The following is a 46616-nucleotide window of genomic DNA, read 5'->3' on the forward strand; positions in this document are numbered from 1 at the left end:
ATCGAGAAAGGATTGCAAAAGAAATAGCAGATAATAAGGGAAAACTTAAGAGGGGAAAAGGAAGTCAGAAACAAGCCTCCATATTAGTAATGATAGAATCAAAGCCTGTAGAACCTTCCTCAAAATACAAGCATAAAACCAATAAAGTTGTAGGATATATAAAAATGAAATTAATTGATAATCTGGAAAAGAAGACTACCAATGAACAAGTGAAAACTAGTATTGACCCAAAAGCTGCTGCTACTACAGATGGAGCAAATAATTACAATGACCTTAAAGAACATCTGAAAGATCATAAAGCAGTAGTAATTCAAGATAAAAGCAAAACTTCAGAAATACTACCTTGGGTACACATTGCCATTAGCAATGCTAAAAGGCTATTATTAGACGTGCATCATTCTACAGGGATTGATTATTTGCAAAGTTATCTTGATGAATATTGTTATAAATTCAACAGAAGATACTTTGAATCCATATTTGATAGGGCAATAATAGCAGTGGTAGCTAGCAACTGGAAAATTAAGGTGCAAAATATCCGATAGTCATATAAAATATACTTCAATACTACCAAATAATAAAGGAAACTTCTACATCTTGTGTTTTTTAACTTTAAAAATTCCTGAGTGGAAGTTTTTTAATAGTTAATTCCATATTGAAAAATTTAATAGAAATAAAACTATCGAAAGAACAACTTTAACGTCAAAATAGAATAGTTTAAAAGACAAAATCTTAATACTTACTGAAGCAGATTGGTATCGTTGGATCTTTGTTTAAACGACAAATGAATCCTATTCTTTTTGTTCTGTTCGCGCTCATTCATCACCCGAAAAGTATTGAGAATGTCATTAAAAGCAGAATATTGTATTCTTTAAACCTAAAATCCTTTATTGGTTAGTTTAAGTAGACAATAGTTCTTAGCCTTATAATTATTGTGATAATCCTTTTTTACTGATTTCAGGAATTGAGCTTACAAGGAATCAACTCTCAATTAAAGTATCCAAAAATACTACCGTCATTTTTAATCAATTCAACGAGTATGTTAATTCTAAAGTTTCAATTTTTTGTGATAAATTATCACAACCAATGAATATTTTTTATAATCATTCACAAACGACTACAAATGTTTAATAGGAATTTAATACATTAATAATAAATGTATTACCAATAAAAAAAATGTGACTAAGAATAAAATTGGTTGGAAAATCTATTGTATCTCTTCAAAGAATTCCTTCAAGGTAAGGTTATGAATAGTTAATATCCTTAATAAAGTTTCAATAGTAAAATTATGTCCCGCTTCAACAAGTCAATAGGATTTACGCGGAAGATTATGATCTGTGGCAAAGGTCTAATAACTGGTATAACCAGCTTTTAGTCGGAGCAGTTTTATTTGTAGTACTCACATTAAAAACATAGAATGATACCAAGCCAAAAAAGAAAGATTAGAGTTTTCTATAATGGTATAATGGTAACACTTCGCAAAGAAGTTCGAAACTTGTAGGATTTACATTTATAACTTCACTTTCCTTTAAGCCAATAATGATTCTTACCTTAACATTTCTTGCAAATGAAGCCTTGTTCATCTCTTTCTTCTTTAAAGTGTAATCGGTGAGCTTCTTCACTACCAAATTCTGCTGCAAAACTGAAAATATTCATAAAATACGTTCACAATTGATCGTGTTAAATCTAAATTAAAAGTAGTTTTTGTAACATTTAGAAATTTAATAAGTTGTTTAGGATGAATTGTTTTTCTTTGAAAGAAAAACAATTCTTACCAGAAGTGAAAAGTTAATATAAAGTTAATATGTAATACGACTGGTAACAATTGAATTGCGGCTGACACATATATGTACGATTCATTCTTTTGGATTTTGTATAAATATTCACATAAACTTTCAAGAATAATTTCTTTATTCTTGAAAACATGTACTCTTATTCTCATAGGAAAAAAGATGATTGGGAGTGCAAGAAGCGAAGCTGTGTGTTTTTGGTATTTAGGAAATTGCAATCGAATCATACAAGTATATAAACTTGTTATAGAAATTTAGTATTATTTAAGATATATAAAAGTTAAATAACAGTTAATAAAAAAGAGTTATATGATTGAAAATCATATTGTTAAAATTGATTTTTGTGCAAGTGCCGATGTGTTACGGTTTAACCGTATTTAATTTTGGTGGGTGCTTTATTATTTTTGAATTATTAAATTGAACTGATCAAGAAAACCTGATAAGATAATATGATGGACTTTTTTGATTTGTTATTACCCTACCATTTATTATGTTCAATTCTATAAAGTTTTATGTGGAATTGATATTATTTAGAAAATTGACGATTTCTTAACTATATCTTGAGTTTAGATTTTGACACTTTTCTAAGTTTACTTTGATTCTTTAAATTTTTTGTATTAAAAGATTTTGTGAGTCGAAACGGCGTAGCCTTGTTTAAAATTAACTTCTTTTTCGATAATTAAATTTTTTAAAGATTAAATAAATAGTCAATTACTTTTTATTGAATGGATAGTATTTACTTTTATTTATTAACCAAATCATACTCAAAATATGTCAACCACTCTTAAACTTGGATGGTACGTCCTTTATGTACGATCCTGTCAAGAAAAAAAAGTACATCAACTTTTACAAGAAAATCAATTTGAATCTTTTTTACCAATGATTAAAACCGTAAGACAATGGAGTGATCGAAAAAAAACCATTTATAAACCATTTTTTCCTTCTTACGTTTTTGTAAATATTCGTTCGCCTAAAGAATTTCATAATGTACTTAACGTAAAAGAGGCATGTGCCTATATTCGTTTTGGAAAGGAATATGCGAGGGTTACTGATAAAGAAATTGATCAAATAATGCTTTTGGTAGGTGATAAGAATATTATCGATATAGAAACAAGTGTTGTATTTCCTAAAGTAGGAGAAATAAAAAAGATAAACTATGGTTCATTAAATGGATTGGACTGTGAGATTATAGAAGCAAATAATTGCAACAAAATTATTGTAAGAATTGATTCATTACAACAAAATATAATAGCAACAATTCCTTTGCATTCTTTAATACTTGCGTCATAAAAATCATTAATATTTTTTATTTTGAATAATCTTAAACAAAAACTGATAACCAATTATTGGTTAACTAAAATAAAAAATTTTTCACCTGTAATTACTGAGTCTTTTTTAAGGAAAAAGGAAACAATATTGATTACATATGAAGATCTTCTGTATTTCTCAAAACTCACAAATGAGAATGCAATTGCAGAATATACTTTTCTGTTAAGTGTTTTCAATGCACTGCTTTGTCGTTATTTTGATGTCAAAGGTTTGATCTATTCTTTGAAAAAAGAAACAAGAAAAACTCCCTTGTTAATTGATTTCAAAAGCATAAAGACAAAGACGTTTAAGAAGTATTTACAAGAGATAAAAAAAGAGGTTCTGGAAGCTTATAAATATTCTGGTTATGAAAAGGAGTTTCAAGATAAAAATCCTTTTGAAAAATATGCGACATATAGCTTTTTATACAATCAGGAAGCAACCAAATGTGATTTATCGACTCCTTTGGTGCTTTCTGCTAAAAAAACCAAAAAAGGATTAGAGTTATTAATTTTGTTTAATGACTATTTTGTTAATCCAATTGTCATTAATCATTTCTTGAGAACTTTTAGGAACTGGATATTAAATTGTGAATATTTTCTGGATGAAAATATCGAGAACCTTCCGATTCTAACTCAAGTAGAGAAAAGTCAATTATTAGATACTTTTAACGATACAAGGATAGAGTATCCAGGGAATAAAACTTTAAAGGTACTTTTTGAGGAACAAGTAGTAAAAACACCAGATAATATCGCTTTGATATTTGGAGATAAAGAGTTAACCTATAAAGAATTAAATGGAAGAGCTAACCAATTAGCGGCTTACTTACAGGAAAATTATGATATACGAGTAGGTGATTTGGTCGGTATAAAACTGGAAAGAAGCGAAAACTTATTAGTTGTAATTTTAGGAGTACTTAAGGTAGGAGCTGCTTATGTTCCCATTGATATTAATTATCCTCAAAATCGTATTGATTATATTGAAAAAGATAGCAATTGTAAGGTAGTTATTGACGCAGATTATATAAATGATTTTGATATTGTAAAGGAACAATACAGTACAAAAAATATAAGTAATATATTTACTACTAATGATTTGGCATATATAATTTACACATCAGGTACTACTGGAAACCCCAAAGGTGTAAAAATATCTAATAAAAACGCAGTAGCATTAATACATTGGGCACAAAAGGAATTTAAAGCAGAAAAATTTGACGTAGTTTATGCAGTTACTTCTCATTGTTTTGATCTCTCTATCTATGAATTTTTCTATCCTTTATCAATAGGAAAAAAAATACGATTGTTAAATGATGCTCTTGAAATTGGGCAAGTTATTGATTATGACAAGAACGTTTTGATTAATACGGTTCCATCAAGTATAAGAAATCTCTTTGAGAGCGGTGTCAATATAGAAAATGCTAATATTATTAACTTAGCGGGTGAATCATTTCCCATTGATATTGCAAATAAATTATTAAAAACGAAAGCGGAAATACGAAATTTGTATGGTCCATCAGAGGATACCACTTATAGCACGATTTATAGATTAAGTTCAGAAAAGAAATATACGGGAGCATCTATTCCTATTGGAAAACCTATATCAAATACTCAAGTTTATATTTTAGATGAGAATTTAGAGTTATTACCTGTCGGTGTTTCTGGAAGATTATATATATCAGGAGATGGGTTAGCAAAAGGGTATCTAAACCAAGAAGAACTAACTGCCGAAAAGTTTATTGAAAATCCTTTTAATAGAGGACAAAGAATGTATGATACTGGAGATATTGTCAGATGGTTGCCAGATGGAAATATTGAATTTTTGGGACGAAAAGATCATCAAGTAAAATTACGAGGATATCGTATAGAGTTACCCGAAATAGAAAATAGTATTCTTTCCTATTCAGAGGGGATTTTACAAGTGGTAGCCATTACGAAGGATGAAAAATTATTGGTATATTATACACAGAATACGCAAATAGATACAGAAGACTTAAAAAAGTATCTTAAGGATAGACTTCCGATATATATGGTTCCCAATCATTATAAGGTTCTAGAATCAATTCCATTAACACCCAATGGCAAGATTGATAGAAAGGCCTTAGCAGGTTTACCTAAAGATTATAAAAGGGATACTTCTTACGTTGCTCCAAGAAATGGAATAGAACAAGACTTGGTAGTAATTTGGCAAAAGGTTCTAGGGTTAAATAAAGTAGGAGTTACGGATAATTTTTTTGAATTAGGAGGACATAGTTTAATGATCGGTCAAGTGATTAATCAAATATATAAGAAACTAGGCTGTCATATTACTTATAAAGCATTTTTTCAAGATTCGACCATTAAAAGCATTAGTAAAGCCTTAAAAAAAGAAAATTATATATCTATTCCATCAACTCCTAAGCAAGAATATTACCCATTGACGCCTGCTCAACATCGAATTTGGGTATTAAGTCAACTAGAAGGAGGGAATATTGCTTATAATATGCCAGGAGTAGTAGCTCTGAAAGGAGAGTTAGATGTTAATATGCTTAGAAGTGCATTTGATCTATTAATTGATAAACATGAAATATTAAGAACATGTTTTAACCTGAATGGAGATGGAGAATTAAGCCAATGTATTGCCGATAAAGAATTGTTGAATTTTGATATTACACTTCTTGATTTTCAAGACAAGACAAAGAAAATCGTAGATAATTACTTAAATCAAGAACAGTCAAAGCCATTTGATTTAACAAAAGCTCCTTTGCTAAGGGCATATTTGTTAAATATGGAAAAAAATGAGTATTTATTTTCTTTTGTAATGCATCATATAATTGGCGATGGTTGGTCAATAGAGCTATTGATTTCAGAAGTAATTACTATTTATAATGAACTTTTGAAGAACAAAAATTTCGAAAATGAAGTATTGTCCTTACAATACAAGGACTATTCAGTTTGGTTGCAATCACAATTGGATCTGGATATGTATAGAGTTTCAGAATCTTATTGGTTGAAAAAATTTCAAGGAGAACTTCCAATACTAGATTTACCAAGTTTTAAAAAGCGCCCATTAATACAAACTTATAATGGTAAAACCGTTAATCATCAGTTTTCCAAAGCGTTTTTATCAAGGTTAAAAGAATTTTCCAGAACAAATAATGCAACTTTGTTCATGACCCTAATGGCAGGGGTTAATGCCTTACTATACCGTTATACAGGGCAGGATGACATTGTCTTAGGAACTCCTATTGCCGGAAGAGAGCACCCTGATTTAGAACACCAAATAGGGTTATACTTAAACACAATGGCTATTCGTACACAATTAAGAGATAGTCTTAGTTTTAAAGAATTGTTACAACAACAAAGAAAGAGTTTATTGGAGGCCTATGAACATCAAAGTTATCCATTCGATGCATTAATTTCTAAATTAAATGTAAAGCACGATACGTCTAGGTCGGCATTGTTTGATGTGATGGTTGTATTACAGAATCAAAATCAAGTTCAATCAATATCTTCGACAAATCTTACACTCGAAGGTTTAGAGGTAGAAAAATACGATTTGAAGAGAAATACTTCCCAATTAGATGTTAGTTTTACTTTCGTTGAGGAAAATGGAAAACTCAATTTAGAGATCGAATACAATACAGACATCTACGATGAGTTTTTGATAACTCGAATGTTTTTGCATTTTGAAAATCTTATCAATCTCGTAATCGATAGACCAAAAGAAAAACTCTCATCAATAGATTACCTAACAGTAAAGGAATCTAAACAAATTCTAAAGGAATTTAGCAATGAAGAAGTAAATTTTCCGAAAGAAAAAACAATTGTAGATTTATTCGGGGAGCAGGTGGTAAAAACACCAGATGAAATAGCTATTATCTTTGATGAAAATAAGTTGACCTATACAGAATTAAATGAAAGAGCTAATCAATTAGCAATTTATCTTCGAAGAAATTACGATATCCAACCTGATGATTTATTGGCTATAAAACTTGATAGAGGCGAAAACCTATTGGTAGCTATTTTAGGTATTTTAAAATCAGGAGGAGCCTATGTTCCAATTGACACCAATTATCCTGATCATCGTATCGACTATATTGAAAAGGACAGTAATGCTAAAGTAATTATTGATAAATCTCTTTTCGATCAATTCGAGAAGGAAAAATCGAATTATAATAAAAAGAATATAGTTCCTATTTCATCACCGGCCAATTTGGCTTATGTTATTTATACTTCGGGGACTACAGGTAATCCAAAGGGAGTAATGATAACTCATAGAAATGTGGTAAGTATCTATTCTGATTGGAAAAAACAATACGCATTAGATACTTTCAAAATTAATTTGCTTCAGTTGGCTAGCGTTTCCTTTGATGTTTTTGTAGGTGATATCTGTCGATCTTTGTTAAATGGAGGTACAATGATAATTCCTACTGATCATGTTAAATTAAATCCAGAAGATCTATATAAACTAATAGAAAAACATCAGGTATCTATATTTGAAGGTACTCCTGGTTTACTATTGCCTTTACTGGATTATATTAAGAGAAACAACAAAAAATATAACTTTCTGAGACGTATAATTTTTGGTTCGGATAGTTTTAATAACGAGGTTTTTAATAATATCAAAGACCAATTTGAATCTACAGATTTAAAGGTGATAAATAGTTATGGAGCTACTGAAGCCACCATTGACTCTACTTTTTATGATGAACATAATTCTGATTTACAAGGAACCACACCAATAGGAAAACCTTTTCCTAATTCATCGGTTTACATCTTAGATTCTTTTGAAAATCCTGTTCCAATTGGAGTATATGGGGAACTCTACATTGGTGGAGCAGGAGTGAGTAAAGGATATTACAATAGACCAGAACTCACTCAATCAAAATTTATTAATATAAAACACGCAAAAAATAAGGTATATGCAACTGGAGATATCGGTAGATGGCTTCCTGATGGTAATATCGAATTTTTAGGTAGAAATGATTATCAGGTAAAAGTCAGAGGGTATCGTATAGAACTTGGTGAAATTGAGAGTGTTTTAAATGAGTTTTCTGATGATATTAATCAAGTTGTAGTCTCTGTGAAAGAGATAAATAGCGAAAAAACGCTCATGGCATATTATGTTTCGTCTGCATTGATCGAAAAAACAGAACTCAAAAGTTTTTTGTTAGAAAAACTACCTGATTATATGGTTCCTAGTTTTTTCATTCAGTTAGAAAAAATACCTTTGACACCTAATGGGAAAATAGATAAAAATCAATTACCTACCGTTACAGAAAAAGACGTTATCAAGAATACTTATATGGCGCCTAGGAATGAAACGGAAAATAGATTGACTCTACTATGGAAAGAACTTCTTCAGGTTGATGCTATAGGTATAAGAGATGATTTTTTTGAATTAGGTGGACACAGTTTAAAAATAACCAAGCTTAAAAATCGTATCGCCAAAACCTTTGATGTTAGCTTAAGTTTTAACGATCTTTTTTTAAAGACGACTATAGGAGAACAAGCGACTCTTATAACAAATGCATCCCATAAGGAATATCAAGGTATTCCTAAAGCTCCTGCTCAAGAATATTATCCGTTGTCGTCATCTCAACTTCGTATATGGATGCTTAGTCAATTTGAAGGTAGTAGTATAGCATATAATATGTCAGGAGTTTTCGATGTTAAGGGAACTATAAAATCAGAAGCGTTACAAAAGGCTTTTGATACCCTGGTGCAGCGCCACGAAGTATTACGAACACAATTTATACAGAAGTCATCTGGCGAAGTATGGCAAAAGGTGTTGGGGCCTGAAGAAACTAATTTCAAACTTGCCTATAAATTTCAAAATAAGGATACCTCAAATAAAAATATAAAAGAAACTATTGAAAATGAGGTGAAATATACATTTGATCTTGAAAAGGAATGTTTATTAAGGGCTTCATTATTGCAAATAAAGGAGAATCAATTTGTATTAGTTGTTGTTATTCATCATATCATCAGTGATGGTTGGTCAATTGATTTGCTAACGAACGAATTGTTTACTTTATATAATGCCTATATTCACGGGAACGAAAATCCTTTAGAGCCTTTATCTATTCAGTACAAAGATTTTGCCGTTTGGGAACAAAAAGAGCTTGATAATTCGAAATACAACCATGCTAAAGAGTATTGGTCAAGACGATTTTCTGGTAAAATTCCCGTATTGGAACTCCCATACAAACAGAAGAGGCCATTATATAAAACCTATGAAGGAAGGATCAAAAATACTTCTTTTTCAGATGAGAAAATTTTTAAACTTAAATTACTCTGCAGAGAAAATAATAGCACCCTTTTCATGGGATTAATGACTCTTGTGAAGATACTTCTATATCGATATACCAATCAAAAAAATATTATTATTGGAAGCCCTATTGCGGGAAGAGAAAATATACAGCTTCAAGATCAATTAGGGGCGTATGTTAATACACTGGCTTTACTAACACAGTTTGATGGAAAGCATAGCTTTTTGGAGGTTTTACAAAAAGTAAAGCTAACCACAATGCAAGCGTATGCAAATCAATCTTATCCCTTTGACAGATTAATAGAAGACTTAAAACTTCCTAGAAATTTAAATCGTAATCCACTTTTTGACATAATGGTTACGCTACAAAATACTGATCAGGAACAAAAAGAATTTAATTTTATTGATGGAATCGTGATCAATGAAATTCAAGTTTCCGACGAAATTGCTTGCAAGTTTGATCTTGATTTTGTGTTTGAAGAAATTGATGAAGGCATCAAACTATCACTTATTTATAATACCTCTCTATTTGATGATGATTTTATAGTAGATTTTTGTAATCAGTTTGGTAATCTTATTGAGAACAGTATAAAAACTCCACAAACACCAATTCATGACTTGCAAATATTAACAAGTAGAGAACATAAAACGTTATTAAATAAGGGAACATCAGTTAAGAATATTGCACTGGATTCTGATAAAACTTTTTTGAACTTTTTTAAAGACTGGACAGCAGAAACTCCCGATGCTATAGCTTTACAGGATAATAAAACTCAGTTGACATATGACGAATTGGATAGAAAATCGGATGGAATTGCAGTATATCTAAATAAGGTAAGCCCTAAAAAGGAAACTACGATAGGAGTTGTATTGGATCGCTCTGTAAGCACTGTAGTGGTATTATTAGGAATTCTGAAATCAGGGAAGGCTTATATTCCATTGGATCCTACATTTCCTATAAAACGATTAGAATTCATTGTTTCGAATAGCGGAACTAAAACACTGATCTGGGACGAGCAATTCTCTTTTTTCGATAATAAGGAAATTAGAATGCTAACTACATCGACCTTATTTTCTGAAATTAACCATAATAAGTTGATCATTGATACAAAAGAATTGCCCAAGGCAAAAGATACGGCTTATATTATTTATACATCAGGATCCACAGGAAACCCTAAGGGTGTTGAGGTTGGGCATTATTCTTTAATGAACTTTCTTTTAAGTATAAAAGAAAAACCGGGTATCCAAGCTAAAGATGTTTTATATGCAGTAACAACCTATTCTTTTGATATTTCCATTTTAGAGTTTTTTGTTCCATTAATTTCGGGAGCTGTTTCTTTTATAGCACATAATGAAACTTTATCTGATGCTCAAAAAATTATAGAAGATATTGAAAGAGTAAAACCAAACATAATTCAAGCTGCGCCAAGTTTCTATCAATTACTATTTAATGCGGGATGGAAAGGAAATAAAGAAATAAAAATACTTTGTGGAGGAGATTCTTTAAGTGAAGCATTAGCCTCTCAATTACTTTCATCAAGCAAAGAATTGTGGAATATGTATGGCCCAACCGAGACTACGATTTGGTCTAGTACTAAACAAGTAAAAAAACCTGGTGATTCTTACAATATTGGAAATGCCATTGACAATACTTCATTGTATGTATTGGGTGAACATAAAGAATTATTACCAAAAGGAGCACAAGGGGTATTGTATATTGGTGGTGATGGACAAGCCAAAGGATATTATAAAAATAAGCTCTTGACTAAAGAAAAATTTATTAAAAACCCTTTTGGTAAAGGATTATTGTATGATACAGGAGATATAGTGCGATGGAATAGTGAAGATGAGTTGTTGTTCTTAGGAAGAAATGATTATCAAGTGAAAATTAGGGGATATCGTATAGAACTAGGAGATATTGAAACAAAACTTAATTTTATTGATAACATAAATCAAGCTATTGTAATTGCAAAGAGAGATGCTTTAGATGAAGCAGTTTTAATTGCTTTTTATACGAGCGATTCGGAATTAAAAACTTCAGAACTGAAAAAACAGCTGAAAAAAGTATTACCAGATTATATGATTCCGAATCAATTTGTTTTGATAAACGAATTTCCTTTGACACCTAATAAAAAAATAGATAGGAAAGCATTGTCCGAAATGCATATTAGGGTTGATACTCAAAAAGAATATAAAGAACCAATAACAGAAATTGAGAAAAAACTTGAAAATATATGGAAAGAGTTTTTTGAATTAGAAAAGATAAGTATAAATGACAATTTTTTTGATTTGGGAGGACATAGTTTAACAGCTACTAAGCTAGTAAGCAGAGTTCAACAAGAATTTTCAGCAAAAACATCTATCAACAAAATATTTGAACATCCAACCCTAGAAGAACAAGCACGAATTATTGAAAATATACAATTACTAAATCAAAAATCAGCAGAAGAAGATATAGAAACCCAATTTGAAAACTTTACAATTTAAAACAGATAAACTACCCTTACTTTATGAATAAAATATTAACCTATTTGCTTTTTTTTATTAGTTTCAGCATGACTGCTCAAGTACAAATAACCGGAAAAATAATAGATAAAGAATCGAATCTTCCTATCGAATTTGCCGAGATCGTCTTAATCAATGGAGATTTTGAAAACCCTATTGGAACTATAACTAATGAATCTGGTATATTTAAATTAAAAGTGAATTCGAACATATTATATACTCTACAGGTATTTTATGTAGGGCAAACATTATACAGTCAGGAAATTACTGCAAATAAGGATATTGATTTAGGGATTATTGAAGTACAAAATTCTCAACAATTGGAAGAAGTAATTATAGCAGCCAAAAAGAAATTGGTTGAACGAAAGATTGATCGACTTGTCTTTAATGTAGAAAATTCTACTAAAGCATCTGAAGGAAATGCCTTGGAAGTACTCAAGGTAACTCCAGGGGTACGTGTACAAAATGATAATATAACTATGATAGGTAAGAGTAATCTTAAGGTGATGATCAATGACAAAATTGTTCAATTATCAGAGCAAGATCTTGCGAGTTTCTTAAGATCTGTTTCATCAGAAGATATAAAGAATATAGAAGTGATTACTACACCTCCAGCAAAATACGAAGCAGCTGGTAATAGTGGTCTAATAAATATTAAACTAAAAGAAGCAAAAAAGGACTCGTGGAATGCACAATTAAAATCATATTACAGACAAAGACGTTATCCGTCAGGATCTTTAGGAGGAAATTTTAACTTTAACAAAAACAAATTCAGTATCGCTTCCTCGATTAATTATAGAGATGGTGATTATTTTCAAGAACAAGATGATTTTGCTTTTTTTACTGATGGACTATGGCATACTTCATCACCTTTTAGAGCTAATATAAAAGGATTAAATGGAAGAATTGATGTCAATTATAATATTACATCCAAGTGGTCTATGGGAGCTCAGTACCTATATAATAAAACTGATTTTTCCGTTACTGATGCACCCTTTACAATTGTTACAGATAATAATACAAATAATATTCTACGTTCATTACAATCTGATGGGACCATGGATTTAAGCCCAGAAATCCATTCTGTAAATTACAACAATGAAATTAAAATAGATACTACAGGACGGAAAATAATGGTGAATCTAGACTATTTTAAATACGATAATCCCGATACTAAAACTTATAATGGTAGGTCAATCATAAACGATCCTTTCTCAGAACAATTCTACAGAGGAATTAATACAAATATTCAAGATATAACTAACTATTCTGGGAAAATAGATATTGAGTATCCAACACCTTGGGTAAATCTAAGTTTTGGAGGAAAAATATCCGTTTCAGAATCTATAAATGATATTTCACTTTTCAATAGTGGTCTAGTAAATAATCCAATTACCGACTTACCACTTTCTCAAAATGACTTTCAATATGATGAAAACATACAGGCAGTCTATCTCTCTCTAAATAAAAAATTCAATGATAAATGGAATACCCAGTTAGGGATTAGATTCGAGTCTACACAAACAACATCTATGTCTGATAATTTGAATCTTAATTTTGATAATGATTATGATAGGTTCTTTCCAACATTGTATATTTTTTATAAGGCAACAGAAAACTCAACATTTGCTTTCAATTACAGTAAGAGAATTGAAAGACCTAGTTTTTTTCAGCTGAATCCTAACCTTTATTTTGTAAACCCTTTTCAAACTATCGAGGGAAATGCTTTTTTACAACCAGCATTTATTGATAATTTAGAATTCACAAATACTTATAAGAATTTTGTAACAAAATTATATTATAGTTATGAGGATGACATGTTTTCTCAAGTTCCGTTACCCAATTCGGACACCAACCTGATACGGTTTACAAATGAAAATTTTATTAACACTCAACGCTTTGGAATTTCTGAAAATTATTCTTTTGATCGTATTTCTTGGTGGTCCAGTAACAACAGTTTTGACTTAAATTATTCTATTTCCGAGTTCACTTTGGAACAAGAAGAAGAAGATCAAAGAGGTGTTAATGCAACAATTTCTAGTTATAATGATTTTATACTTAATGAAAGTAAAACATTTCTCTTTGGGTTAAATTATTGGTATAGTTTTCCAGGAGTCAATGGAATTTTTGATACAAAATCTTCTAGTTCTTTTTCCGTATCATTACAGTGGTTACTGCTAAACAAAGATTTAAATATTACCTTGAGAGGGAATGATCTTTTTAGATCTTCTGCAGAAAGAACCGAAACTACTATAAATGGTGTTTTTCAGACAGCTCGTTATTATTATGATAGTCAATATTTTCAGTTGTCCCTAAGTTATAAGTTTGGTAATAAGGATATAAAAGCAAAAAAACACCAAACAGGAAATAAAGAAGAGAAAGGTCGTACAGGAAATTAATGTAAATTTCTAAATAACTTTAAAAGTCCCTTTAACCCACTTTAAAGAATAAACAGGTTAAATAAAAGATAGATTTAATCCTAAATCAACTATTTCTTTTCAGAAAATAAAACTGCAAAAGACACATATTTCTTTGACATTATGCAAGACCTATTAAGAAAGCTAAATACATTGAATATCACTATAAATTTAAAAGGCGATCAACTGGATATCAAATCACCCAGAGGAGCAATGACGGCAGAGCTATTGGAAGAGATTAAACAATACAAAAAAGAACTAATAAGCTTTTTAGGGGAGTATAAAATATATGATAATAATGTAATTACTAAAACGTCTTTAAAAGAAAACTATACATTGTCCTCCTCTCAATACAGATTATGGTTATTGCATGAAATTGGAAAAGAAAATACAACTTATAACATGCCAAGTGCTTTTCGTATAAAAGATGCCATTAGTGTAGCTGATATAGAAAAAGCACTTTTAAAGCTAATTGAGCGTCATGAAATCTTACGAACTAATTTTGAAGTAGATGAAAAAACGGGTAAACCTGTGCAATGTATTTCTCCGATAGGAAACATTTGTTTTAAGCTTAATTATTTCGATTTTTCTCAAGAAAGTAACCGTGAAGAGAAGTTTGAAAAAATAAAGGAAAAAGAAGTGGGACATCATTTTGATTTAAAAAATGACTCCTTAATACGAGTTTCTTTAATAAAAATGCACGAAGATGAATATATATTAATTTTTATCTTACATCATATTATTAGTGACGGTTGGTCCTCATTAGTAATCATTAAGGATTTGTTTTCTATATATCAATCACTATTTATAGATGAAAAAATAGGTTTGCAACCCTTATCTATTCAGTATAAAGATTATGCAGAATGGCAACAAACAGTAATAAACAGTAAGGAAATAGTCAATCATAAAAATTATTGGAAAACACAATTTAAAGGAAATATTCCTATAACGGAAATTCCCTCAAATAAACCCAGACCTTCTATAAAAACATATAATGGAGCTACAATAACAAAAGAATTTAATGGAAATCTAATTAAAGATTTTCAGAAACTATGTAGCGAGCAGGGTGCAACATTGTTTATGGGGTTTTTAACTTTGACTAAAATATTATTTTATAAATATACTAGTCAAACAGATATCATTATTGGAAGCCCAAATGCTGGTCGAGAATTAACGGAACTACAAGATCAAATAGGATTTTATGTAAATATACTGGCATTAAAGACATCTTTTAATAATAGAGAATCATTTAATCAACTCTTAAGAAAAGTAAAAAAAACAACTTTAGATGCTAATCAATATCAAGATTATCCATTTGACGAATTAATTCAAGAATTAAATTTGCCCAGTGACAGGAGCCGAAATCCTCTTTTTAATACTATCCTATCGGTAGAAACAAATAAAGAAAACACTTTAAAACCTCCTACTGATTTCAATATCAAAGAACTAAATCTTGGAGATAAAACCAGTAAGTTCGATTTAGAGTTTATTTTTAATATTAATCAGAATTCAAATGATTTATCACTTACATATAATACAGATTTATATTATGAAGAATTTGTGGTACAGATTACCAATCATTTAGAAAGACTGCTTATAGAAACTATTGAGGCCCCAGATGTAACTATAAATAAATTGAATTGTTTGACCGAAAAGGAAAAGACAAAATTGTTAAATGAATTCAATAATACATCTTTAGAATACCCAAAAAATAAAACCTTTGTTGATTTATTTGAAGAACAAGTCTTAAATACGCCTAATAATACAGCTATTGTATGTAATGGAAACTGTTTTACTTACAGCGATCTAAATGAAATATCAAATCAATTAGCGAATCACCTTATTGTGAATCATAATATTTCAACAAAAGATTTTGTTGGAGTAAAAATCCAAAGAAGTGAATGGCTTATTATTTCTTTTCTAGCTATAATAAAAACTGGAGCAGTATACATTCCCATAGATATCGATTATCCTCAGGATCGAATTGACTTCATAGAAAAAGATAGTAACTGCAAATTAATTATTGATCAAAATTTTATTAATGAATTTGTTAATAAAGAAAAGACAGATAAAAGTAAACCCAAAATACGGCTAGAAAATAGTTCTTTAGTCTATATTATTTACACTTCTGGTTCTACAGGAAAACCTAAAGGTGTAATGATATCTCATCAAAATCTTGTAAATCTATGCTTTTGGCATAAAAAACAATATGCAGTAAATGAACTAAGTAAAGGAACTTTATTTTCTGGAATTGCCTTTGATGCTTCTATATGGGAGATGTGCCCCTACTTATTGTTTGGCGCAAGTCTATACCCTATCACAGAACAAAATATTCGTTTGGATATTAATGAGCTATGTAATTTCTTAAATGAAAATAAAATAACCCATAGTTATTTGCCAACTACTATATCAAATCAATTAGTAATACATGATAAAATAATAGAAAATACAATTGTTCTTACAGGTGGAGATATTCTAAGGTTACAAAAGAAGCCTAATTTTAAATTATATAATAATTATGGGCCAACCGAAAATACAGTAGTTACAACTTTTTTTGATATAAATGATGAATACAACTCTTTTTCCATTCCTATAGGCAAGCCTATTTCTAATACTAAAATTTATATTTTAGATGACAACCTGGAGTTGTTGCCAATTGGAATTTCAGGAAAATTATATGTCTCTGGTGATGGAGTTGCAAAGGGATATTTAAACCATCAAGAACTAACAGCAGAAAAGTTTATAGTTAATCCGTTTATTGAAGGAGAAAGAATGTACGATACTGGGGATTTCGCTAAATGGTTATGTGATGGAAATATAGAATTTATAGGAAGAAAAGATGATCAGGTAAAATTAAGAGGGTATCGCATAGAGTTAGGCGAAATTGAAAATGTCATTCTTTTATTTTCGAAAGAGATTACACAAGCAGCAGTTATAATAAAAAAGGTTAATAATACAGAAACACTTATTGCCTACTATGTTGAAAAAGAAACTGTTGATCATCAAGCACTAAAAAATTATCTTAAAGAAAAACTCCCGGGCTATATGATTCCTAGCTATCTTATGGCTTTAGAAACAATTCCTTTAACTCCTAATGGGAAAGTGGATCGTAAATCGTTACCTTCTGTATCAGAAGAACATATCGTGAAAAGGAAATATGTTGCTCCTCACAATGAAATCCAAAGAATATTAGTAGAAGTATGGCAGGAAGTCCTGAAGATAGAAAATATAGGGATTACAGATAACTTTTTTGAACTAGGAGGTGATAGTATGAAAATAAGCCAAGTTGCGTCTATTATTGCTAAAAAGAAAAAAATCAAAATCGGATTGAATATAATTTTTTCAAATCCGACTATTGACTCTTTAAGTCTTAAGATATCAGAGCTTAATAAAGCTGATATAAAAAACAATTTAGATGTTTATACAGATATAGTCAAAATTAATATTGAAGAAGATTATGATTTATCTTTTGCCCAGAAAAGATTTTGGTTCCTTTCGAATATAGAGGCAGATACATCCTCTCTTAACCTTACAGGGAGGTTTGAATTTCCAGTAAAGTTTGAACGAGAAGTATTTATTAAAGCATTTATGTTACTTGTAGACAGACATGAAATATTACGCACTATATTTATTACTAGAAACAACAAACCCAAACAAAAAATATTAGCTATTAATGAATTGAACTACAATTCAGAGTTTGAAATTGTTCATTCAGATACAGTAAGAATACATAAATTTGAAGAAGAAGTTTTTAAACAAGCCTATCGACTAGATCAATGGCCATTGTTTAAAGTTGTCATCGTAGAAGAAATAAATAAGTCTAATATTCTCTTTTCGATGAGCCATATTATTTCGGATGGTTGGTCGATGGAAGTATTTAAGCGGGATTTGCTAGCAATTTATAAATCTCTATTAGACAATACATCGTCTGATTTACCAGAACTACGAATTCAGCATAAGGATTATGCCAAGTGGGAAAACACTCTAATAGAATCCCCATTTATCAATAATCAGAAACAATATTGGTTAGAAAAATTAGAATCTCCTGTTGCTAAATTAAAGTTACCATATGATATTGAAAAAGATTCAAATGAATTGAAAAATAGTGGTAGTTATTATATTACTTATATAAATGAAAGTACCAAAAATTCTATACGTCAGTTCACTGCAAAAACAAATGTAAGACTACTAGCTGTTCTAGTTTCCTGTTTTAAGATTGTACTAAATAGATTGACCAATGAAAAAGATATAATTCTTGGCATACCAGTATCTATTAGAGAGCATATCGATCTAAAAAATCAGATTGGGCCATTTTTAAATACAATATTGCTGAGAAATAATCTAGATGAGAGTGATTCATTTATTAAATTCTTAAGGCAAGTAAATGATAACTTGATTGATAGTTTAGAACATAAATTATACCCACTAGAGAAAATTATTGAACATCTTGATTTTGAAAGAGATTTCAATACTAACTTCACATCAGTCTTTTTTAATTTATTAGATTTTGACAGCACTAATGAAACAGTTTTAGAAAATTTGAATCCTAAATTGGGTTTAATTCCAAATGCAGTAAAATTTGATCTAGAATGTTATGTCAAAAGTTTTACTAATGGGATTGCTATCAATTGTGTTTATAAGAATGAATTGTTCAAACAAGAAACTATTAGTCATTGGATAAATAAATTTATTGCTGTAGTAACTGAGGTTGTTTCTAATCCGGATATAATAATTGAAGAATTAGAGATTTTTGACCATTCAATTCATGAAAGCTCAGAAGTAATTATAGATAGACCCTTCGAACACTTTGAAAAAGAAGCACTTAACCAATCCATAGTTTCCAGATTCGAGGAACAAGTCGAGAAAAACCCAGAGAAATTGGCTTTAGTAGAAGAGGATGGTCAAATGACATATTTAGAGTTAAATGGATTGGCCAATACCATTGCTAACAAATTAGTGGAAGCATTACCAAATGGAAAAAATAGAATCGCTTTATTATTAGATCATGGAAGAATGGCAGTGTCGGGTATACTAGGAGTTTTAAAATCAGGGAATGCCTATGTGCCTTTGCATACCGAATATCCTGAGAATAAACTTGATGCTATTATAAAAACAACTGATAGTAAATTAATTCTTTGTGATGGACAATACATAAAAATAGCTGAAAAATTAGCCAACAAAAATAACATCGAGTTGGTTAATTTGAGTAAAATTATTGATAAAAAAACAGAACCCGTAAACCTTGCTATCGAACCTATTGATGAGGCTTATATATTATTCACATCAGGTTCTACAGGGCTTCCAAAAGGGGTCGTTCAAAACCATAGAAATGTCATTCACTTTGCTCGGATTTATGCTAATAATCTTAAAATAAGTAAAGAGGACAGAGTGTGTTTATTGTCTACTTATAGTTTTGATGGATCGGTGATTGATATCTTTAGCACCTTGCTAATGGGGGCTACTTTATATCCTTTTAATTTGAAGAAAAAGGGTTTAGCTTCTTTAGAACCATGGTTGAATTCTCAACAGATATCAATTTATCATACGGTACCAACAATATATAGAACATTTGTAACAGATTTAGCAGAAAAGAGCTTTCCTTCAATTAGGTTAGTGATATTAGGCGGAGAGGCCGTTTTCAAAAGTGATTTTGAATTATTTAAAAAATACTTTCAGGAAGAAACCATCTTTGTAAATGTTTATGGATGTGCAGAGTCATCGATGTTGTGTCAAAAGTTATTAAACCATAATAGTGTAGTTACTACTAGAAGAATACCTTTAGGTAGTACATTGGAAGACTCATCATTTTACATTCTAAATAATGGAAAATTAACTAAGGATATTTATCAGGTAGGAGAAATTATACATAGTAATGCACATCTGGCATTAGGCTATATAAATCAAGAAGATCTGACTAAGAAAGTATTTGTTAATGATCTCTTAGAAGAAAGAAATAGGTGTTATAAATCTGGAGATATTGGAAGAATAATGCCGAATGGAGAAATTGAATTTTTAAACAGAAAGGATTCTCAGGTAAAATTAAATGGAATTCGGATAGAATTAACAGAGATTGAGCAGAACATTTTAGAACTTGAGGAAATTGATCAAGTGGTTGTGCTAACTAAAGAATATAATGGCAAAATGAGTTTGGTGGTCTATTTATCTAAGAGGCATCATTTAATGGAAGCAAAAATACAACAGTTTTTGAGAGGTCGTTTGCCAATGTTTATGGTTCCTAATTTGTTTGTTTATTTGGATAAATTCCCATTAACCAGATCAGGAAAAATATCGAGGATTGACTTACCAGAAGTGAGTCTAAAGAATGATCAAAATAGTTTGGTAGCCCCTAGAAATATGATTGAATATCAATTGTTGGATATTTGGAAAGAGATATTGGGAATTGAAGAATTAGGAATCACAAATAATTTCTTTAAGGTAGGAGGGGATAGTATAAGAGTGATGACCTTATCTGATAAAATTTTGACAACTTTTGGTTTCAAGGTTTCTCTTCACAATTTTTTCGAATATGCAACAATTCGAGATTTTTATGAACAATATAATGAAGAATTCAATACGACTAATAATACGACTGTAGAGGAAGTTCCGATTCAAGAAATGATAAACTTACCACTATCACCTCAGCAACAAAACATGATATATTATGAAGGGATTAATATAACTTCATATAATGATAATTGTGAACTTAGATTCAGTATTCCGCAACAGGTTTCAATTGAGGTGCTTAAAAAAGCAATTATAATATTGGTAAAACGACATGAAAACCTAAGAGGCCATTTTTACCAAGAAGATGGAAATACCTATCAGCAATTTGACGATGAGTATATACCAGAGATCATCAGGTTAGAAAAAGAAGAAGTACTTAAGGGCGATGATTTTTATTTTGACTTAACCGAATGCCCTCCGTATAAGATATTTATTAGAGATCAAAAAAATGATGGAATTGAATTGTTAATTATAATAAGCCATTTGATAGTTGATGAGTATTCTTTACAGATTCTTTATAAAGAATTTAGTATTGTCTGTAAAAAAATTCTTGTTAATGATGAGAATATTTTTGAAACTCCATCTTTAAAATATTCTGATTTTGTAAAACAACAATGGCATCTTAGGACTACTCCAGCTTTTTTAGAAATGGAAAAACATTGGGAGCAACTAATTGACCCTAATATAAAATCTCCTGTATTTTATGATCTAGACAAAAATAAAAACAGAAGTGCATTTGGTTTGGTTAATGTTTATCATGTCAGATTGGATCAAGAATCTGGGAATCGGTTAATTAATTATAGTAAGAATATTGGTATTCCTATTTTTAATATTATTCATGCCGTTTACGCATATACAATTTACACTTTATCTGGTAATAATGATTTTCTTATTGGTTCTATTTTTTCAGGCAGAAACTCTGAACAAATGGTTAGTTTAGTTGGTTTTACTACTACTACCGCAATGATATCCTGTAAGATTGAAGAAGAAATGCCTTTGATTAATTGTATTGAAAATATCAATAAACAAATTCTTAAATCTTTAGAGTCAATAGCGTATCAGTATGAAGATTTGGTAAAAAAGTTTGATTTAGATATTAATGAAGAACGAATGCCATTGACAGATCTATACATTAATGTCAAAAGGGTTTTAGGTACTGATCCTGATTTAAAAAACAATTCGCACATCAAGACACCAAAGTCTCAAAAGTATGATATGCTATTGATTTTAACTATTGATCCTGATGACCAATTTGGGATCTCTATAAATTATAGAAGAGATATAATTGAGCCTGAAGAAATAGAAAATTTCGTTCAAAAATTTTCTGATATTATCAAGGAAATGTTAGGTGTAGAACAAATAACAAACTACTAAAGTAAGTTTCAATTCAATTTCATGATTGATTTGAGAGAGTTTAATAATAAGCATTTATGAAAAAATATTATATTGGAATAGCATGTACATTCCATGATCCATCAATAGTAATTATTGATATGGATGGCGAAATATTATTTGCAGAAGCATCAGAAAGATATCTACAAAATAAAAGAGCTTTTGTCAGTCCAGCTGACGATATGTTTAGGATCACATACCTTTTAAAAAAATATTGTTCTTCTAATGCAAGTTATACCCTTTGTTTTACTTGGAGCAAAACATATATAGATCAGTTTGTGAATTCAAATGAATCCAACCAAAGTGATGAAATTAAACCTCTTCAGTACCCAGATATTTCAGGTCCATTTGAGAATTTAACAACATATAATTGGTCGAATGAAACAGAGCAAGCAATATTTGCTAATTTGGGAACCAATACTGTTCGAGCATTACGTGAAGATTTTTCTCCAATAGAGATCAAGAAAGAATATTTTGATCATCATTTATGCCATGCAGCATATGCCTGTTACTCTAGCCCTTTTGATTCTGGAATTTGTGTAATACTAGATGGTATTGGAGAAAATGGCCCAATTTCTATCTATAGATATGAAAATGGACAAATCTCGCTTTTAGATGATCAAAAATCATCGGCAAGTATTGGATTTCTATATAGTTCAATAACACAGTTATGTGGTTACAATGCCTTAAAAGGAGAAGAATGGAAGATTATGGGATTGGCACCATACGGCAAATTAAATAGAGAGCTTTATTTATTACTAGAACAAATGTTGAGTGTAGATAATTGTGTTTTGAAATATTCATCTTCTACTGGATATGGAAAATGTTTAAAAGAAATGTTTGAGAAGCATAAGCCAAATACTGAGAGCGAGATAGCGGATATAGCATTTACAGGCCAAAAATTCTTTTCAGAATTAGTAACGACTTTACTCAATAATGTATATACACATAATAAATCTGAAAATTTAATTTATTCTGGAGGTTGTGCCTTAAACTCCTCGTTTAATGGGACTATCCTTAAAAACACTGGTTTCAAAAGTTTACATATTCCTTCTGCTCCTGGTGATGATGGAAATGCAATAGGAGCTGCTTTATTAAGTTATAAACAAGATTATTCTCTTCCTATTGCCAAATACAAAATGTTAACTCCTTATCTAGGCTCTAGCATTAATAAAAAAACAGTAGAAAGTTTTCTTAAACACATTAAATTAGAGAATGTTAGAGAACTATCGGATGACAAACTGTTTTCTTATGTAGCAGAAAAATTGGCAGAAGGAAAGCTTGTTAGCTGGATTCAAGGTCGTGCAGAATTTGGTCCGAGAGCTTTGGGAAATCGTTCTATATTGGCAGATCCTAGAGATATAGAAATGAAGGATAAAATTAATTCTGTAGTTAAATACAGAGAAGGATATCGCCCATTTGCACCTGCAATATTAAATGACTTTGGGAATACTTATTTTCATGACTATAGAGAAAGTAGATATATGGAATTAACAGGGAAGTTCAAAATGGAACAGACTAAGAAAGTCCCGGCAGTAGTTCATATTAACCATACAGGAAGGTATCAATCGGTAAAAGAGGAATGGAATGAACGTTTTTACAAACTGATAAAAGCATTTTATGACAATACAAATGTTCCGGTTTTATTAAATACAAGTTGCAACGTTATGGGTAAACCCATGGTTCATTCCTTAGAAGATGCTTTAGGGATGTTTTTTACAAATGGACTGGATATTTTGGTAATAGACAATGTCATTGTAGAGAAGTCGGAAAGCAATTGAATTACAAAAATAACACAGTTAAACTCTGATGAGTTTACCCTCGTATAAATCTAATTTTAAAATCAACAAACATGCAAAAATTCATAAACTCTATCCATGATGGGGAAGAAATATCTTATGATTACCATTTCTTAAATACTACCAATCCCACTTTAGTTTTTTTACATGGTTGGTGTTGTAATAAATCCTTTTGGGAGTATCAGGTAGCTCATTTTTCAGGAGATTATAACATTATTAATATAGATATGGTTGGACATGGAGAATCTAAATCAGCAAGTAGAAAAGAATGGTCTTTAGATATATTAGCATTAGATGTTTTATCTGTTTTGCAGAATGAGAATGCCAAAAAAGTAGTATTGGTGGGGCATTCGATGGCAGACAATGTAATGTTGTATTTGGTTAAACATAAGGATATCGATATTAAAGGGATTATAGGAATTGATAATTTCTATCAAGTAGCCGAGCCTGTTTCAGAAGAACTAAGAAAAGAAGTAATTACTTATTTCGAAAAAGATTACTTAGGAGGGCTTAAAGAAACAGTACTTGGTTGGTTTGTAGATCCGGAAAAAGATGCGAGACTGGTAAATGACATCTACAATCAGATGAAAGTTATCCCTGAAGAAATGTCCAGAGCAATTGGGATTTATACGTTAAATGATATATCCTATAGGCATCTTAAAAATTCAAATATTCCCATTCGCATTATTGCTTGTACCAAATGGACAGATGACAGGGCGACTAAATTGTTTAATATGTTCAATGACTTAGAAATCAGAGACATGATTCCTAAAAGTGGACATTTCCCTATGATTGACACTACTCAGGAGTTTAATGATATCCTACAGAACGTTATCAGCGAAATAGAACAGGCAGTTATTGCTTAATACAATGCACGGTATTGAGATTATACCAATAAAAATCAATGGAGTATTCATCATTCATTTTAAATAAAATCATGTAACATGGAAACGTTTATTAATAATTACGAAGCTAAAAGAAAAACAAAGCGCCACACACTTTGGGAGAACGTTCCGGATGAACAATGGGAAGATTGGAAGTGGCAATTAAGTAATAGAATAAACAGCGTAGAAGAGATTTCCAAAATCATCAATCTCACAGATTCAGAGATTAATGCCCTACAATCAGACTCATTATTCAGGGTAGATATTACCCCTTATTTTATAAGTCTATTGGATCCGGATGATCCTAATTGCCCTTTGAGAAAACAGGTAATTCCTACTGAAAAAGAAAAAGAAGCATTTTTAGGCATGCAGGAAGATTCTTTGGGAGAAGACGCTTTTTCTCCGGTAAAAGGTATTACTCATAGATACCCCGATAGAGTTTTGATGTTAGTTACAACCCAATGTGCTAGTTATTGTAGGTATTGTACTAGAAGTAGGCTCGTAGGTGATAGTTCGAAAAATTATAGTGGGTCTGATTTGGAGAAACAAATCGAATACATTCGAAACAATCCTAAAGTACGAGATGTGCTTTTATCAGGGGGAGATCCATTAGTACTTCCTGTAAAGAGATTAAAATTAATTTTATCTAAACTTAGGGAAATACCCCATCTTGACATTGTGAGGATTGGATCTAGAACGCCAATATTTAACCCTTTTGTGGTTACTAAAGAGTTGTGTGATATGTTAAGTGAATTTCATCCACTTTGGGTTAACATACATGTCAATCATGATAAAGAAATTACTCCAGAATTACGTGAAGCGTGCTCTAATATGCTTAATGTTGGAATACCATTAGGAAATCAGGCTGTATTACTAAAAGGGATAAATGATACTGTTAATATTCAAAGGAAATTGTGTATAGACTTGGTGAAAATGAGAGTTCGTCCATATTACCTATACCAGTGTGATTTGGTAAAAGGAGCTGGGCATTTCAGAACTTCTTATACAAAAGGGATAGAAATCATTGAAGGACTACGAGGACATATTTCTGGATATGCCGTTCCTACCTTCGTAGTTGATGCTCCTTATGGAGGAGGTAAAATTCCGGTTGCTCCCAATTATATTGTTAGTCAAACGGAAGGTAAGGTATTACTAAGAAACTTTGAAGGGTTTATGACGGTGTATATTGATCCTATTCAAAACAGAGATATTCATACGGAAGAGGTAATTGATGAAGATGAAGATGTTTCTGTGTTAAAATTACTTCAAGGTAGACAAAAAACAATAATTCCTCAGAATTATAGAAAATCTAAAGAATAATACATGGCTCAAGATATAATGATACAAGAAACTACAGTACTTTCTACGAAAAAAGAGGCTAGGGAACTAGCTCAAAAAATATTTTCGGAGCGAGTAAATGAAGTAGATAAAAAAGCAATTTTCCCAAGCGAAAATATTGAAGACTTAAAGAATCATGGATTTCTTAATCTCGGTTTACCGCAAAATCCTGCTGGGGTTAAAAGTATAGTAGAGGTTATTGAAGAAATATCCCAAGGATGCCCATCAACCGCAGTTATTTATTTAATGCATATAAGTTTATTACCTACATTGTATAAAATGTCCTCAGAAAATCAAAAACAAACGATACTCAAATCTGTTTTTGAAGGAAAAATGCTAGGGAGTTATTCTCAAAGTGAAAAGTCCACGGGAGCAAGAGCATGGTACGTAGAATCATTTGCGAAAAAAGAAAAAGGACACTATCTTATTGACTGTTTTAAATCTTTTTCTACAGGTTCAGGATATTGTGACTTTTATAGTGTGATTACTAGAGATCATAAAGATGCATCTGATAGTGAGTTAGCAATTTTTTATGTGGATGCTGATGATCCAAATGTAAAGGTTATCGGAGAATGGGATGCTATGGGTTTAAAAGGTACGTCTAGTACACCAATCTTTTTTGATAAAGTTAGAGCTCCGTACATTCATAAAATAGGAGAGGGTCAGGTAAAAGAAAATGTATTTTATATCCTTATGGCGTTTACACATCCAATATATATGATAGGCTTATCTGCTATATTTTATGGGATTGCCAAAAGAGCATATGAAGAAGCTGTTAAATATGTAAACAATAGAACCTATAATGAAAATGGTAAAATAGTACATTTAAAGGAATTGGGGGTAATGCATAATTGTTTTGCAGAGATGAAAGTTCTATTGGATACTACCAAAAGATTTCTAGACTCCGCTAGTGAATCAGCAGAAAAGAACACTTTACTTTTTGAACGACTATCCAAAGAAAATAAGTTACACGACGTGATTGATAAAGATCATGAGCAATTTTTTTCAGAACAGTCTCAGTTGAAAATCCTTTGTACCGAATCAGCTATAAAAGTAACAAATATGGCTATGGAGGTAATGGGAGGAAGTGGTTATAAAAGTGGCTCGATAATAGAAAGATGTTATCGGGATGTACGTGCGGGTTCATTGATGAATCCATCAAATAATACATTAAAAATGATTCTTGGTAGATTAGAATTGGGAATTGGCTTACCTTGGGAATAGAACACATAATTAATCCAAATAATAAAAAAATGAACGAAGAACAAGTAGAAATAAAATGGACAGATGATGAGTCCATTGATTTTATCAAATATGGTAACTTTTTTGTCCCATATAGAGAAGAACAAAATCAGATCATAGCTGATTTACTACCTGCTGAAAAAGCTCCTACCGTTGTAGAAATTTGCTGTGGCGAAGGAATTTTATCTAAACATATTTTAGAATCTATTCCAGGCGCTCAGATTATTGCAGCCGATGGATCTGATGAAATGCTTAAAAAAACAAAAGAAAACTTAGCACCTTTTGAAGGTAACTATGAACTTGCTAAAATAGATTTGTTTTCTAGGAATTGGAGAGTATTTAATGAACCAATTCATGGTTTTGTTTCCTCTTTAGCTATTCATCATTTGGATGGGCCACAGAAGAAAGAATTATTTAGTGATTTGTATAGACAATTGGAAGATGGAGGAGCATTAATTATAGCTGATTTAATCAAACACGAAAATGATCATGGAAAAAATGTGTCGGCAAAACTATGGGATAAAGCTGTTATGGAACGTTCCCTAAGGTACAGAGGATCATTAGAAGGATATGAGGCTTTCGAAAGATTAAAATGGAATTGTTTTTCTGATCCTAACTTTATTAATGACCCGATTGATCGTCCATCTACATTAAGAGAACAATTAGGATGGTTAGAAGAAGCAGGTTTTAAAGAAGTTGATGTGTTCTGGATGAATGCCGGACATGTTATTTTTGGAGGGTATAAATAGAAATTATACATTTTCAAAAGCAAAGCTATACTATTTTCATATCTAAGTAATTACAATATTAGATATGAAAATAGTATAAAGAAAAACACCGTTCTTTTAATGCCATTTTTTAAAGTCAAGTATAATATGTCGAATGACTATGAGATAGTTATATAGTTCGACAATACCTCTACCATATTCTTATAGAATTATCTAATAAGTGTAATTGTAAATAATTATATATCAGATTTCTATTAAGTATTTGGTTGAGTTTTGTATACATGATTTTTACAGAATAGATATCACTTAAAATTTAAATATAGAATGACTAAAAATTTAAAAAGAGATTTCCCAATATTGATATTTTCTAATATTGTGAATAATTTGATGATTGGAAAAGTCGATCAGAAATATGGAGAAAGCCTTAATATAGTAACACCTAGAGAAATATGGCTGGCACAAGAAGGAGATATTCTGGTTTCTTGTAATGCAATCAATGCCGAGTTTAAAACGTACGCATGTGACCTACTTGGAATTGAAGAACAAAAAGTAAATACTCTTAGTTATGAAGGTAATGAAGAAGTAGTATTAGCAGACAGAATTATTAATGATAAAGAGGCTCTTGATCAATTAAAAACTACACTCAGTCAGTATCCTGATATAAAAATGCTAGCATTTGCTCATGATAATTCTACGCTAGCATTGGCTAAGGAATTGGGAATAGAATTAATGGATTATGATGAGTTTCCAAATGATGACTTGATAGAATCATTTTATTATATTAATACAAAAAATGGATTTAAAAATATTGCCGAGTCATTGGATATAAAAGTAGCACCGGGAATCTATGCAGATTCGGTAGAACAACTTTTAGAACAAGCACCAGCCTTTTTAGAAGAGCATAAAAAAATTGTTTTCAAATTCAATAGAAGCTCTAATGGTTATGGTATTTTAATATTGAATGAATCTGATTTTGAAGATGATAACTTTATTGAATTTCTAAAGTATCATATCAACAAATTTGATGATCAGCCCAAAGAATTTATTTTAGAAAAATTTATTGAATTTAAGGACATTCCTAGTATTGAACTTATCGTAGATAACAAATCATCTAACCTACTCTATCTTTGCAATCAATTTTGTGTTAACTATTCGTGGTCAGGAATGATCACACCGCCTTTAGGATTAGAGAAGGAAGTTCATCAATCTTTAGATGAAATAGGAGAAAAATTTGGGAAATATATTCACAAATTAGGATTTAGGGGTATTTGTGATGTGGATTGTGGTATAAGCGAATCTAATGAAATATACGCTACAGAAAGCAATTTTCGAAGAACAGGTGGAACCTACACAGATTTATTAGTAAGACGATTATATGATGATAATTATTATGAAAATAATAGTTGTTACTGGATAGCTAATGTTAAAGAGGCAGAAGAGAATAGTTTTTCGACACTACCAGAAGCATTGACAGAGCTTAAAAATCTTGGTATATTATTTGACTCCGAAAATAATACTGGGGTGATACTTACATATTATACTTATCCTAAAGACAAAAAATGGAGGTACCTAATTATAGAAAAAACTGTAGATGGAATAAAAAAAACAGAACATAGGTTACTTGAAGCACTAAAAATATTGAACTAAATAGAAACCTGTTATGCTTTTAAATTCAGTTTTAATTAAAAAAAGTTCTACGGCTCTTGGTTATGGAATTTATAGTAAACGACATATTCCTAAGGGTGCTGTAGTATGGTTTCCTTGTGAAGATTGTGAAATCTATACACCAGAAGATATGAAGAAAATCGGTGATCAAAATCTCACAGAACTAGATGAATATGGATATTATCTTAATGATGGAAATAATATATTACCATGTAATCAAGCCCATTTACTAAACCATTCTTGTACCCCAAATGTATTGGATTTTGGATTGGATTTTGGAATTGCCATTAAAGATATTCATCCCAATGAAGAAATAACGATTGACTATAGTACTTTTTATGCAGATGCAAAGTATAATGATTGGACGGTTTATTGTACCTGTAATAATGAACATTGCAGAAAAGAAATAGTACCTAAAGATTATAAAAATACCACAATTAGAGAGAATTGGATACAACAAATTTTGGACGCAATTCAATGTATAAAAAAAGTAGATCAACCATTGCACGAAGTATTATATCATAATAGTGATAAGTATAAATGGCTTCTACAATCAGATTTAAATACCCTAAGTAAATCTGATTTAAATATTGATATCCGTAGTAAGAAAAAAACAACAGAACAAGATTTTATATATACAAATAAGCGATAGGAATAATTTTATAAGTTATTATTGGACCTGTAACTACATCAATTTTATCTGCGGGTTTTGATTTAATTCTTCAACCAGAATAAGTAATTTTTTTATGGCATGATGCAAATATTCTTTGTGATAGAACTATAGATGTGACGTGTGATAAATAGTGTAAAACAAGAAATGTCTTTTTTGATTTTTAAAAAGAATCAAGTTGGTTTTTAATTACTGATTAAGGAAGGAATATAGTGTATTATAAAAATGTTCAACCCTATTCTTGAATAAACCATTATCGAAGTAATTATTGTTAATTTAATAAAATTTAAAAAAAATGCAAGAAATGAATTTAATACCGTTTCCTTTCTTATTGGATATTAAGAAGAATCAACATCTGATTTCTTTTTCACAAGATGAAATATGGGGAATAATTAATAAAGTAATTGAGAGTTTATATGAGGAATACCCTTTGTACGAAAACTTTGCTATGTCTATTAATAATGAACTAATAGATAACGCAAAAGATATTTTGAGACAAGGTGATCTTCGTTCTTTTAAGACATTTTTAGAATCTATAAACCAGATATGTGGAGATAATTTTGTGATTTACTTTTCTGGATGGAACAAAAAAGAGAAAAATGATGCGATACGTAGATTTGAAAATTTAATTAAGGAAAGGTATCAATTAGATCAAGATGTTTTGGAAAAAATTGACTTTGAATTATTTATGGGGAAATATGAAACTACTTATGGAGGAATTCATAGAGAATTTTGTTCTAATATTCAATATGTTTTTTATGGTAAAAAATCATTTTTGGTTTGGCCGCCAGAATATTTTGAAAATTATAAAATGAAAGAAAAAAATCAAAAAGATACTAACTATCAAAAAGAAGATTATCTATTAGAAAAAACCTCAGAAGAGGATATAACTAATGGAATAATTTTAAATGGGTATCCTGATAATGCTTTTCAATGGTGGCATGTAGGGATTTCCCCTGATCTCAGTGCTTCTATGACCTTAGCGTTTTATGATTAAACTTGGTTTATAATATGAACCAACCCATTGCATAATGTGTGATATTGTTTCCCATATTGAATTATACAATTAAGCCCCCCTCTTTTTTTGTCTTGACTCTTTAAAATGAAAAGAAAACCTGATTAAAATTAAAAATCAGTACTAATTCTCGGTAGAACTAGGTATGAATTTCTATTTTCAGTCATAATAAAAATCTACCTTTCTTTCAAGAATAATTTAGGAAAAAGACCATTATCAATATAATGAAGAACGCCATATTGTAAATATTCAATTGGTAGAAACTTAATATTCAAGAATGAAGTCCCTAACCCTGATATATAAGCTTATAAAAAGGGGGCAACAAAATTATACAAAAAAATAAGTTATATAACACCATTAAAAGATGATACAAGATTTAGTAGGTATAGGAATAGGGCCATCAAATTTGAGTTTAGCCTCATTGCTATATAAATTTGAAGATTACCAATACAAGTTTTTAGAAGCTAAGAAAGAGTTTCATTGGCATAAAGGTTTAATTTTTAAGGAATCGAACCTGAAAGTAACTGTTGTAAAAGATTTGGTGATGCTCGCTGATCCTACAAACAAATTTTCCTTTATATCTTTTTTGCATGACACAGGTCGAATTTATAAATATTTGAATTCCAAATTCGACACAGCAAGACTGAAGGAATTTGAGCAATATCTTACCTGGGTAGCAAAGAACAATAAAAATTGTATATATGGCGCAGGAGTTCATGAAGTAAAGTTCGAAGAAGGACATTTTTATACACGATATAATGATCAAAAACTAATTTCTAAAAATATAGTAGTTGGGATAGGTAATAAACCTAATATTCCATCTTTTTGTAGGTCATTAAAAGGGGATCAGATATTTCACTGTATCAATTTTTTACATAAGAAAACCAGTTTCAAGAATAAAAGGATAGCCATTATAGGAGGAGGACAATCCGGAGCCGAAATATTTAGTCATCTTATTCATGATAATGAATTACCCTCTGAAGTTCATTGGATATCCAGAAGAGAAAACTTATTACCGATAGATGATTCTAGCTTTGCTAATGAATGGTTTATGCCCAGCTATGTAAAAACATTTTATGGTTTGGATTCAGATACAAAATCTGACCTGCTTCAAAAACAGAAAATGTCTAGTGATGGAATTCATTTCGATCTATTGAAAAAGATTTACCAAAAAATGTACGAACTAGAATTTTTGGATGAAACTCGCCCATTCTGGAATCTATTGATGAGCCATGAGATGACAAACGTTATCAAAAATTCAGATAATAGCTATCAGATGCAAATCCGTAATAATCTTACTAAAGAATTTAAAACTATTGATGTAGATTATATTGTGCTTTGTACAGGTTTTAGGAATCATGTACCTGATTTTTTCGAAAATATTATGGATCGCATACAACTGTCAGATAATAAATTTATTGTTAATGAAGATTTTTCTATTCAATGGGAAGGAGAGGAAAATAGAAAAATTTATGTTCAGAATAATGCTTTAAGTTCTATGGGTATTTCAGATCCTAATCTAAGTTTAATGGCCTGGAGAAGTTCCATTATAGTCAATAGTTTGATGGATAAAGAAGTGTATAAAACTCAGTTTGATAAACCTCTAATTAATTGGAATGAATAATACCATATTTGACATTACTATATTAGGGGCAGGAATTATTGGTGTCAATACCGCCTATTGGATAAATCGAAAATATCCTGATAAAAAAGTATTGCTTTTGGATCAACAAATATCAGGGACAGGAGCTACTTTCTATTCTATTGGATTAGATTTTCCTTTTGGTCAAACAGAAGAAAAGAAGCAACTTTCCCAAAAAAGTAGAGAATTATATAAAAATTTGAGACAAAATATACCAGACCTATCGATATATCCTATTCCTTTTTTTGGGATATGTAAAAAACAACACTTAAATCAGTTTCTTTCCATCTCATTCGAAGAGCTAAAAATTGCTACAGCCGAAAAAATGAGTGTTCTATATAAAGCATATCCTGGATTAAAGATTGGAAATGATGAGGTAGTACTTACAGGATGTCAAGTCACCTATGCCAAAACTTTTGATGTAACCAACCAATTATTGAATCGATATTGCGAAAACTGGAACACGAATATTTATGAAACTATAAAGGTAGAAGATATAGAGGTCATAGAAGAAGGGGTTATTTTAAAAACAAATTTTGGAACAATACAAACCAATCATTTAGTTAATACAAGTGGTCCTTGGACAGTAACTTCTAAAATGTTTCAGAAAGATCAAGAAGAATTTAGAGTTAAAAAGATTGCTTGTTTTAATATCGAAAACCTTAATAATATATCATCTAATGCAGTTGTTTATTTTTTCGAAAAAGATGCTTTCATTCTTCCTGATAGTCAGAGAAAACGCCATATTATAAGTATCACTTCCAAAGATTGGGATGTATATCCCAATCCCAGTAAAATGACTTTTACTAATGATGATCTTGAGATTGCAGATTCTCTAATGAAGGAATATTTCGAAAATACAGATTATCAGGTTATAGGGGGCAGAATTTTTTGTGATACCTATACAAAAGATTTCACACCCCGAATATACAGGGATAAAAATAATAAAAAAATCATCCATGCTAATGGAGGTAGTGGCTCTGGATTTAGATTAGCACCTGCTATTGCAGATCGTGTAATATCATTTATTAACTAAAGTAACAATAAACATGAAAATACATAATAGAAAATTTGATAAGAACCACTTTTCAGAAGCATACGGAATTCAATGTGGTGAGGTTTTACCGGCAGATATAAAAAGTAAAATTCCTACAGGGTTTACTTGGTGTATTGTTCCCAAAAATTCATCAAGCACATTACATAAACATTTTGAATTCGAAATGTTTATAGTTTATAGAGGTAAGGGGAAAATCAGATCAGGGAGTGATACTTTACTAATCGAAGAGTTAGACTGTATCTATTTAGATGAATTTCAAGAGCATGAAATCATTAATACCGGAGATCAGGATATGGTCATTTTATCAGTTTGGGGAAGAACATTGAAGAAGACTTTGAAACAAAAAAGCAAAGATCAAATAGTAATCACTTCCACGCCTCCAACCCCTAATGGGGATTTACATTTAGGGCATTTATCAGGACCTTATTTGGCGGCTGATATTTATCGCCGCATCGCTTTGATGCAAGGGTTTGATGTAGTGCATTATACCGGAACTGATACATATCAGAACTATGTGTTAAAAAAAGCTTTAGAAACAGATAATACTCCATTAGAAGTAGCTAATTATTATTCTGGGGAGATTAAAAAAACATTAGAGACATACCATATCCATACTGATCTATTTCAGGAACCAAAAAAAGTTAGGAATTATGAATTGTATTTAAAAGAGGTGTTTTTATACCTATATAAAGAAGGACATATTATTGAAAAGGAAGTCGACACGACTTACAGTGGACAGAACAATACGTATTTATTTGAATCCTTAATTTCTGGAAAATGCCCACATTGTCAAAGCGGTTGTAGTGGTAATTTATGTGAAAACTGTGGTATGCATAATGATTGTGCAGAGATAATCGATAAACAATCTACCATAGACACAGCTCCGGTTTTTACCAAAAAAACAAAACGTTTTTATTTCTCGTTCCAAAAGGTAATGCCACAATTACTAACTTATTTTAAACAAGTTCAGGATGATAATATCAAACAATTTATTGAGCAGGTATTAGAAAATAATTTACAAGATTACCCTATTAGTCATGAATCCGACTGGGGGATATCGGTACCGATAGAGAAATGTGAACAACAGGTTATCTCATCTTGGTTTGAGATGGGAGTTGGACATTTAGTTTCTTTATTAGATCAAGACAAAGAGTTAAAGAATTCTGTCGATGCCGTTACCAGATTGAAAGAAGCCTATCAAGGCAAATGTTTTGTGCAAATGTTTGGGTTTGACAATTCTATTTTCAATGTGTTTTTATTTCCTGGTATTTTTACGGGATTAGGGTTGCCGATTGCAAAAGGCTTAAAAATGAATAAGTTTTTGCTATTAGAAGGACAAAAATTTTCAACCAGTAGAGGGCATGCAATTTGGGGAAAAGAGATTGCTCAAAAAGTAAACGTGGATATTCTAAGATACTATTTGAGTTGGATCAACCCAGCAGATTATGAAAATAACTTTACTAAGCGGCATTTTAACGAATTTATCAACACCGCTATAGATCAAACTATCAAGAAACATATTCTTGCTGTAGATAAGACATTGGAGAAATTCAAGTATAAAACACCTGTAACTACTCGGTGGACAGATGCACAAGAAGCATATTATAAAAAAATAGAAAAGGAAGTAAATAAATATTTGCCATATTACAATTTAGAGCAATTATCGCTTCATAAGATAGCCGTATACATCTTTGAGTTTACAACTATCATGAATGAATTTCGCAGCAAAGCAATCCTTTTTGAAGCAGATACCCATCAGGATTTTCTACAAACGCAAGTAGCGTTAGAACTTATGTCCCTACGAACATTGTCATTATTGTCGTATCCAATAATGCCTGGTTTTTCAGAAGCATTATGGAATAAGTTATGCCCAGAAGAAGGCATAGAAGATAATGGTTTTAATGATTTGATAGCTTTTATTCCTTCAAATATCAACCTCCAAAACTTAAGCAGCTGCCTGAATTTCATAACATATCAATTGGAAGACGAAACTGTTTTAAGTTAATAGCTTCAGGCAATAATCACATACATTTTATATCGATAACCCCTTAAAACAGCAATAATAATGGGACTTTTGAAAATAATTTTTCTATCCACCAGTAAACCTCGATTTTATCTGATAACAGTCTTTGGGTGTGTAGTTGGACTAATTAATATTTATATCGTATCCTTAATTACTTCCTATATAGAAATGGATCATAAAGATTTGATAAATAATATCATATTGTTTTCGACAGTTATAGCAATATATTTAATAACTAATATTCTTTTTTCTAATGCCTTGGTAATTATGTCCCAAAAAGGGATTAAAACAATTAAAGAGAAAATTTTTGAGGTTTCTCTTCGGTCTAAATATGGGGATTTAAGCAAAAATAAAAAGAAGATATTTTCTATATATTCTGACGATATGGAAATTATTGTAGGAAGTTATACTGGGATCATATATGTGATTGTAGCAATAGCCAGTGTATTTTTTGCATTTGTATATTTAGCATGGTTATCTATACCTCTTTTTTTAATTACCCTAGGGATTATTTCCTTAGGCTTTTTATCATATTATTATGTTGTAGGAAAAGCAGTGCCCCATTTTAAAGGAGCCCGAACTGTTCACAATATCATTATCAATTATCTTTTTGAAATCCTAAATGGGTTTAAAGAACTAAAAATATATCCTCATAAAAAGGCAGATATCAAGTCCATAGTGGCTGAAAATATTACCCAATCCTATTATCATAATAAAAGGTCTCATTCCATATTTGCAATGACCAATGTAATAGGTAATATGGTGTTATTCTTGTATTTAGGGGCTATTTTACTCATTGTTCCTCTGTATATGGTGGATGAAAAACCGATCCTTCTGGATTTTAGTTTAATTATTCTCTATGTATTTACTCCTATCGGAAATATCATGTCATTGATTAATCCATTATCCAAAGCAAATATCATTGCTGATAAAATGATATCGGTGATTGGGGAGATGAAAGAAGCAGAAAATGAAGAAGATTTGGAGATGTATTCAGGAAAATCAAATTTTCATCAATTGTCATTACATGGATTAACGTATAATTATGGGAAAAATGATGAAGAAAATTTTGAGTTAGGGCCTATAGATATGGAGATCAATAAAAATGAAGTCGTCTTTATTTTTGGGGGTAATGGTAGTGGAAAAACAACCTTGATGCATTCAATCCTTAACCTGTATTCTTCTTCTTTTAGTAAGATTTCCTTTAACGATGCTCTGGTAACAACAAATGAATGGGGGGCAAGAGCACGTCAACTCTTTGCTCCAGTATTTAGCGATTTCCATCTCTTTCAAAAATTTTATGGGATTAACGATATTGATCAAGTTAAAGTCAAGAAATACCTTTCACTTTTTGAAATAGATCAAAAAGTAAATGTAAAGGATCACGGTTTTTCAACATTAGAACTTTCTACGGGTCAACGGAAGAGATTAGCATTGATAAATGCTTTATTAGAGGATAAACCTATTCTGTTTCTAGATGAGTGGGCGGCAGATCAAGATCCTAAATTCCGTAAAAAATTCTATACAGAAATTGTTCCTCTAATAGTCAAAGAAGAAAACAAAACTATTATTGCAATTACACATGATGATAGATATTTTAACACAGCAGACAGATTGCTTAAGATGGAATATGGAAAACTTATAGAAGTAGATAAACTCTTACTTACCGATGTGTTATAAGGTCTTCTTTAGGAAGTATATATGCATTTTATATTAAGGAAAACAAAATTAGAAAAACAAAAAACAAAAAATAATGAAATTACAATTATTACAAGAAACGAAAGAAACGATTTTATCTAATGGATATTCTCTTTTAATACAAGATGAAGAAATCGATTTTTCCAATACTATTGATACTAATCAAGATGAGGTCCCTTTTGTTTTCAAACATTATGAATATCCAGTTAGTTCTTGGCCAGTAATTGTTTCCTCAGAAATGACAAAAAGATTAACGAGATTAAGTACTCGAATACCAAAATTATTACACCAAATACCTTTAAAATATTTTGGAGAAGACCTTCAATTACTCAGTGACTTTTATTTTAATGGAGATGTTAACATAGGAAAGCGTGCATTAGCATGTCATCATACCAATGTTGAAGTAAGTTGTCGATTAGATCTTATACAAACAAGTGAAAGTCTTGAAGTATTAGAAATTAATGTTGGATCTAGTGTTGGAGGATGGCAAATTTCATTCTTTGATAACCTCATTCGAAATATACACCCTGTTCTTACCAATCCAAAAACGGCTGGTGATTTTAATTCTAAAAACACATTGTCTTTATATTTACAATTTTTAATAGAAACTATTAACCAATATCTTTCTTTAGAGGAAGAAATTAATGTATTTGTTTGTCTGGATAGTATAGAAAATGTTGAAGAAAAGAACTTGAGTTTAGCATTTTTAAATGAATTATTTACTATAGAATTGACTAAGAAAAATATGCGGGGAATGATATATTCCGATGATGTTAAAGCTTTGCAATTTGAGAATAAAGCTGTATTTATTAAAGGAAAGCAAGTCCATGCATTTCTAGTTGTAGATGCTCTTATCAATAAAATGCCGGATATGGTATATGAAGCATTCCTTAATAGAAAAATATATTTACCCGATCATATTGGTACTAATTTTATTGATGATAAAAGAAACTTCGCTTTATTAAGACAATTAGCAGAGAAGGGAGCTTTTAATGAAGAAGATACCCAATTGATAAAAGAATCCATTCCCTGGACCTCGATTATAGAAGATAAAGAGATAGATTATAATGGAAAATCATACGATACTAGGAAGTTACTCATCGAACAAAAGAATCATCTTGTCATTAAACCTGCAACAGGATTTCAAGGTACAGATGTTTATGTAGGTAAATTTTCAAATGATAAAGAGTGGTTGGAAGCAATAGACAAGGCATTTGGAGATACTCATTTTATTGTTCAGAAGTTTTGTAATTCTAAAAAACCTTTAGCTCCTAATTCCTTTAATGAATGGGTATCACATAAATTAATTTGGGGATCTTTTGGATTTGGAGAAAAGTATGGTGGTGTTTGGGTAAGGATGTCTGATACACAGTCGGATAAAGGAGTTATCAATTCGGCCAATGGTGCAACTGAAGCCATTGTATATGAATTGAAAAAAAGTTAAAAATCATTTTTAGTAAAGTTAGGTATTATGAGATTGACACTTCCCCAACAAGATGTGTATTATGAACAATTGTTATATTCTGAAGAACCCATATATAATATTGGGGCAAAAATCAGGATAGAAGGGCCATTACAAATTGAAGCCTTTGAATGTTCATATATGTCATTAATACAACAACATGATGTCTATAGAACTGTTTTTTTTAAAAGCCAGGGAGGCACCTTCAACCAGCAACTGAAAGAAGAAGTTGCTCCATTAAGGTTTCAGAATTTTTCTAAACAAAATAATTCCGAGACAAAGGCTTGCGAATTTATGCAACAGGAATTCATGAAACCTTTTCAATTATCAGAAGGGGAACCTTTATATCGTTTTGTATTAGTGAAAGTAGCAGAAAATAAGCATTATCTTTTTTCTGTATATCATCATATAATTACCGATGGATGGGGTACTTCTTTGATGTTTAAAAGGCTAGTAAAAAACTATAATGAGATTTTAGAATTTGGCAAAATAGTTTCTGATTACCCTTTTAGTTATGAGGATTTTGTAGAAGATGATATGATCTATCAACAATCTGAAGCTTTTGAAAAAGATAAAAAGTATTGGGTAGAAAAATTCAAATTATTACCAAAAGCCCTTTTTGAAAAAACAAAAATAAATAAGAGTCAGCATAAAAGTGAACGCGAGGTGTTATTTATAAAAAGGGAAGTGTATAATGATCTTAATCGATTAGCAAAAATAAATAAATCTTCTGCCTTTCATATCATATTGGCATTGTTATATCTATATTTTGGGAGGAAACACCAAAATCAAGATTTTGCAATTGGGCTACCTGTGCTTAACAGGAGTAAAGCCAGTTACAAGAAAACTGTAGGACTGTTTATGGGAGTTTTGCCATTACGTATAGAATGGAATCAAGAGATCAACTTTGATGAATTGATAACGATAATTAAAAAACAATTAAGACAAGATTATAGGTATCAACGATTTCCATTAGGTAAATTAATTCAGGAACTTCAGGTATTTAATGAAAAAGATCGATTAATGAATATTACTCTTTCTTATGAAAAACAGGACTATGCTGATCATTTTCAAAATACTAAAACTACGGTTATTCCAATGACACATCAATCTGAACGTGTAGCCTTGGCTATGTACATCAGAGAGTTCGATGAAAAGGAAGATGTAACCATAGATTTTGATTATAACCTTAACTATTTTGATAGTAAAAGTATATCTCAGGTAACCGCTCACTTTCAGGTATTGCTAAACAATATCCTTAATAAGCCCAATAAAAAGCTTTGTGAATTTGAGTATTTACCGCCAGAGGAAAAACAACAACTATTACAGATATGTAACGATACATCCACATCTTACCCACCCGAAATTACCCTATTAGATATATTTAATGAAAAAGTACGGCAATATCGCAAGAAAATGGCAGTACAGGATGAGAACATAGCATTATCTTATCGTCAACTGGAACAACTCTCCAACAATGTTGCAAAAAATTTGATAGAAGCTAATGATGCAAAGGTAATTGGAGTATTATTGGATAGGTCTGTTTATACCGTGGTCATTCTATTAGGGATTCTAAAATCTGGAAAATCATACATTCCTTTAGACCCAACATTCCCAAAAAATAGATTGCGATATATTATGGAGCATAGTCAATTAAACATGTTGATATGTGATTCTACAAATACTTTATCTTTTGAAGAATATAATGTGCTTTTTGTAGACGAGTTAATTAGAGATGTAGGAGAAAAAAATAAGCAGGGGCTTCCTAAAGCTACGGCAATAGATACGGCATATATCATTTATACTTCGGGCTCTACAGGAAACCCAAAAGGGGTTGAGATAACACATGGATCCTTGATTAACTTTTTATTAAGTATTCGGGAAGAGCCTGGTATTACGTCAACCGATCTTTTGTTTGCAGTAACTACATACTCTTTTGATATTTCGATTCTGGAATTTTTCGTGCCATTAATTACAGGTGCAAGTGTTTATATAGCATCCAATGCTATTCTTTCAGACTATACAAATATTGTGAAAGCGTTAGACAAAGTCTCGCCTTCTATCCTTCAAGGTACCCCAAGTTTCTTTCAGCTATTATTACATGGAGGATGGAAAGGTAACTTGAATACTAAAATCCTTTGTGGGGGGGATCTTCTAAGCGAGGATTTGGCTGCTCAACTTTTGATACATTGTTCAGAATTATGGAATATGTATGGGCCTACAGAAACTACAATCTGGTCTTCTGTAAAAAGAATAAAACACGCAACAGAATCCTCTAATATTGGTAGTCCTATTGCTAATACGCAGTTTTATATATTAGATAAACAGCTGCAATTGCTACCTATAGGTAATAATGGTGTTTTATATATTGGCGGCCATGGATTGGCCAAGGGTTACTTTAAAGACCCAAAACGAACTCATGAAAAATTTATCAAAAACCCTTATGGTGATGGATTACTATATAATACCAATGATTTGGCAAAGTGGAATGAAAATGGAGAGCTAATTTTTTTAGGAAGGAATGATAACCAGGTAAAAATAAGAGGATATCGAATAGAATTGGGAGATATAGAATCCAAACTCAATCAAATACCACAAATTAGAAAATCTGTGGTGGTAAGTAAAAAACAGAAAGGACAAGAAGCATTTTTGATCGCGTACATCCAAAAGGAGGATGCCAGTTATGATGTTCAGGATAGTGTAGAGTTTTTAAGAAAAGAACTTCCGCAGTACATGATTCCCTATGTACTGCTCCCAATAACAGATTTTCCACTAACCCCAAATAAAAAAATTGATAGGAAGAAACTAGTAAGTCAAGAATTACCTTCTATGGTTAGGTTGTATACATACCCAAAAACAGAGCTACAAAAAGAACTTATAGAATTATGGAAAGAGGTTTTACAGTATACTACAGATATAAGTCTTACGGATAATTTTTTTGCTCTGGGGGGGCATTCTTTAAACGCCGTAAAATTGTCCCATAGCATTAATGAAACATATGGATATAACATTGGACTAAAAACAATTTTTGAATATCCAACCATAGCTACTCTATCTGGTTTTTTGGAGAAAGAAGAAAGGGGTATTAGCTTTCAAATCTCTAAAGCTTCTCCAAAGGAATTATACTCCCTAACTCCTTCTCAACACGAAATTTGGTTGGCTTGCCAAGTACCAGAAAGATTAATTGCCTATAATATGGTGGCGGCTTATGAGGTAAATGGGTCGGTGGATATACATAAAATGAGACAATCCGTTATACATCTTATAAACAAAAATGAAATATTACGAACCAATTTCATAGAAAAACAAGGACAAGTATATCAAAAAATTAAATCTGCTGAAGAAATAGAGTTCGAGGTGTTTACTACCGATGCTCCTACACAGGAGGATGCAAAACGCATTATTTACGATTGGATCCATACCTCTTTTGATCTAAAAAATGATGTGCTGTTACGAATGATGCTTATTCAAATAAGTAAGAGAGAATCTGTACTTGTTTTTTGTACGCACCATATAATAATGGATGGTATTTCGTTAGAGTTTTTTTCCAAACAATTTTTAGAAAATTATCAGATTCCCAAGAATACCCATTCGCCCCATAGTCTTCAGTTTAAGGACTATTCCGAATGGTTGCATAAATTTGATCGGGAGGAAGCGAACCAGTTTTACAAGGATTATCTAGGTAATTACCAGATTAAAGAAAGCATTACTCCTGATGTACTATTTTCTAAAAAGGATTCTTGTACAGGCAATCATTACTTAATAGAATTTAAAGAGGAACAAACGCAATTGCTTAAGCGGCTTGGTAAACAATATGAAACTACCCCTTATAGTATTATTGCCACACTGGCAAGTTTAGTCATTTATAGTATCGAGGGGCACGAAGATATAGTAATTGGAACAGTCCATTCTGGACGAAGCTCAGAGAATATTGCTTCTATGATAGGGATGTTTGTAAAAACACTTCCACTTAGGATACAATGTAGTTCCCAATTTTCTTTTTTACAGCTTTTGCAACAAATACAGGAACAGCTTGTATTATTGAATAAGTACCAATATGCATCCCCCTCTGTAATAAAAAAAAATCTTTTTGATGTTTTGATTACCTATCAGAATCCCGATTTTTCCTATCGAGAAAATGTTGATTTAGAAGACTTTACGCTTACATATTTACCTATAGATACTAAGTACAGTAGAGTTCCATTGTTGTTTAATTTTTTTGAAGTTCATAATTCTCTACATCTTACTTTAACCTATGACACGAATACGTATGAGGTATCTACTGCGCAATTTATTGTAGAGCTGTTTGAAAAGATTTTGGAGAGTATAGAGGAAGATCCTTTAGTGCTGGTATCCGTTTTGAAAGAGAAAGTATTGAAAACCTCTTCATCTGAAGAAATGGACTTCGATTTTAACTTTTAAGCTGAGGTGTTAATTCTTTATGCTGAAATACTGGAAATAAAGCATCAGGCCTTGTTGAAGAATAATTTATCCTTATTTCCCATGGATTATCAAAAACAGTTGCATAAGTATAGAAGATGGCAAGATGCACAATTGACGCTAATGGGAAGGTTGTTAGTAAAAGAAGGAGCGACTTACTTTAATGAAAGAGTAGATTTGAAAGAATTGTATTTTACCGAATACAATAAACCTTATTTTGAAAATAACAGCATTATTTTCAATATCTCTCATTCAGGAGAGTTTGTAGTAGTTGCTATCACAAATGACAACTGTAATATTGGTATTGACATCGAAAAATATAAATCTATAAACATTCAGGACTTCAAAGGACATATGACACCTTATGAACAACATAAGGTTTTGAATTCGGAAAAAGATCAAATAGAGTTTTTTAGATATTGGACACAAAAAGAAGCAGTTATAAAAGCACATGGTAACGGCTTGACTATACCATTAAAATCATTTGAAATTAGAAACAACAAGACTAACCTTGATTCTTCGACTTTTTTTATATCTGAAATCATGCTAAAAGAAGAATATGCGTGTCATGTAGCTTCCAAAAAGGAAATTTATAAAGAAAATATAACAGTAAAAAAAATTGATATAAACAAATTTACTACAACATGAAAAAGACTTTTATTTTCGTATTAGTATTATGTAGTGCACATATCTTTGGGCAAAGTTTTTATACAGAGTACAAAGAAGTACCTTCTTTTTATTCCCAAAATGAGCAAATTAATGAACATAATATAATTTGGGGTATGTTTACGGTTCCCGAAAATTGGGAACGCCCAAATGATAATAAAATAAAGCTTGCAGTAGGGAAACTTAAAAACACTTCCAATAAAGAAAATGCCGAAGCTGTAGTTGTCATAGAAGGTGGTCCTGGAGCGAGTGCCATTGAAGGAATATGGTGGTGGTTAAATCACCCTCTTAGAGAAACACACGATATTGTATTACTTGATGTTCGAGGAACTGGTTTTTCTGAACCCAGACTTTGCCCAGAACTTGGCAAGGAGTTATTAGAAATTCTTGCAAAGGATCAAAAGCCATTGGTAGATGAAAAGGAGAAAGCAATGGCTGCGTTAAAATGTAAAAAAAGTATTCTTGGTAGAGGAATAGATGTTAAAAATTATCATAGCAATGTATTAATACAAGATCTTCATGCTTTAAAAGAATATTTTAATTACTCAAAATGGAATGTTTATAGTGTATCTTATGGTACCTACATAGCACAGGTTTATGCAGAAAGGTATCCTGAAGATATAATAAGCCTGATATTGGATTCACCTATATCTGATATTACTAAATATTATACATTGAATACAACAAATTATATAAGTAGTTTGGAAAACGTATTTAAAACTTGCCGTGAAGATCCAAATTGCTCAAAAGAATACCCTAATCTTGAAAAAAAATATTATGAAACCATAAAAAAACTGAAAACTAATCCAATCAAAGTAAAAGTAAACAAAGAAATAGTTGCTAGTGGAGAGTTTACTTATAATGCAGAAGACTTTAAAATTGCTATACATCAAGCATTGTATCAAAAAAGGCTCGTAGAAGTATTACCGTTATTGATCAACCAGTTTTATGAAAGAAATGAAGCTACGTTAAGTGCTTTGGTTGCTGCATTTTCAGGGGCTTTAAGTTCGGATTATGGAGCATATTTTTCAGTAACTTGCAATGAAACGATTCCTAAAAATTCTATTCATCTTTACAATGAGGATGTAATAAACCAAAAATCACTATCAGAAGGGTTATCTTTTTATAAATCAGACTTTAGGGTGTGTGATCAATGGAATCAAGGAAAACAATCAACATTGATAGGAATGAATATGTTATCAAAAGAGATAAAAATTCCTACATTAATTTTTACTGGGGGATTTGATCCTATAACACCTATAACAAATGGAAAGGAATTATTAGGAAGAATAGAAAAGGCACAATTAATCGAGGCGGCTTCGTATGGACATGCTTCGAGTTTTTCAAAAATAGGATTTGAAATTTCCAGTGATTTCATCAATAATCCTTATGAAATAGTAGAGAATAAATTTGATACGGTTGGGCTAGATTTTGTCAAGGATATTTACATTAATGGAGGCGTTTCCAACATGGGAGAAAGTCTTAATGATTTTGATATACTATTTTTTATTCCTTTAGTTACCGCTATTTTAATATGCTTTATTTCAGTTTTTGTATTTTCTATTTCTTTTATAAGAAAACTGAAGACAAATATTCAATCTAAAATTGTTAACACCACTTTAATTATAAGTTCTGGATTAGGAATTTCTACTTTAGTTGGACTCATTTATGCATTGCAAAATACATCACTAAATAATTTTTATGTATTGGCATTTGGGTTGTCTGAAAAGTTTAGTTTTTTATTTTTATTTATAAAGTGTTTTTTAATCTTATTGGTTTTAATCTCTATCTACTTTTTTTTCAATCTAAAGCAAATACGCAATGCTAACATTCTTTTTTCCGTATTATTCTCTAATATATTGATAGGTGTATATTTCATTTATTGGGGGTTCTTGTAAAATAATTCAAGATCTTTTCTTTTACAAGATTAAAGAGTATAACATATTCAGAATATCACTTTCAAATAGTCTATTAAATAATGATCTATAAAACCTTCTAGTGTCAAGTCAAGTTTAAATAGGCGTAATTTAGTATCTTTGAAAAAAACTAAAATGGGTATTAGATATAAAGTTAGCTTAACCAAAGAAGAACGCACAGATTTATTGAATATCATCCACAAAGG

At 30.8% G+C, this 46616-nt stretch carries 21 protein-coding genes and 1 pseudogene; 21 read left to right on the forward strand and 1 reads right to left on the reverse strand.

The genetic code is table 11. The features are described 5' to 3' along the window. On the forward strand, positions 1-542 hold a 542-nt coding region (locus tag F0000_RS19350; protein WP_149626374.1), incomplete at its 5' end, for an IS1595 family transposase. A gap of 857 nt (positions 543-1399) precedes the next feature. Here the strand turns inward: F0000_RS19350 and F0000_RS28350 are convergent. Further along, positions 1400-1653, reverse strand: a pseudogene (locus F0000_RS28350) (IS1595 family transposase); the annotation flags it as partial. A gap of 905 nt (positions 1654-2558) precedes the next feature. Between F0000_RS28350 and F0000_RS19355 the strand changes: the two are divergent. The 20 genes from F0000_RS19355 (at position 2559) to F0000_RS19450 (ending at position 46392) form a co-directional block, all read left to right on the forward strand. Then, the gene (locus tag F0000_RS19355; protein ID WP_149626375.1) at positions 2559-3077 is read left to right on the forward strand and encodes a UpxY family transcription antiterminator; all 519 of its coding nucleotides are present in this window, start codon (positions 2559-2561) and stop codon (positions 3075-3077) included. Between the two features lie 21 nt (positions 3078-3098). Beyond that, a complete protein-coding gene (locus tag F0000_RS19360; protein WP_149626376.1) occupies positions 3099-11834 on the forward strand; it encodes a non-ribosomal peptide synthetase in 8736 nt (2911 codons plus the stop codon). Positions 11835-11857: 23 nt separating this feature from the next. Continuing rightward, complete coding sequence (locus F0000_RS19365; protein ID WP_149626377.1) at positions 11858-14251, forward strand: TonB-dependent receptor; 2394 nt, start codon at positions 11858-11860, stop codon at positions 14249-14251. Positions 14252-14392: 141 nt separating this feature from the next. Then, positions 14393-22147 (forward strand): non-ribosomal peptide synthetase, encoded by a 7755-nt coding sequence (locus tag F0000_RS19370; protein ID WP_149626378.1) that lies wholly within the window; start codon positions 14393-14395, stop codon positions 22145-22147. A gap of 56 nt (positions 22148-22203) precedes the next feature. Further along, on the forward strand, positions 22204-23946 hold the full coding sequence (locus tag F0000_RS19375; RefSeq protein ID WP_149626379.1) for a carbamoyltransferase C-terminal domain-containing protein: 1743 nt from the start codon (positions 22204-22206) through the stop codon (positions 23944-23946). Positions 23947-24017: 71 nt separating this feature from the next. After that, a complete protein-coding gene (locus F0000_RS19380) occupies positions 24018-24830 on the forward strand; it encodes an alpha/beta fold hydrolase (RefSeq protein ID WP_149626380.1) in 813 nt (270 codons plus the stop codon). Between the two features lie 78 nt (positions 24831-24908). Beyond that, on the forward strand, positions 24909-26168 hold the full coding sequence (locus F0000_RS19385) for a KamA family radical SAM protein (protein WP_149626381.1): 1260 nt from the start codon (positions 24909-24911) through the stop codon (positions 26166-26168). Positions 26169-26171: 3 nt separating this feature from the next. Further along, positions 26172-27410, forward strand: a complete 1239-nt coding sequence (locus F0000_RS19390; protein WP_149626382.1) for an acyl-CoA dehydrogenase family protein — start codon at positions 26172-26174, stop codon at positions 27408-27410. Positions 27411-27439: 29 nt separating this feature from the next. Next, positions 27440-28177, forward strand: a complete 738-nt coding sequence (locus tag F0000_RS19395) for a trans-aconitate 2-methyltransferase (RefSeq protein WP_149626383.1) — start codon at positions 27440-27442, stop codon at positions 28175-28177. A gap of 303 nt (positions 28178-28480) precedes the next feature. Continuing rightward, positions 28481-29803: a peptide ligase PGM1-related protein gene (locus F0000_RS19400; protein WP_149626384.1), complete on the forward strand. Its 1323-nt coding sequence runs from the start codon at positions 28481-28483 to the stop codon at positions 29801-29803. A 13-nt stretch (positions 29804-29816) separates the two neighbouring features. After that, on the forward strand, positions 29817-30473 hold the full coding sequence (locus F0000_RS19405) for an SET domain-containing protein (protein ID WP_149626385.1): 657 nt from the start codon (positions 29817-29819) through the stop codon (positions 30471-30473). A gap of 322 nt (positions 30474-30795) precedes the next feature. Next, entirely contained in the window at positions 30796-31488 is a 693-nt protein-coding gene (locus tag F0000_RS19410; protein ID WP_149626386.1) for a cupin-like domain-containing protein, read from the forward strand. A gap of 382 nt (positions 31489-31870) precedes the next feature. Next, positions 31871-33130: a lysine N(6)-hydroxylase/L-ornithine N(5)-oxygenase family protein gene (locus F0000_RS19415; protein WP_149626387.1), complete on the forward strand. Its 1260-nt coding sequence runs from the start codon at positions 31871-31873 to the stop codon at positions 33128-33130. Next, a complete protein-coding gene (locus F0000_RS19420) occupies positions 33123-34184 on the forward strand; it encodes an FAD-dependent oxidoreductase (protein WP_149626388.1) in 1062 nt (353 codons plus the stop codon). The genes F0000_RS19415 and F0000_RS19420 overlap by 8 nt, the downstream gene beginning before the upstream one ends. 13 nt (positions 34185-34197) lie before the next feature. Further along, positions 34198-36210 (forward strand): class I tRNA ligase family protein, encoded by a 2013-nt coding sequence (locus tag F0000_RS19425; protein WP_149626389.1) that lies wholly within the window; start codon positions 34198-34200, stop codon positions 36208-36210. Positions 36211-36270: 60 nt separating this feature from the next. After that, positions 36271-37908, forward strand: coding sequence for a cyclic peptide export ABC transporter (locus tag F0000_RS19430; RefSeq protein ID WP_149626390.1), 1638 nt, complete (start codon positions 36271-36273; stop codon positions 37906-37908). A 73-nt stretch (positions 37909-37981) separates the two neighbouring features. Further along, positions 37982-39370, forward strand: a complete 1389-nt coding sequence (locus F0000_RS19435) for a hypothetical protein (RefSeq protein WP_149626391.1) — start codon at positions 37982-37984, stop codon at positions 39368-39370. Positions 39371-39397: 27 nt separating this feature from the next. Further along, positions 39398-43810 carry a non-ribosomal peptide synthetase gene (locus tag F0000_RS19440; protein ID WP_149626392.1) on the forward strand — a complete coding sequence of 1471 codons (4413 nt, stop codon included), beginning with the start codon at positions 39398-39400 and terminating at the stop codon, positions 43808-43810. A 54-nt stretch (positions 43811-43864) separates the two neighbouring features. Beyond that, positions 43865-44476, forward strand: a complete 612-nt coding sequence (locus F0000_RS19445; RefSeq protein WP_188112191.1) for a 4'-phosphopantetheinyl transferase superfamily protein — start codon at positions 43865-43867, stop codon at positions 44474-44476. Continuing rightward, positions 44473-46392 carry an alpha/beta fold hydrolase gene (locus F0000_RS19450; RefSeq protein WP_149626394.1) on the forward strand — a complete coding sequence of 640 codons (1920 nt, stop codon included), beginning with the start codon at positions 44473-44475 and terminating at the stop codon, positions 46390-46392. Before F0000_RS19445 ends, F0000_RS19450 begins: the two co-directional genes overlap by 4 nt. Positions 46393-46616: the final 224 nt, after the last annotated feature.

Origin of the sequence: Aquimarina sp. RZ0, from assembly GCF_008370685.1 — a bacterium.
In the GTDB taxonomy this organism is placed as follows: domain Bacteria; phylum Bacteroidota; class Bacteroidia; order Flavobacteriales; family Flavobacteriaceae; genus Aquimarina.

Bases quoted from the DNA above. Each gene is read 5' to 3' on its own strand.
- F0000_RS19375 (WP_149626379.1), top strand. From the start codon at position 22,204: ATGAAAAAATATTATATTGGAATAGCATGTACATTCCATGATCCATCA.
- F0000_RS19365 (WP_149626377.1), top strand. From the start codon at position 11,858: ATGAATAAAATATTAACCTATTTGCTTTTTTTTATTAGTTTCAGCATG.
- F0000_RS19400 (WP_149626384.1), top strand. From the start codon at position 28,481: ATGACTAAAAATTTAAAAAGAGATTTCCCAATATTGATATTTTCTAAT.
- F0000_RS19435 (WP_149626391.1), top strand. From the start codon at position 37,982: ATGAAATTACAATTATTACAAGAAACGAAAGAAACGATTTTATCTAAT.
- F0000_RS19415 (WP_149626387.1), top strand. From the start codon at position 31,871: ATGATACAAGATTTAGTAGGTATAGGAATAGGGCCATCAAATTTGAGT.
- F0000_RS19410 (WP_149626386.1), top strand. From the start codon at position 30,796: ATGAATTTAATACCGTTTCCTTTCTTATTGGATATTAAGAAGAATCAA.
- F0000_RS19450 (WP_149626394.1), top strand. From the start codon at position 44,473: ATGAAAAAGACTTTTATTTTCGTATTAGTATTATGTAGTGCACATATC.
- F0000_RS19420 (WP_149626388.1), top strand. From the start codon at position 33,123: ATGAATAATACCATATTTGACATTACTATATTAGGGGCAGGAATTATT.
- F0000_RS19395 (WP_149626383.1), top strand. From the start codon at position 27,440: ATGAACGAAGAACAAGTAGAAATAAAATGGACAGATGATGAGTCCATT.
- F0000_RS19380 (WP_149626380.1), top strand. From the start codon at position 24,018: ATGCAAAAATTCATAAACTCTATCCATGATGGGGAAGAAATATCTTAT.
- F0000_RS19390 (WP_149626382.1), top strand. From the start codon at position 26,172: ATGGCTCAAGATATAATGATACAAGAAACTACAGTACTTTCTACGAAA.
- F0000_RS19405 (WP_149626385.1), top strand. From the start codon at position 29,817: ATGCTTTTAAATTCAGTTTTAATTAAAAAAAGTTCTACGGCTCTTGGT.
- F0000_RS19385 (WP_149626381.1), top strand. From the start codon at position 24,909: ATGGAAACGTTTATTAATAATTACGAAGCTAAAAGAAAAACAAAGCGC.
- F0000_RS19430 (WP_149626390.1), top strand. From the start codon at position 36,271: ATGGGACTTTTGAAAATAATTTTTCTATCCACCAGTAAACCTCGATTT.
- F0000_RS19370 (WP_149626378.1), top strand. From the start codon at position 14,393: ATGCAAGACCTATTAAGAAAGCTAAATACATTGAATATCACTATAAAT.
- F0000_RS19425 (WP_149626389.1), top strand. From the start codon at position 34,198: ATGAAAATACATAATAGAAAATTTGATAAGAACCACTTTTCAGAAGCA.
- F0000_RS19440 (WP_149626392.1), top strand. From the start codon at position 39,398: ATGAGATTGACACTTCCCCAACAAGATGTGTATTATGAACAATTGTTA.
- F0000_RS19355 (WP_149626375.1), top strand. From the start codon at position 2,559: ATGTCAACCACTCTTAAACTTGGATGGTACGTCCTTTATGTACGATCC.